This is a genomic window from Bacteroidia bacterium (assembly GCA_027493955.1).
Taxonomy (GTDB): domain Bacteria; phylum Bacteroidota; class Ignavibacteria; order SZUA-365; family SZUA-365; genus JAOSJT01.
Map to the genome: position 1 here is coordinate 1,960,833 of JAOSJT010000001.1, position 57,671 is coordinate 2,018,503.

24 protein-coding genes, 1 tRNA gene, 1 pseudogene and 3 CRISPR repeat arrays (1 of these 29 only partly in view) are annotated in these 57,671 nt (G+C 55.6%); of the genes and pseudogenes, 17 read left to right on the forward strand and 9 right to left on the reverse strand.

Features of this window, described 5'->3' with window-relative positions; genetic code table 11:
* Positions 1-383 carry the 3' portion of a diaminopimelate decarboxylase gene (lysA, locus tag M5R41_07635; GenBank protein ID MCZ7556256.1) on the forward strand. It extends 892 nt beyond the left edge of the window, so 383 of the gene's 1,275 nt are visible here — the last part of the coding sequence; its start codon lies off the left edge, out of view; its stop codon occupies positions 381-383.
* 340 nt (positions 384-723) lie between these two features.
* Here the strand turns inward: lysA and M5R41_07640 are convergent, their stop codons facing one another.
* The 4 genes from M5R41_07640 to M5R41_07655 form a co-directional block, all read right to left on the reverse strand.
* Positions 724-1,461: a hypothetical protein gene (locus M5R41_07640; GenBank protein ID MCZ7556257.1), complete on the reverse strand. Its 738-nt coding sequence runs from the start codon at positions 1,459-1,461 to the stop codon at positions 724-726.
* A gap of 8 nt (positions 1,462-1,469) precedes the next feature.
* Entirely contained in the window at positions 1,470-5,903 is a 4,434-nt protein-coding gene (locus M5R41_07645; GenBank protein ID MCZ7556258.1) for a choice-of-anchor D domain-containing protein, read from the reverse strand.
* A 179-nt stretch (positions 5,904-6,082) separates the two neighbouring features.
* Positions 6,083-7,321: a DUF4010 domain-containing protein gene (locus M5R41_07650; protein ID MCZ7556259.1), complete on the reverse strand. Its 1,239-nt coding sequence runs from the start codon at positions 7,319-7,321 to the stop codon at positions 6,083-6,085.
* A gap of 15 nt (positions 7,322-7,336) precedes the next feature.
* Entirely contained in the window at positions 7,337-10,945 is a 3,609-nt protein-coding gene (locus M5R41_07655; protein MCZ7556260.1) for a tetratricopeptide repeat protein, read from the reverse strand.
* A 664-nt stretch (positions 10,946-11,609) separates the two neighbouring features.
* On the opposite strand from M5R41_07655, the gene M5R41_07660 reads away from it, so the two are divergent.
* Positions 11,610-12,725: a S1 family peptidase gene (locus tag M5R41_07660; GenBank protein MCZ7556261.1), complete on the forward strand. Its 1,116-nt coding sequence runs from the start codon at positions 11,610-11,612 to the stop codon at positions 12,723-12,725.
* A 269-nt stretch (positions 12,726-12,994) separates the two neighbouring features.
* On the opposite strand, the gene M5R41_07665 is transcribed toward M5R41_07660, so the two are convergent.
* Together M5R41_07665 and M5R41_07670 are read right to left on the reverse strand one after the other, a co-directional pair.
* Positions 12,995-14,200, reverse strand: a complete 1,206-nt coding sequence (locus tag M5R41_07665; protein MCZ7556262.1) for a class I SAM-dependent methyltransferase — start codon at positions 14,198-14,200, stop codon at positions 12,995-12,997.
* 212 nt (positions 14,201-14,412) lie between these two features.
* Positions 14,413-15,087, reverse strand: a complete 675-nt coding sequence (locus M5R41_07670; GenBank protein MCZ7556263.1) for a hemerythrin domain-containing protein — start codon at positions 15,085-15,087, stop codon at positions 14,413-14,415.
* A 192-nt stretch (positions 15,088-15,279) separates the two neighbouring features.
* Between M5R41_07670 and M5R41_07675 the strand changes: the two genes are divergently transcribed.
* The 9 genes from M5R41_07675 (at position 15,280) to M5R41_07715 (ending at position 36,047) form a co-directional block, all read left to right on the forward strand.
* Positions 15,280-18,234 carry a histidine kinase gene (locus M5R41_07675; GenBank protein ID MCZ7556264.1) on the forward strand — a complete coding sequence of 985 codons (2,955 nt, stop codon included), beginning with the start codon at positions 15,280-15,282 and terminating at the stop codon, positions 18,232-18,234.
* Between the two features lie 68 nt (positions 18,235-18,302).
* Positions 18,303-18,956 carry a response regulator transcription factor gene (locus tag M5R41_07680; GenBank protein MCZ7556265.1) on the forward strand — a complete coding sequence of 218 codons (654 nt, stop codon included), beginning with the start codon at positions 18,303-18,305 and terminating at the stop codon, positions 18,954-18,956.
* A gap of 232 nt (positions 18,957-19,188) precedes the next feature.
* On the forward strand, positions 19,189-19,629 hold the full coding sequence (locus M5R41_07685) for a globin domain-containing protein (protein MCZ7556266.1): 441 nt from the start codon (positions 19,189-19,191) through the stop codon (positions 19,627-19,629).
* The gene (locus M5R41_07690; protein MCZ7556267.1) at positions 19,626-21,296 is read left to right on the forward strand and encodes a hypothetical protein; all 1,671 of its coding nucleotides are present in this window, start codon (positions 19,626-19,628) and stop codon (positions 21,294-21,296) included. Before M5R41_07685 ends, M5R41_07690 begins: the two co-directional genes overlap by 4 nt.
* Positions 21,297-21,317: 21 nt before the next feature.
* Complete coding sequence (locus tag M5R41_07695) at positions 21,318-27,380, forward strand: hypothetical protein (GenBank protein MCZ7556268.1); 6,063 nt, start codon at positions 21,318-21,320, stop codon at positions 27,378-27,380.
* Positions 27,381-27,607: 227 nt separating this feature from the next.
* Positions 27,608-29,737, forward strand: coding sequence for a hypothetical protein (locus tag M5R41_07700; GenBank protein ID MCZ7556269.1), 2,130 nt, complete (start codon positions 27,608-27,610; stop codon positions 29,735-29,737).
* Between the two features lie 270 nt (positions 29,738-30,007).
* A complete protein-coding gene (locus M5R41_07705) occupies positions 30,008-30,586 on the forward strand; it encodes a hypothetical protein (protein MCZ7556270.1) in 579 nt (192 codons plus the stop codon).
* 41 nt (positions 30,587-30,627) lie between these two features.
* On the forward strand, positions 30,628-33,198 hold the full coding sequence (locus tag M5R41_07710; protein ID MCZ7556271.1) for a hypothetical protein: 2,571 nt from the start codon (positions 30,628-30,630) through the stop codon (positions 33,196-33,198).
* Positions 33,199-33,815: 617 nt separating this feature from the next.
* Complete coding sequence (locus tag M5R41_07715) at positions 33,816-36,047, forward strand: T9SS type A sorting domain-containing protein (protein ID MCZ7556272.1); 2,232 nt, start codon at positions 33,816-33,818, stop codon at positions 36,045-36,047.
* Between the two features lie 440 nt (positions 36,048-36,487).
* Here the strand turns inward: M5R41_07715 and M5R41_07720 are convergent, their stop codons facing one another.
* Complete coding sequence (locus M5R41_07720) at positions 36,488-36,826, reverse strand: hypothetical protein (protein ID MCZ7556273.1); 339 nt, start codon at positions 36,824-36,826, stop codon at positions 36,488-36,490.
* Between the two features lie 293 nt (positions 36,827-37,119).
* Between M5R41_07720 and cas9 the strand changes: the two genes are divergently transcribed.
* The 6 genes from cas9 (at position 37,120) to M5R41_07750 (ending at position 55,612) form a co-directional block, all read left to right on the forward strand.
* Positions 37,120-40,377, forward strand: a complete 3,258-nt coding sequence (cas9, locus tag M5R41_07725; GenBank protein MCZ7556274.1) for a type II CRISPR RNA-guided endonuclease Cas9 — start codon at positions 37,120-37,122, stop codon at positions 40,375-40,377.
* Entirely contained in the window at positions 40,374-41,267 is an 894-nt protein-coding gene (cas1, locus tag M5R41_07730) for a type II CRISPR-associated endonuclease Cas1 (GenBank protein MCZ7556275.1), read from the forward strand. The genes cas9 and cas1 overlap by 4 nt, the downstream gene beginning before the upstream one ends.
* A complete protein-coding gene (cas2, locus tag M5R41_07735) occupies positions 41,257-41,586 on the forward strand; it encodes a CRISPR-associated endonuclease Cas2 (protein ID MCZ7556276.1) in 330 nt (109 codons plus the stop codon). Before cas1 ends, cas2 begins: the two co-directional genes overlap by 11 nt.
* Positions 41,587-41,917: 331 nt before the next feature.
* A CRISPR array of direct repeats spans positions 41,918-45,079; the repeat unit is 46 nt; unit sequence GCTGTTGCTACGATAACAAGATCAAGATTTGAAAGCAAACTACAAC.
* A 258-nt stretch (positions 45,080-45,337) separates the two neighbouring features.
* Positions 45,338-46,520: direct repeats of the CRISPR family, unit length 46 nt; unit sequence GCTGTTGCTACGATAACAAGATCAAGATTTGAAAGCAAACTACAAC.
* Positions 46,521-46,550: 30 nt separating this feature from the next.
* A CRISPR array of direct repeats spans positions 46,551-48,951; the repeat unit is 46 nt; unit sequence GCTGTTGCTACGATAACAAGATCAAGATTTGAAAGCAAACTACAAC.
* Positions 48,952-49,302: 351 nt separating this feature from the next.
* Positions 49,303-54,999, forward strand: coding sequence for a hypothetical protein (locus tag M5R41_07740; protein ID MCZ7556277.1), 5,697 nt, complete (start codon positions 49,303-49,305; stop codon positions 54,997-54,999).
* Between the two features lie 153 nt (positions 55,000-55,152).
* Positions 55,153-55,226 (forward strand) — tRNA-Asp (locus M5R41_07745).
* A gap of 155 nt (positions 55,227-55,381) precedes the next feature.
* Positions 55,382-55,612: a GIY-YIG nuclease family protein gene (locus M5R41_07750; GenBank protein MCZ7556278.1), complete on the forward strand. Its 231-nt coding sequence runs from the start codon at positions 55,382-55,384 to the stop codon at positions 55,610-55,612.
* Between the two features lie 145 nt (positions 55,613-55,757).
* On the opposite strand, the pseudogene M5R41_07755 reads toward M5R41_07750, so the two are convergent.
* Together M5R41_07755 and M5R41_07760 are read right to left on the reverse strand one after the other, a co-directional pair.
* Positions 55,758-57,016, reverse strand: a pseudogene (locus tag M5R41_07755) (ATP-binding protein).
* Between the two features lie 188 nt (positions 57,017-57,204).
* The gene (locus M5R41_07760) at positions 57,205-57,333 is read right to left on the reverse strand and encodes a hypothetical protein (GenBank protein MCZ7556279.1); all 129 of its coding nucleotides are present in this window, start codon (positions 57,331-57,333) and stop codon (positions 57,205-57,207) included.
* Positions 57,334-57,671 lie beyond the last annotated feature (338 nt).

Consider the following 57,671-nt stretch of genomic DNA (forward strand, 5'->3'; position numbering starts at 1 on the left):
ATTTGAAACCCTCGGCACCGAACCGCACCTTCGTCATCCTGGATGCAGGCATGAACGACCTTATGCGGCCCGCGCTGTATCAGGCCCGTCACGCCATCATTCCCGTGCAACGCGACGAGAATGCGGAGCCGATGCTTTGCGACGTGGTCGGACCTGTGTGTGAAAGCAGCGACGTCTTTGTAGCGGGAACGGAGCTTCCCTCCTCTCTGCAACGCGGCCAGCTTGTGGCGATTCTCTCCGCAGGCGCATATGGGTCAAGTATGAGTTCCACCTACAACTCCCGGCCCCTCGCAACCGAGGTAGCCGTCGTGGGCGACGCATGGACAGTCATACGTGAGCGCCAGACGCTGGACGATATGCTCCGCGGGGAAAAGCTGCGCTGATGCGATTATTGGCAGGTACCCTGTCCTGAATACCGTCGGGACATGATCCCTGAACTCAGGGATAGGCGCCCGTGAGCAGATCGGGTCAAGTTCCATTTCCGTCACTGACATCCTGAATCAGCCGGTCTCGCAGCCCCGCCATAGTTGGCCAATCCTAATTCGGATATTGTTGACACGGGCCGCTTCGTACATCTCCGTTGGTTGGTGTGATACGAGCCGAGGCCAACACGTCGAAGTGAAAAGCCGGCATTACGAGCAATGAGACGTGCGTGTACGCTGCTTCACATTCTCTTCAACGACCGCAGCGGTACGATACGCGCGGCTTTTACCCTGCGTGCTCTTACAGCCCTACATACATCCCGAGTGTGATCTGAAATCCGGCCACGGACCATGAGGACGCGGTACGGACATTCGAAAGGGCTATCGAATAGAGAACCTCCGGATTCACATACATCCCTCGTGTGACAGGCAACAACGCACCCGCGCCGAGACGCAGGGAAAGCCAGGGAGAGGCGTCCGGGATCTCTCCGTCCACCAGCGTTCTGCTTGTCGATCCATCGAGAAATCGCACATCGGAGGGCGAGGTTATCGTCGTGGTATGCGTCCACTCACGTGTCAGGGGGATATGCAACGCGGGACCGGCTGACAGATACAGGCCCGGGCTCAGCACGAGATACTGCATTTCCGCTTCCAGCGTCAAGGTGGAGAGGCGGGTGTCGAGAGCCTCGTCCAGATCCACATATTCGATGGAGTTGGCACTGGATAACATGGGGTAGGCCAGACGGACACTGGAGAATTCTCCGTCATGCCGCTCCATGCCAATACCGGCGCGCAGGGAGAACGGGCCACTCAGGTGAAATATACCCCTCGCACCGAGTACCAGGCCCGCACCGGTACCATCGGCGAAGGTACAACACTCGTACGCGCCTTCGTATGTTGTGATGGCTCCGCTGTGCCAGGCGAACTGAACTCCGCCGCCTATCCCGAGCAGCAGAGGAGGAACACCCTCGTCAGGTGATTGTGCATACACGGAATGACTGAGCGTGTACAGAACAACGATAATGATCAGCTTTTTCATGTTTCCTCCTACCGTGCCAGAATCAGTCGTACTGTGCTCACCTGCCCTCCCGCGACCATGCGACAGAGGTACACACCACTGGGCCAGGCAACGGCATCAATGGTGAATACATACCGGCCCTCTTGGAGCCAGGAATGTACCGGTTCGGCGACAACGCGACCCATGATATCGAGGAGCGTGATATGGACGTCACAAGCACTCACTACTGTGACGCCGATCACGGTGCTGCCGTTGAAGGGATTCGGGGACACACCGGTGATTTTTGCCGGTCCCCTGTGGGCCGCATCAAGCAAGCGCTGCTCGATGAAGCAGATACTGTCCACTCGGAATACGCCGTTGACGGCGACACCGGCGCGCGGCAGTCCGTCATTGAAGCGAATGTCGGTGATGCGCAGCGGCGTCCGCAATGCGTCGCCCAACAGCACGAGGTACGGCAGGCGTAGCATGACGGCACCGGGCGTCGGATTATTCAACGGCACACCGCGCGTGAAGCGGTAGCGCGTCGTGACTGTGGTATCACCGTAACTCGGCTGCATCGAAAGCGTCTCTATCTGCTGCGTGCCCATGAGCGTACCCTGCTGTGCAATCCGGGCTTCCAGCGGATACAGCATGGTCTTGTTGTGCTCTACTGCAATTTCCACACTGCGGACATCGTATTCCGATGGAAGCTGTGCGTAGAGTTGGATGGGGATGTGCACGACGCTGCCGGGTTTACCGACAAACTCGCCGCTGATACCGACAGTCAGGCTGTCGCTGCCGAAGGCCGTCATGGCAATGCGCACGGTGTCGAGCGGACATCCGTCGTACACGACAAGCGCGGTGGCGGTTGCTTCGCCGAAGCCGGTTGCGTTGAAGCAAAGGCTGATGGTCGCCTGCGAATTCGGCGGAATCTCGGCGGGGATCTCTACGGGGACGGGATCGGCCGGATTGATGATGGACACGATCCGCAGCGGTGCCGATCCGGTATTGCGCAATTGCACAGGCAGGCAGCGGTCGCTGCCGACAGTGACGGAGCCAAAGGACAGCTGTGTCGGTTGAACTTCGAGGTTCGGAACGTCGACGCGGGCGAAGAGCGCTGTGGTATCATACCGCACGGCAAGCCCGCTCAAGGTCGCGGCGTGGAGATCCGCTGACAACGCTTCCATATTCGAGTACTCCGCGTAACTCCACAGCGACCCGGCATATTTACGCAGAGAATCGCTGCTTTGGGGAGAGAAGAGCAGATGATGCAACCGCACACCCTGTGCACTGGCATACGCGTACAGCGCGGCAGCATCGAATCCGCCAGCCGTCAGCACCTCCGAAGCGAAAAGTATGACATGCCGACTGCCGTCCAACTGCGCAGCAAGGTCTATCGCCTGCTCCAGAGCGGGTCGCAATTCCGCAGGAGTGCCCGACGGAGCCGGCGGCGGCCAGCGGACTTCCCTCACGCCCGTATCTGTGTACTCGATGCCGAGTTCGGGTGCACCGTTGCCCAGAGTATAGACCTGCAAAACGTCGCCGTCCGTCGTATCGCGCCGCAGGTTCTCACCGAGAATACGGACAGCCGCCATTGCCGCCGCGTCCACCTCCAGCCCCTCGGGCAGAGAGGCGCTCATAGAGGCGTCCCGCGCCAGAAGAGCGACAATGCCGAATTGCGGACGTATACTGGTGGCAACAATGATGGTGTCGTTGTTTTCACCGCCGGCGGAAGGATCGAAACAGAGTTCCATCGAAGCGAAGCCACCCGCAGGGATACGCAGAGAATCGTCAGGTGTGACCGACCACGGCGGTGAGGGACCGCGCAGCAGTCGCACCACGTTATCCATTCCGCCGGGATTGCTGAATGTGTACGGCCAGCATTGCACCGGGCCGCAGGGGAGATTATGATGTGACGACGTGGGGACGACAAGCGGCGAAGGGTAGGTCCACATGACGGCGGGGCGTGCGATGCCGAACCCCTTCAAAACAATGCGCTGCTCAGGCTGCATACAGCCGTTGTGGAACAAGGTGATGGTGTCGGTGGCCGCGCCATGGCGTATCGGTCTGAAGGTGATGCAGTACACCACCGAATCTCCGGGCATGACAACAACGGTATCCGGATCCGCATCGGCCGTCAGGCTCATCCCCCGGAAACCGGAACCCGGCGTGCTCAACGAATCATAATGAAAAGGCGCCGTCGGAGCGTACGGATCAAAGAAGCGCAATGGCGCCGTGCCGCGGTTGTACACGGTGAAGCAGCGTCTGACTTCCGATGAGGTGTCCGCGGCACCAAAATCAATTTCTGTGACGCTTGTTGTAAGGATCGGTGTCACAGCGTGTGCGATGGCATGCATTTCGCTCCGCACAAGTCCTGTCATTCGGGTGTTGAGATCACGCAGGGTGAGGATGAGATCGAACAGATCACCCGGACGGTAGTACTCACCACCGGACAAAGCAACCATGTCGGCGATGTCGCTGCTGTCGGCATCGCCCAGCTGCAGAACGATGATCGGCACACCCTTCGACGCGGCGTACTGACCGGCGCGCTGCGCGCTCGAGCCACCACAGCCATTTGTGGCGCTGATCCCGGCGGTGAACAGCAGCAGCTTTCGTGAACCTGCTTGCGTGGCGACGGAATCCACGGCCTGCTCTACGGCATCGTAGATACAGGATGCTTTATCGCGGGTCAGACTGCTCAACGACGCTTGCAGGAGTGCGCGATCGGTGCTCATACCCGTGCTCGCCAGCGGCATACCGGAGGAGAAGTGCATGACCGCGGCGTGGTCGGGATCCGTTTCATTGAACAGCAAACCATCAATAAAGTCGCTGGCCCCGGAAATGGCCGCTGTCAGGCGCGAGACGCCAGGCAGGAATTCTTCTTCCATCTCCCTCCCCTCGTCAAACAGCAGACCGATGTGTTGCGGTGGTCGCAATTCCGCCTCGAAGCCGACCCGCAAGGTATCATCGCGCGGGGCTTCCTCGGGATAATAACACACGGTGAAGCGTCGTTCGCCATCGGGCTCTATACTGAAGGGGGCCGGAATACTTCCGCGGAACGGCGGCTGGATGGGATCGACGGATTGTATCGTGAGAATTGTATCCCCGGTATTACGGAATACCATCTCCAGACATTCCGTCGTGCGACACAGGGTGGTGTCAAACACCGGTGAAGTATAGCTCAGCATCGGCCGGGGCGGGATCACGCGCGGCAGAAGATAACTTTGCGCTCCGGCGCGTATCGTGTCGTTGAACACTTCACACGGAGACGCGAGAAAGGTTATGGCCTGCGTGTAATCCCTCGGCAACGTCGGCGAAAAACACAATGTGGCGGGGACTGTTTGATACGGCAGGATAAAGGCCGGGATCAGGTCGTGTAGGGAAAATGGAGCTTTGAATAATTTTCGTACGGAATCCGCGTGCAACGGCATATTGCCCCCATTGCGTATGCTGATCGGCAGGCATTTCGTTTGTCCGACGCGCACACTGTCGAACTGCAGATCCTTTGGTTCGATTTCTATACGCGGTCCGATGGCCGTTCCCTTGGTCCGGAAATCCATAACATTGTTTTTGCTCAGCTCCGTGGCGATCTGCCGATAAATGGCGAGAAGATCGAGACTATTACTGGCATTGAAGTAGGCTCCTCCTGTGGAGGTGGCGATACGGGCCAGTTGCGACTGGTCCACATTCCCGATGGTGACAACGTAGACGCGGGTATTGGTCTCCGCTGCTTTCTGCAACACGTCGTCCACCCCGATGGAACCACAGGTCGGACCACTATCGTCTCCATCGGTGAGAATAACCACGAAGCGGGCATTGGATCTTCTGTTCAGTGTATCGATAACCCGCGCGATCGCGTTGTAGGTGCAGGTTGAGGTGCCGGTCACCACCGTTGGAATTGCCGCGCGCAGCGCCGCCGTATCCTTTGTGAAATCCTGGACACGTTTGAAGTTCTGGGTGGCGTCATAGGTGAAAACCGCCGCCTCGTCCTCGATGCCAAGCGTGTCGAGCAGGTAACCGACGAATTCCCGACCAGCCTTGTTCGTCCCGTCGATGCGCCGCTTCCCATCGGGCATAATCGTGATCATGCTGAAACTCACGTCGAAGAGCATACCGATGGACATCGGCACGCGCGAATCCACGCGGAGTTTCACGCGCTGACTGTCCTTACTCCAGGTGAGCGGGGTATAGCAATACTCGAACGTCCGTGCCTCTCCGGGTTGGAGCGTAAACGGCGTGTCGATGCGCGCATAGAACGGTCTGTTGATCTTGTCGAGGTTGTGGACAACGAGAGTGGTATCGCCGATATTCCTGAAGGTGATCGGCGTGCAGTGACGCTGCCGGCAATACACGGAGTCGAAATCAACCGGATCCGGGGTGATTTTCAGAACCGGACCGACGGCCTTGGTCTGTGCCTGTACCGTAGTCCACAAAGCAGCGACACAGAGCATCGGCAGCAAGACACGTAGCCAACTCCGTACCATTCAAACCTCCATTGATGCCAGGATAATACGTCATGAGTACTCGGCGAATAGTGCAACTTCGCTATCCGTCAGGTAAAAGTCAAGCTGCTCCGGATAATCTTGATCTATAATCGTCCCCGGCAGTGCGGCTATGTGCAGGCAGCGATACCATGCACGCACAGAGGACAGCTCCCCGGCGACTACCACAGCAGTAACGGGACGTGAAGCATCGCCCAGAGAGCATAGCGCAACAGCGTCTGTCTTCTCGCGTCCCTGTTCAGCACCGCCACGTAGATTCCCTTCGCAGCGGTGTTGCTCATCATCGCCAGCAGGATCGGCAGCACCATTGTCGCAACGTGGGTCTGCTCCTGCACGAGACTCACGATAAAGGGATCGATGTCCACTAAACCCACAATCACCGCTAAAAACAGCAGTCCTGCCGCTCCGAAGCTTTCGCGTGCCAATGAGGTGCCGATGATGAGCAGGACGAACACCGCGGCAAATATGAGGGCGGGACGCAGTTCAAAGGGATTGCGCAGTGTCGCCAGATGTGCCGGATCGGTCTGTACCCTGCTCTTCCCAGGCTGCATCGCGAGCAGCGCACCCGCAACAGCCAGCAAGGCACAGCGCCACCACAGCGAAACTCCGACCACGGGATTGATCGCCCACACAATGACCAGGATGCGAACGTACATCACTGCGCCGGCCAGCATGGCCATGCGGAGGGCTTGAAAGGAAAGTTCCGGCGCGCGCTGCGCGATGCGTCCGGCCGCGATGCTCACCGCCGTACTGGACACGATACCACCGAGCAGACCGGAGAGCCATAATCCCATTCTGTCTCCCAGGCGCTTTGTGAGCACATAGCCGACGAAGCCCAGCGAGGACACGAGAATCACAATTTGCCATACGCGCACAGGATTGATACCGAAACGCGTGTACCCGCGGTCAGGAAGCGCGGGGAGAATGATGGCCGTGATGAGGAGGAATTTCAGTACGGCAAGAAACTCGGCCTTGTCCAGCCGGTCCACGAAATGCTCCAGCTCCCCTTTTTCGGACAAAAGCATCGTACTGACGACGCCGAGGGTGATGGGGACCCACACATCGGTGAGAAGAGCGAGCGTTCCGGTCACGAACGTCAGCATCGCCGCGATCTCGCTCGTCCAGCCCACACGTCCCTCGCGTACTTTGGCGATGTAGCCCATCAGAGCGATAGCGCCGACGGAGAGCATGCCCACCGGTAACGCATACACGGCGCCGATGGAATAGAGCCAGGCACAGGCAAAACCGTAGAGACTGATGATGGTGTAGGTCCGCACACCGGCGAACACCTTCCCCGTCGCACGATCGGCGCCCGAGCTTTCCCGCTCAAGACCGATCAGTAAGCCCAGACCCAGGGCCACGACGAAGCGCAACTCCTGTGTCCATTCAATGCCGCCCATGACGGCCTCCTTGTGCTATTCGAGCAGGGCCCGGACGCGCGCGAGATTTTTCTCGGCTTCCGCGCGGAAACGCGGATCAACGCCCGGTGTGTCGATGATCTTTTGATACATTTCCACCGCAAGCGCGGGGCGCGACAACTCTTCATAGGCACGACCCGCCATATAGTAGGAACTCGCCGACCAGTCAATTTCCGTTTTACCGATGACGAGATACGGCACCTTCAGAAACTCGAGCGCTGCCTGATTGAAGTCACCTTTGTAGAAATAACTCTCGCCGATGTAGTAGCGGATTTCCGCTTGATCGTCCGGGGCGGCCTCGGAAAGGAGACTCTCGAGATGCGTAATCGCTCTGTCAAAGTAGCGCAACTGATAGTAGTACACACCGAGATTCACCTTCTTGCGAAATGCCGTGGGATCCTCGGGCCAGGTTTCGATGAATTTCCGCGTCATTTCGGCGGCGGCATCGTTCACGCTGAGTCCCTCGTACGCCTTGATCAATCCATTCAGCGCTTCCTTGAGCACGGCGTCGGGAACGCTCCCGGCGTCCACGACACTTTTGAACTGCGTGGCCGCTTCCTGATAATTTTCCGCGCGCATGCTCATGCGGGCAAGCGACATCATCGCTTCCACGGCCGCTTCGGTGCGCGGGTATTTCTTAACAACATCATTGAACTGCTTGACTGCATCGCTGTTTTTGCTCTGGGCCTCCAGCGTTTTCCCGAGCCAGAACATACCGAGGGCCGCCAGGTCGGGCAAATCGCTGTCCTCGACGTCGTCGAAGAAATCGGCTGCCTTTCGGTAGTCGCTCTGCCGGAAGTAAAGCTTTCCTTTTTCCAGAGCGAATTCATCCTTTGCAGCTTCGAGGCCGGAATGGGCGGAAAGGAAGTCCGCCGCCGCTTTGTCGGCATCCTGCAGCTTGCCGGCCCGGTAGAGAGACACGACGATACGCGACTGCGCGTACTGTCGCTCCTGCGGAAGCGTAGCGGCTGCCGCGAGTTTTTCATACTGGGCGGTTGCCGCGTCGAAGCGGCCGCTTTCCAACAGCATATCCGCCGCGGAGCGACGAGCCTCGGGACTTTCGCGCAGCGTCGCCGCCTGTTGCAGGTAGGACGAAGCCAGATCCACCTTTCCCTCGTCGCGATACATCTGTCCGAGCGCGAAATACACATCCGCTGTATGCTGTCCGTCGGGGTATTCACGCAGATAGCGGGTCAGCGCTTTCCGCGCTCCGGCGCGGTCACGTGCCTGCGCCATGGTCACCGCGTAATTGTACAGGTACTCGGGTCCGAGCGCGCTTCTCAGGAATGGATTGTCCTCAACCTCACGCAGAGAGCGGAACGCGCGTGCCGAGGCACGTTCCGCGTCGCCGGCGGCAACGAGGGCACGCGGTTCGGCCAAACGTGCACTGTCGGCATAGGCGCTGTACACGAAGCGGGAAGCGAGCCGCTGATACACATCCACTGCTTCCGCGTAGCGGCCCGTTCGTTCGAGCAATTGCGCGCGCAAATGCATGGCCTCCGCAGCCTTCACACCATCCGGTGCGGCGCTTTCATAGGCCGCGAGGTCGCTCAAGGCTTCCTCGAAACGGCGCTGCGCCTGACGGACACGCGCACGCCCGTACCAGGCTTCCGCTCCGCGCAGAGTCTGGCCTGAGGTCCCCAGAATCGCGCTGTACTCCTTATCCGCTTCGTCAATACGCCCGAGCGCGAGCAATGCATCTCCCGAAATCAAACGGGCGTCTTCGCGGTATTTTTCCGGCTGCAACGCGAGAAAGCGCGACGCTGCGGCGAGCGCATCGGCGGGTTGCGCGGAAATGGTTTGCAATTGCAGCAAGGCCCATCCCAATTCGTCGCGGCGTTCACCCCCACTGAACGATGTAAAGAACGACTCACAGCGTTGTGCGGCTTCCGCCACCGGGCGTTGGCCCGCTTCCGCCATGCGTATCGCAGCCATGGCGCTGCCCCAGGCGGCCTCCTCCGCATCGCTGCCGGTCACACCACGACTCCCCGCCCGTTCGAAAGAGCGAGCGGCCTTTTCATACTGCTTGAGATCGAAGAGATAGAGATGCCCGAGCAGCAGATCCACTCGTCCGTCACCGGGTTTGTCTTGCAGCGCCGCGATGGCCTCCGCGACCCGCTCGAGTCCGCTCGCCGCTCCTGTTCCACCGCGCAGTGCCGATGCGCGGCGCAGCGCCTCACGGGCGTGCTCCGAAGCGGGATACTGGGCGGCAAGCTGTGCATAGGCCTCGGCGGCAATATCACCGCGTCCCTGCGCTTCGAGGGCGCGAGCCCTGGCAAATTGCGCATCGTCGGCTACCCGCGTCGTACCGAAGCGCTCGATCACCGAGGCGTACAGTGTGAGGGCTTCACTGTTGTTCCGCAGATCTTTTTCGTTGATTTCTGCGATGCGGAGCAGTGCGAAGGGCGCTCCCGGGTCCGCGGGATACTGCTGCACGTAGCGGCGGTACCATGCCACAGCCGCGGCGAAGGAGCGTCCATCGCGCGCAATGTCTCCCAGTTCCGCCATCACGGCACGACGGTCCACGGCCACCAACGTGTCCGCCAGCAGATTTTCGAGCAGTCCCTGGGCGCGCATGTGGTCGCCCGCGTGCCGCGCGGCCTGCGCCGCCGAGCGTATCATCGAAGGTTCGATCTGCCCGGACGAGAATTGTTTGAACAAGGCGTCGTAGGCGGCAAGAGCGCCGGCACTGTTTTTGTTTGCCATCGCGGCATCAGCCGTACCGATAAAGGCACGCATGCGCAATTCTGCGGGAGCGGCGGAGTTCTCCGCAACGGCGCGATAGTTCTGCGCGGCTTTATCGAACTCACGGAAATTCTTCTGCAGATCCGCCAAAAGGACACGCGCTTCCTGTGCGGCCGCGGTCGCGGGATAGGTTGTCACGACTTCGTTGAGACGCGCCTCTGCCTCACTGCGATTGCCGAGTTCGCTCTGCGCCTGCCCGATCGCGGCCAGGGTGCGGGCTCGAAGCTCGGCGGGGATGGTCTCCGTCTGCAGGCGCCGGAATTCCCGCATTGCACGATCGGGATCGCCGGCGGCGAGATACATGCGTCCGAGCTCGAACTGTGCTTCGGCCCGCACCGCGGATTGCGGATACTCGATAAGGACGGCATTGAGTACGGTACGCGCGTTATCGGTATCACCGGTTCTGAGAAAATGCCTGCTTGCCAGCAACAGCGCTTCAGCGGCTTTGGGACTGCGGGGATGAAAGCTTTTCAGCTTTGCGAGCGCTTGCCCTGCTTCCGGATAATTGTGCTCGGCGGCATAGACTTCCGCAAGATTCCACCAGGCATCCGGTGCCTTGCTGTGATCACTGAAACGCAGGGCGAAGTCCTGGAAGGTGGATTTCGCCTCGCCGTATTTTTTTGCTTCCTTCTGCAAAAGACCGAGATAGAATCGCGCCTCGATGCTGCTTGCCGAGTTCGGGAAACGATTGATAAAACTCTTGAATTGCTCTTCCGCCTGGCCATAGAGTTTATCGTTGTACAGCCGTACCGCCAGCTTGAAGTCCGCGCTTTCCCGCGTGTCCTGCGCCGGGAGTGCTGCGGTGAGGTGTAAAAGTAAGACGATGGTTGCCAGTATTCCGTGCGCGAAGGATAGGTTCATAATCCCGAAAACACTTTGATGAATAAAAAGGAAAAGTACCGAAACCCCGCTGGAGAGACAAGGTGAATCGGTGACGCCATCTGCCGGGAAGGAGGCGATTTATGAATCAACATCGCTGCAACCTGCATTGCACAATCGAGGCATGCGCAGAAACTGTCTGCCAGGGTGCATGCCCTTCCTCTCGCTCTTTCCTGCCCCCCCCACCGCTGCCCTCGACAATCCACCAATTCCACTCCCGCAATATCTCTCATCCAGCCCGGTAAGGAGAAAATCATGCAGCTCAAAGCTACGCCCGTACCGAGGATTCGATGCATCTCGCCGAATAAAATAGCGCCTGCGGAACACACGATGTCTCGACGCACTCCCGATCCGCAGCGTATTTCTCGCTCTGTCAAGCGTGTTTGTGTACCATTTTCACTATGCGCGCCACCTCCGATTACAGCGGTGCAGAACTTGCAACGCATTGTCATTAAACGACTTAGCAGGCACATGGGTACACTGTTCCCTATTTCTTTCAAAAACGTAATGAAAGTGTAAGCTCCCTGTAATGGAGAATTCAGTCCTCTGTAAGGTTCGCCCGATAAATTGACCTGTGGATCTTGAATGAACCCGAATGGAAAATCAAGGACACTTCAATCATAATCGAATCGCCCTGGAGGACACCATGAACATTCTCAGCAACATCCGCACCCTGACCCGCGCCGCTCTGACGGTGCTCACGCTTTCCGTGCTTCTCACCGCCTGCGGCGAGCAACCCGATACCGCTCTCGCACCCGACCAACCCGCCTTCAGCGCCATGAAGCAGGATGCGCCGGGCTTACAACGCGCTATGGAGGTGCAGACCCGCAACACGGAACGCTTTCTTGAAATGAAAGGCGTCGTGGGTACTGGCACGGGCATGGACGAGGAAGGGAATCCCACCATGATCATTTTCACCGAGCGCGCTCTCGGTAAGGGAAAGATCCCTGAGCATGTCGAGGATATTCCCGTCCGTGAGGAAGTCGTTGGTGTCGTCGAAGCGCTTTCATGGGGTGGCAAGCCGACGAACTCGAAAAAAAATCCAACAGGTACTCCCTCCTCCACGACCGGCTCGCCGACTGATCGTCTCTCACGTCCCGTACCCATCGGCTCTGCGACGAGCAACTGGTACGAATGCGGTTCCGCCACGCTTGGTGTGCGTGTTCGTCGCGGTGATGCCGTGTTCGTGCTGAGCAACAATCATGTGTTTGGTCGTATGAACAATGCCCTCAGCGGCGAAATCATTCTCCAGCCGGGGCGCTCGGACGTGAGCTGCACGCAGAACACTACCGACGAGGTCGGACGTGTCGCCGACGTACAGAGCATCGTGTTTTCCACGTCGTATGACAATCTCATGGACGCCGCCATGGCCTCCACGACGGTGGATCTCATCAGCAACTCCACACCGACCGATGGGTATGGCATCCCTTCGAGCACCACGGCCGCCGCATATATCGGTATGCCCGTTCAGAAATACGGTCGCAGCTCGCGACTCACTGAGGGCAAAGTAAGCGCGATCAATGTCATCGTAGGTATAAATTACAGCTGTGGTTCAGCTCGCTTCATTAATCAGATCGCGATCCAACCGGCCCGTAAAAACAGCGAATTCGCCATTGCCGGAGATTCGGGATCGCTCGTGGTAACGGACGACTCCAACGCAAATCCTGTCGGTCTCCTTTTCGGAAAAAGTGGTACAACCGTCTTCGCAACTCCGATCGAAACCGTACTCAATCGCTTCAACGTGACGATTGACGGAAAATAAAAGTTCTCTTTGCTTCGTGTGAAACGAGGCCGTCCCGGGTGTGTGCGGGACGGCCTCGTCGTTGTATGGTCACGTTAAAAACGCCGGGCAGACCCGAATCTGCCAGTTCAGCATGTGGTGGGTATGCGTTGAGGACATCGAACCTCAGGGATGCCAATCTCACGCATCACACAAGCGCAATCCGCGGAGCGGATTTCTGCACCACCGAATTTACGTACACCCATGGCCCTCCAACACGTCTTTGCAATGCCTGTAGAAGAAATCGGAGTCTACATCTTTTTACACAGCAGACCTTTCAGGTAGAGAGACTCCGGCACCGAAAGCGCGGCCGGGTGATCGCCGCTCTGCGTCATCTCGCGCAATACCACGGCATCCACACCTGCATCGACAGCGGCATCGGCCACGATTTTTCGGAACAGCGGCGGCACGATGTGACCGCTGCAGGAAAAAGTGAAAAGCAGCCCCCCCGGTCGTAACAACTTGAACGCCAACAGGTTGATATCTTTGTACCCTCTTGCCGCCTTGTTCACGGCAGCGGCCGTATGCGCGAACTTCGGGGGATCGAGCACAATGATGTCGTACGTCTTTCGCGCATCGCGGAAGGACCGAAGCACGCTGAACACGTCGCCCTGCTCCTGGAAGTACGCTGCTGACGCATGAAGACACATCGCGGTGTTTTCACGGGCCAGCGCAAGGGCATCGGCCGATGCATCGCAATCGAGCACCGACGCGGCGCCGCCCGTAAGCGCTGCGACCGCAAAACCCCCGGTATAGCTGAAACAGTTCAGCACATCCTTGCCGGCCGCGAATTCTCTGAGCGTCGCGCGATTGTCGCGCTGGTCGAGATAGAGTCCCGTCTTGTGTCCCGTGACGACATCGACAAACAGCCGCATGCCGTTTTCTTTGATGAGGATGGCGCTGTCCGGTTGTCCGTCTCCAAGGTCGCCGCTTCGCGGCTCCATCCCCTCCTTGCCGCGGCTCTCCTCATCGGAGCGCTCGTAGAGGCGCAGCCCCGGGAATTCCTCGCGGAGAGCGTCGAGAATCGCCTCCCGCCAGTGTTCGACTCCCGCGGACAAGAATTGACACACCAGCCAATCCGCATAGCGATCGACGATCAAACCGGGAAGCCCGTCGGCTTCACTGAAGACGACGCGATATGCATCAGTAACGGATGCATCGATGACAAGCGATCGAAGCGCGGCCGCGTTGCGCAAACGATCGCGAAAGAGTGCGGCATCGGGTGCGGGACTGTCGCCGTACCCCCACATGCGGATCCGAATCTGCGATACGGGAGACCATGCGCCGAAGCCGAGTTGAAGCCCCTCCGCGCTGCGCACGAGCACGGTCGCACCTGCTGTGACCTCGCCCGAAACGGATGCCACCGCGCCGGAAAATACCCAGGGATGGCGCCGCAGCAACGACTCTTCCCGTCCGCGCTTGAGTGTGACGATGGGAAAGGAATTTTTATTGGACATGGTGGCTCCGTGATGCGATTCTCTATTCGGTCTGTACGACAAGGTGATCCGGCCGCCACAGAGTTGCTGCATAAAATACTTCTGATTCCCTCTCGCGGCAACGTCTGACGACAATGGCAGGTGCAACGCACCGACGCCTCACCGCTTTGAACGGCGGTGAGGCGTCGGCTGTCCCTTCAGGAGGACGTATGAAACAGAGACGGAAGGCCGGGTCAGGCCGCGGTTTTCAAACCGGCAAGATCCAGCACACGCGCGAGTCGATGTTCATCCACGCTCCGCTCGGCGACGCGCAGGACGAGATCCACCATCTCTTTCGGAGCGGAAGCCGCCATCCCGCGAAGCATCCCGGCGAGTTCCTGCGGCTGCAACGCCGGAAGCATCCAATACATCCACTCGGTGTAGCGATCGGCAGGGATGTTTTTCTGGATGTTCATCAGAATGGTCTGCAATTGCTCCTCTGTCAGATAGCGCCAGGTTGCGGGCAGGATCTGTTCCTCCTCGTGATTCATGTGTGACAGATGACCAGCGACCAGCTGATGGAAGGTACGGCGCACGACGGAGAGCGCTTCATGCCGATCTTCCTTCGGTGCGGACGCGAATTGATCGAGCGCCTCCTCTACCTGCGAGGTCAACAAATGCAGTTGGTCATGTTCGCGCTCCACGGCGTTCACGAGTTCACGATCAAACTCCGCGACAGATGGAAAGACGTAGGTATCTTCCTTGTCGGCATGTTCATGGAGAAAGGCGAGGCGGTCACGAATGGTGCCGATGAACAACACTACATCTTCATCGTTGTGTATATCAAGGTTCTGCATGCGCAGCGCGGCATCGAATAACTGCGCGCGAATAGCCTTATGTATGGCGGTGAACAGGTCTGTGCGAATCATGAGTATGCAGATCTCCGGAAAGTGAAAAAAAAAATCTTTCGATGATCCGCGCCGTACCCCGCTGCGGGGGAAGCGGTCGCGAAATGCGTTCCTAATGTGGATATAGCATGTACGAATTTCACCCTCCGAAGTTTCAGCGCATTGCTCAATCACGATCTACACCGTATATTTTTATCGTTACCATTCAGAGCGATGAACAGACCCCTGATGTTACGGAGCAAAACCCAGCGACGGCTGCCGGGACACATTCTTGTGCTCACCATCTTCCTAATCTCCGGAAGCCCGGCGCAGCAATTACCGTTTCATACCCTTTCCGTTCGGGACGGCCTGCTCTCGAATTACATCATGTGCATCGAACAGGATAAAAGCGGACGCTTGTTGATCGGTACACCAGAGGGTGTGAGCGTTTTCGATGGTGTGAGCTTCACAAATTTCAGCAGCAAAGAGGGACTCGCCGTCGCTTCGGTGACCGCCCTCGCGTGTGATCCGGTGGAAGACGAAACCGTGCTCATCGGAACAACCCGCGGCCTGTATATCTTGCGCCAGAACCGTGTCCGGCAGATTCCGAGCAGCGATCCCGGAGCGACCTGGATCACGGATTTGGACACGGACCGGGACGGGACTGTGTGGGCAGGGGCTGGAGGTGGTCTGTTTCGCTACCGCAATGGGGATCTGGAGAGAGTTCCTGTTACGGGCAAGGCGCGCACCGTGACACGTCTTACCGTTACACCGGATGGTATGGTCTGGATATTGAACGACTTAGGTGTACACCGCTATGATCCCCGACGCGGCATGACGCGCACCATTGACAGCAGCGGCGCCTACTACACCGGTTCGAATGCCATCATGCACGACGCGAAGGGTGACGTATTTGTCTGCGCGCGCGACAGTTCCATTGTCCAATTCTCTGGAGGCGTCCTGACGCGCAAGATTGCCGGCGGAGGCGTGCTCCCGATGTTTGTTGTGCAGGACAACCATGGAATCTACTGGGTGGGGACATCCAACGGGCTCTACGCTTGCGGCTCCGAGAGTCCCGATCCCTCACTTGGTGTCAGATATGACATGGAGAATGGTCTTCCTGCCTCTGCCCTGAATCTCGGATTTTTCGATGCGGAGAACAATTTATGGTTTGGTACGGAGGGTAAAGGCATCACGCGTCTCGAGGACCGGCATGTTGCGGTGTTTGCCGACGTTGACCTCACCGGTCTGGGAGTATTCGACAAGCGTGGCGTACTCTGGCTCACCTCGGTGGATGGGATATGGGAATACCGTTCCGCGGGTCAGATGCGTTGGACGCGGACACTGCATCGCGCCGACAGAGGATGGCCGACGGGATATCCGTATGCCATCGTGCTTGATGCCCAGGGCAGACTCGTCGTCACCTTCGCTTCGGCACGAATAGCCCTCTTTGATATCGCACACTACGGAACGCAGCAGCGCGGCCTGCCTGTCCCGACTGTCATCGTCCCGAGAGGAGACGTGCCACCGCCCGACGGATTTACCATTTGTGCGGATCGCAAGGACAGATTGTGGTGTAACTTCGGCGAAGGACGTCTGGGAGCTGTGTCGCTCAAGGATGGCCGACTGCTCCGGATGTTCTCCGGCATCCCGCGGGATATACGAAAGATCTACGAGGATCTCTACGGCCGCATATGGGTTGGAGGCTACAATTCCGGCGTCACCATCATCGACGCAAGTGATCTGGGATCCGCGAGCGTGACACGCGTAAAAGGACTCGAAACCATTAGCACCCGCAATTTTTTCATGGACCGGCGAGGCAGAATGTGGATCGGGACGTTGCTCGACGGTCTTTTCGTTGTCGACAGGGATACGATCATTCGTTACTCAGAGCGGGACAACCTCCCCAGCAACAAAGTTCATAGCTTCGCCGAGGCGCGCGATGGCACGATCTGGATCGGAACGCAGACAGGGATGGCCTACGCCCCGGGCGGCGATCCGCCGTTCAGGATAGACCAGGACCTCACCGACAGCCCCGTGTATGGTTGTGCCGTACGGCAGGACGGGCTTCTGCATATCACCACGCGTTATCAGCTCACGTTGGTTGATCTGACCAAAAGCGCACGCGACACCGTTCCTCCCGTCGTGCGGATTACCGGCATGCAGGCGAATGGGAAATTCATTGATCTGCAATCTCCGATTTCGCTCGGGGCCGGTGAAAACAACTGCAGAATAGAATACACTGCGGTTCGGCTCAGAAGGCCGGCGTCCATTCGTTATCAATACATGCTCGAGGGTGTACACACCTCGTGGAGCGCCCCGACACGCGAGCGGAGCCTCGCCTTTGCGGCTCTCCGACCAGGCTCCTATACCTTGCTCGTACGCGCCATCAACGGTGAAGGAGTGGTGAGTCGCGAGCCGGCGCGACTGGTGTTCACCATCAACCGACCATACTGGCAGCAGTGGTGGTTTATCCTCCTCAGCATTACCGTGATCGGTCTTATCCTCTTCGGCGTTATACGCGGGCGCGTCCGACGGCTCCTGGAAATCGAGCGCATCCGTGCGCGCATCGCGGCGGATTTGCACGACGACATCGGTTCCGGACTGACACGCATCGCGTTGATGACAGAGGTGATGCAGCGGCAGGTGCATGGCTTGTCGCGTCAGCAAAAAGTGGATGGAGCACTCGTGCATGAAATCGGTGCGACAATGTCCCGAATCGGCAGCATTTCGCGTGAATTGGTGGAAGGGATGAGTGATGTGGTCTGGTCCATAGACCCGCGCAACGATTCACTCGTCCGGCTGATTGATCGCGTCCGTGTATTTGCGTTGGACGTGTGTGAGTCGCAGGATGTAGACTTCCGGCTGGAGACGAGGGGCGACACACAACAGCAAACGACGAATTCGGATCTGTCCCGTTGTGTCCTGTTGGTCAGCAAAGAAGCAATCAACAATGCCATACGGCACAGCGGAGCGTCACAGATCGGGATGATGGTCCGGGTGGACAATGGCCGCCTACACATTGAAATTCGCGACAACGGTTGCGGCTTCGATGAAGCCGCGCTGTCGCGCATCAACGGACTGACCAATATGAGAAACCGGGTCGAGAAGGCAGCCGGCACACTTCACATCATCTCCGCGACCGGAGACGGGACCAGCATTCGCGCTGAAATACCACTTCGGGAGTAAAGCATCGCAGCAGAGAACTGTACAAACGTACAGTTGAACGAAATCCGTTGGACATCTACATTACCGCCATGGAAACAAAACGCAACGACGAAATAATCAGGGTCGCCATCGTTGACGATGACGAGGATATCCGCAACGGATTGCGATGGATGCTGGAGTTTTCCGAAGGCTATGCCTGTACCGGCGTCTACAAAAATTGCGCTGACGCGATGGAGCATATTGACGAGCAACTCCCCGATGTCGTGCTCATGGATATCGGTCTTCCCGGGAAAAACGGCATCGAATGCGTTCGCGCCATGAAAGCGTCCTACCCGGAGGTGCAGATTGTCATGCAAACAGTGTATAGCGAAGACGAGAAAATCTTCGAATCGCTCCGCGCCGGCGCTGTAGGTTACATTCTGAAGAAATCGCAATCCGTGAAAGTGTTGCAGGCCATCAGCGATGCGCACGCGGGCGGTGCTCCCATGTCCGGAGAAATCGCGCGACGGGTGTTGCTGTTCTTCCAGCAGCCCCAACCCGCCGACGAAACAGCGGAGCTGTCGGACAGGGAAATCGAAGTGCTCGAAGCGTTGATCGAAGGACACAGCTACAAGGCCATAGCGGAAAAATTATTCGTCAGCGTCCACACCGTACGTTTCCATCTGCACAATATCTACGAAAAACTGCATGTCACCTCCCGCGCCGAGGCGGTCGCGAAAGTCATGCGCCAACGCAGAGGGTAGGGTGATAGACGACGTACGATGCACGATGTACGATTTGAAATCGTACATCGCAATTCGTAATTCGTAAATCCAAAATCCCTTTCCGCCTGTACATTTCCCCCTCCTTTCCCTCCTCGCACGCAATAAACCGTACACTTGTCCAGTTGTCCCGCCCTGTGCATGCGGATTAGCTTTGTAGTGTCACTCAAGGACAAAAATCGGAACAGCCTTTTGTATCACTACGGAGCAATCCATGCGCCAGTCACATATTCACATTGTACAGAGCAGCTTCGCACGCATCCTGCCCATGTCGGAGCGGGTAGCGAAGATGTTTTACAACAATCTCTTCACACTCGATCCCTCCCTGCGCCCGTTGTTCAGCGGCGACCTCAACGAACAGGGGCGGAAGCTGATGTCGGCACTGACCCTCGTCGTCAAAGGTCTGAATGACCGGCATCAGATTCTTCCCGCGCTGCACAGTCTCGGTCAGCGTCACGTGCGCTATGGTGTCACCCCGGAACAGTACGCCACGGTAGGTTTGGCACTTCTGCTCACGCTCGAGCAGGGCTTTGGTGATGAATTCACGCCGGAATTGCGGGAGGCCTGGACTGCGGCATATGAAATGATCGCATCAGCGATGATCAGAGGGGGTGATGCGGCGCATGGCGGGGAAGGCACGACGGCGGCGGCATGAGCATGCACAGAGACAATCCGCTCCAGGATCGGCATGTCCGGAAATCACTGCGCCTCCTATCGTTCGTCCTCGCACTCTGTTTGCTCGCCCTCCTGGCGCTTTCACTCACCGCCGTCTCACAAACACAGCCCGTGCGTCTCAGCGGTTCACTGGGGGTGTCAACCGAGCTGTACTCCTCGTCGAGCAGCGATCCGCAATGGACACCCCGGTCCGATCAGCACGTCTCCCGCGCTGTGCTCCGCACGACGCTGACGTTGTACGATCAGATCGATCTGCCCTTCGAAGCGTACATTTCGACACAGTCGTCGGGCTATCATCAACCGTTCAATCAGTTCGGTGTCAGTCCCCTTATCGCCGGATGGCTGCGTCTGCACGGAGGCTACTTTTCCAGCCGTGTCTCGGAACTGACGTTCGGTGATGAGCGCTTGCTCGGCGGCGGTATCGATATGTCGCCCGGGCCCTGGCGCATTACCGCATTGTACGGGCGCGCACGTCAGGGACTGGCGCCCGACACCGCCGCGGGATTCGGAGGGGACTATCGCCGTATGGTCACGGCGGCGAAAGTCGGCTACGGCAAGGAAGGCGAATTTTTTCTGCATCTGAATGCGATGCGCGCCACCGATGACACAGCGACCTTTCGCGTTGACGAAGGCCGTCTCGCGCCCGCCGCAAGAGAGAACACGACCGCATCGTTAGGCTTCGGCTTCCCCGTCGGAACGGTCGTACGCATCGCGGGTGAGGCGGCGCTCTCGCATACCATCAATGATCTGCGCGTACGCAGTCGCGACGGGTACACCGCGCAGGTGGATGGTGCGGCGAAGGTCAATCTGCTCATCATGCCCGCGCAGAGTTGGCAGGTGGCGCTCAACAGCAGGTGGATCGGCCCGGGCTACTTCTCGCTCGGCTATGTGCAGCTGCCGAACGACGTCTTCGAATTCACTCTCGCTCCCATGGTGCGTCTCAGCGAGCAGCGCATGCACGTGCGTGGTTCGCTGGGTGTGATGTTCAACAATCTCCGGAACAACCGGCTCGCACGCACCACCCGTCTCATCGGCTCGCTGTCCGGGTCCTGGCAGATCAGCGAACAACTCGGGATCAGCACCAACTACAGCAATTACGGAATGCGCTCGACGCATACGAAGGACTCATTGCGCATAGATCACCTCACGCACTCCCTGTATCTGTCGCCCACGTACACCTTCGATGGATTCGGCGGAGACAATTCCATCAACCTGAATCTGATGGTGCAATCCGCGACGGACGGTAACCCCGTTACCACAGAAGGCAACAAAAACAGCTCCGAAGCGCTGTCGCTCATGCACACTCTCCTGTTCCCTTCCACGCTTAGTCTGACAACGGGTGTGACGTGGAACAGCATGGCTTCTTCCTTTTCCGATACGCGTATCCTGAGCTTTACCGAAACAGTGGGCCACAATTTTTTCAACAACACGCTCAGTACGTCACTGACAGGCGGGTACAATATTGTCAGCACAGCGACCACAGAGGATACGCAATTCAGCCTGCGCCTCTCGCTGGGATACACGATCGAGGATTATGGCACGCTCTCGCTCGCACTTTCGAATAACAATTACAGCTACGGGCAGTCCGTGGACCGTCCCTCGTACGACGAGTGGTTCGGCAGTCTGCAGTACTCCGTGGGTTTCTGATCACGCAAGGATTACACTACCATGAATCGCATATCGCTTCTCTTTCTCGCTCTTCTGCTCGCCACGCTCTGTGCGTCTGAGGCGGCGGCTCAGGTGACGATGAATGTGCTCGTGCGCCGTCCCACTCCGACAAGTCTGACGGAATGGCGCCGCGACCCGACCATCGTGCGTCTGACGCTCGCGAACGCGTCACGCGACCGGCATGAGAATACTCTCGTTTCCATCGTCATCCGCGACCTGAACAGCGATGCAATCGTTGCGCGGACGCGCGACGACTCGCCCGCCATGCCGCGGTTCACCTTACTGCCGGGGCACACACTCGCACTCTCCGGTCCGGACATCATCCGGCAGGAAGCGCTCGAAGTGGATCAGTCGCTGCGCAGCACCGCGATCACGACCGATGCGCTGCCCGAGGGCAGTTACGAGTTCTGTGTCCGTTTGCTCGCGAGTGATGGTGTGACAGAACTGGCCGTCATGAGTCCGGTGTGCGCACCGTTCGACGTGATCATCCCCGATCCGCCGATGCTCATCGCTCCCTGGCAGGAGCAGGTGTTGCCTCTGGCAAGCAATCCTGTATTTCAGTGGACACCCGTGGCGCCTTTGCCCACATCCATGCGCATCATGTACCGTCTCCGCGTCGTACCGATTTTCACCGGTCAAACGCCGCGTCAGGCCATCGAGAGCAATACAGAGCATGTCGTGGACAAGCGCATCGCCTCTACATCCATGCCGTACACCCCTGCAGATAAACCTTTTTCCGCATATCCGTCGGCCGTGGCATGGGCATGGCAGGTGCAAGCCCTCGATGTGAGCAGCAACACCATGGGCGTTCCGGCGGCACGCAATGAGGGTAAAAGCGAAATCGGCGTTTTTTCGTTCGGTTCGTCGAAAGCACAACAGCAGCAACCCGGAAACATCGTCCAGCACCAGCAGCAGCAGAATGCATCCCCTGATGGCTGCAACGCCGCGTGTATCACACCGCCGCCTTCTGTCATGACACTATTTCCGGGAAGTCTGGCCATCGGTGACAGCGTGACAGTGGGATTGTTCACGATGGAACTCACCGAGCTGAGCAATCCGAGTCCGTCAGCATTGAGCGGAAAAGGGTTGGTGCAGGTACCGTATCTCAAGGCTCGGCTGATCGTGGAGTTCACCGGCATCCGTGTCAACAGCCTCAGGCAGGTGCTCGATCCCGGAATACAGGCGGTGGTGCAATCGCCTATCTCGATTCCGCAGGCCAACAACATGGCGCAACGCGTGGGAATGAATCCTCAGACCATGCAGGACATTCAGACCTGGCTGGGACAGAGCGGACGCCTCGTGAGCGCGTTCACCGGCTTGACACCCGTGAATCTCCCCGTTGGAATCGACAACACCATTCCCGGGACGGGGCAGCAGCTCGTCGTATCACTGATCGGTGCCGTGTTCAATCCGGACGGCGCGCAGTTCAACGCAGTGTGTCAGCTCCCTCTGCCCTTTTTTGGACCGAACGGACGGCTCGGCTTCGGCGTTAACGGTGTCTGCATGCATCCGGGCGGTATCGGCGCCGGCAACACTCCCGTTCACATGTATTTGATAGATGACTTCGGCTACAATCCCATGAATGGATCCTGGAGTGTGCAACTGCTGCGCGAACAGAACGGGCAGGGCAGCTATGCCGAAATTGACTGCACGGGTTTCAAAAAACTGCATGTGCACGGCGAGGTCGGCTTCGCGCGTACAGCCCTGCTGCCGGTACCCGACAATGGACAGACGGTGAAGCTGAATCTGATTACGGATATTCAGAAAGACAATGTCATGAACTGGCTCGTACAGCTCAGTACATCGGGGACTTTCGCCCCGACCGCCTTGCCGGATTTCACCATCAACGTGCCCTCCATGTGGATGGATTTCTCCGACACGCAGAACCCGCCGCAAATGGCGTTTCCGGATGATTATACCGGACCGAACAAGGACAGTCTGAGCTGGCATGGTTTCTTCATGCCCACCGCGACGGTGACCTTGCCGCAACAATTCAAGACCGGGCAAAATCCCGTCACGGTGAGCATCAACAATATGCTGGTGGATAACACCGGCTTCACCGCCGGCTTGCAGGCCGACGATATCATCGCGTATCCCGACATGAATGTCTCTTCCTGGGGGGCGAGTCTGGATCATATTGACGTGCAGATCACCAACAGCTCCTTCAAACATGGTTCGTTAAACGGGACCTTGCAGATCCCGATCAGCACCCAGCCGCTCGCGTACTCGATGGTGTTGGCGCAGACCGACTCGGGCATGAGTTACCTGTGCAACGTGATTCCGGGCGCGGACATCGACGTACCGATGTGGGCTCTGACGCTGACAATCGAACCCACATCCATATTTCAGCTTACCGCCAACAGTACCGGTTTCGAGGCCTTCATCGAGCTTAACGGTATGCTGGGCTTCCAGAAAACAGTCGGAACCATTCCACTCATCAACCTCACGGGGCTGAAGTTCTCCAAACTCAAGCTTACCACCAACGAGCCGTATTTTGAGCTGGGACAGATGGCGCTGGCATCGCCGCAACACGGCGTCGGTGGTTTCCCGGTGTCATTGACCGGCGTGAAGCCCGTGGTGGAGGATCTGATTTCCAACAAGCCGAAATTCGGTTTGCAATTCGGCATGGCCCTGAATCTGATGGGCAGCGGGAGCGACGCCTCGGGCATCAGCGGTGAGACGCATTTCACAGTGCTGGGCAGTTACGATAAAATCACGCGGACACCCGGCTTCGAGGACGCATACATCGATGACATCACCCTGAGCGCGCAGCTTGGAGCCGCGGTGAAAATTGACGGAACGATCATTTTCTACCGGAACAACGCCGAGTACGGGAATGGCTTTTTCGGTACCGTGCAGGCGCAGTTTCTGGAGATGGTGGAGATCAATGCGACGGCGATGTTCGGATCCAAACAGACGAATCAGAACAACTCGTTCCGTTACTGGATGGCCGACGCCAAAGCTATTATTCCGGGAGGCATCCCCCTCGGTGGCGTGATGGTGATCCGAGGGATGGGCATTGGGGCCTGGTACAATATGTCGGCACAAATGCCTGCGCAGAAGCTGACGATTTCCGAAGGACATGAGAGCAATTCCGCGTCGGCACAAATCGGTGTCACAAACTCCGGCATCAAGTATACACCTTCGTCGCAGGGCGAATGGGGATTGAAGGCCACCGTGGTGATCGCCGCACCCTCCGATCAGTTGTTCAATGCGGATGTGGAACTCGGTGCGTCCTTCCTCAATGGGGGGCTTGCGAGCATCTTCCTGAACGGTCAGGGCTATATGCTGACCAGTCTGTATGATCGCAGCGATCCGTCGGTGTACGGAAGCGTCGGGTTTTTCTATGATAACGTACACAAAGAATTCACCGGGAATCTCGACATCGCATTCAATGTGTACGATGTAATCACTGGCGGGGGCAATGTCGTTCTCTTCGCAAGTCCCGAGGAGTGGTATCTCTGGATGGGACGCCCGACACAGCGCATCAATCTGGAACTCCTGGGCGTGTTCTCGGCAAATTCCTACTTCGAAGTCGGCACCACCATAGACAAGATCGCGGAAATCCCTTCGCAGATCATGAGTCACCTCAGCCCCAACCTCAAGTCCAAATTCTCCAACTCCAACCGCCAGAGCGCGGTGGATATGGCCGCGAATTTCGGGGGTGCGGCGTTTGGTGTGTGGTCCGGCTTCCCGAAGAAAAAATTCACTTTCGGTCCTTTCTATGCATCGCTCGCGGCAGGTTTCGGCTTCGACGCCTCGGTGATGAATTACGGCGATCTCAAATGCAGCAATACCGACCAGGTGGTCGGACTTGACGGCTGGTATTGTCAGGCGCAGGCTTATGCCTACATCAGCGGCGCTGTGGGTATTTCCGTGGATCTCGCCATCATCAGCGGTGATTTCGAGATCCTGGGTGTGGATGCCGGCGCCGCGCTCAAGGCGCAGTTGCCCAACCCCACGTGGCTGGGAGGCGTGATTTACGGTTCCTACTCGATACTTGGTGGTTTGATCAGCGGAAGCGTGAGCTTCGAGTTCGAGGTTGGCGAGCAGTGTAAACTTCCTCAAAGCAATCCGCTGGACAACATCAAGCTCGTGTCGGATTTCCGACCTGATGGTAAGGAAATCGCGGATGTGTATACCATCCCGCAGGCATCGTTCACCTTCCCCGTGCACAAGGAGTTCGAGCTCCCCGTCACCACGCCCAGCGGTGATCCCTCCACGCGCGTCTTCAAAATCAACATCGATGAGTACCGCATCGAGCGCAAGGACACGAAGGAGAAGGTTGATGGCATCTGGGCCATACAGGAAGGTGGCGTATCCGCGGTGCTGGTGCCGAAAGCGCAATTGCGGTCGAATACGTATTTCAAAACGCGTATTACCGCGTCGGCCTGGGAAAAGAAGAACGGCCAGTTTGTGAAATCACTCTACTCGCAGAATGCGAAAAACGGTACTCCCGGAACGCATATCGTCGAGCGCGACAGCGTGATCTTCCGGACCGGGCTGGCACCGAACCATCTCCCCTCCGAGCAGGTACAGTATTCCTGGCCGCTCGACCGGCAGCGCTTTTTCCTGCAGGATCAAATCCTGCCCAAGATGGGCTTCATCATTACGCGCATCCATCCCGACGGCCTGTTCACCTACAGTCGCCCAGGTTTCTCCAGTACGTACCTTGCGAAGTTCCAGCCGCTGAACAATAAAGACAGTATGAGTGTCAAGGAAACGCCGGTATCCTATGTCAACGGCGAGATACGCTTCCCCATCCCCCAGTTGGACAACAATACGACCTACAAACTCATGATCGTGCGACGCGACGAAAAACTCACCAGCAATACCACGAGCAATCTCGTCAGCGGCACCAGCGGGCTCGACAAGCTGAAGACAACCGTACAGTCCACCATCATCGCGGATTCACGCAGCGATCAGGCGAAAGGCGGAACGACGCTCAGCGAAAAGCAGGGCACCGTGCAAGTCACCGAGGTCGGAACGTCGAGTTTCAACGCACAGGAGAGGAGCTGGAGCGATCAAAGCTACGGCATCGGTCAGCAACTTGCCTCAAGCACAGTTGCGATCAACCAGAGCCGACTGCTCGCCAACCTTGTGTCGGGAGGCGACAAGAAGCTCTATGAGATCAACTTCCGCACCAGCACCTACAATACCATGCCGCAAAAAATAAACGCAGCGACGGTCAAACCCTCGACGTCCGAGACCAACGGGAACAGTGTGCTGGCCAGAGCGAATTTCACCTTGCAGGAGGCCCTGGAGGATTACGAGGTTATCGGGCATATGTACAAAGGGCAGGTGTTGAAAAACGGACTGTATTACGAGCAGGATATCAATGCGGGTCCCCTGCTGGTCGTGAAATCGGACGAACAGACCAAACCCTGGCATACCGGATTCGCGCTGCCGAAGATCTATCAGCCCCAGCAGCAGGTGATCAACGTCATGAAAACCACGAAATCCTCGTATTTCAAGGCGGCATTCCGCTACTGGAACAGCTCGTACTATCGCTACTGGCGGGACAACACGCAAACGTTGGTGCACATCGACAGGAAAAAGAGCCGTATCCTCGATGGTCTGTCGGATAACGAAATCAATCCGCCCGCGCCGAAGGCACCATCATACAGCGGCAAGGATGGCAAGGGGTATTTACCCGGGGGCTACACAGTCCCGCAGCAGAATCTCCCTGTCGGTCAGTACTCCAACTTGGTTCTTTCGTCCATGGCGGTCAATTACACCCATGGCGTTGCGGCGGCGCTGGATTACCAGAGCTTCCAGAATCGTCTGGCGAAATTCTTTACCGCGAAAGTGTACACAAACAATCAGAATCCCGACGAAAACGGTGACATCGAGTACAGCAAGGGTGGTCCGAAAATCGAGAAAACCACGGTGTACGAAGTCGGTGACCCAAAGCGCGACTACAGTGGCGCAGTATACACTATGCTCGAATCGCTCTGGAAAACACCGTTCAAGAAGCTCCAGAAGGGAACCTATCCCCTGCGCTTCAGCTTCAAGCTGGGCCCCAATGTACAGACGGTGAAGAATACATCCTTCACTTGGTAAATCTGGTCCGGGATGCTCCCATCAACGTGGAGCATCCCGGCCTGTACGGGTGTACAGCCACTTCGGACGCCGTGCGATAAAAACCGGACATTTGTGCAGTTGTCCTGCGTCCGCGTCCGGAGGTAGATTTCAGAAGTCAATTTCACACGTTTTCTCTCGCAATCCCCTGGTCAACGCAGGGCACTATCAACGACAGAATGATAATGCTATCCAAGGATACACGCTTCATGACACGTCTTCTCTCTCATACTTTGCTTGTCCTCATCCTCACGGCCCTGCCTGCCTCGGCACAGTTCCAGGCGACGGACAGCACCGACGCTGAACAACCCTCCAACCACGACGCCCGGGTGATGCTTCTCGCAAAGAGAACGGACGAAGGTGTCGTGCTTCGATGGGCGCCGGACAAACCCGGTGCATTTCACATCCTCAACAGCTACGGCTATATCATCGAACGAGTACGTGTCAATGCGGACGGTTCGATCAGTGACGACGGTGTAAGCACGCTCACACCCGAACCTCTCCGCCCCTGGTCGTTGGATGAGTGGAAACGCCGCATTATGCAGGACACCTCGCAGATAGCCCTGGCGGTCGCGGCCCAGCTCATGCATGGCACCTTTTTCACGCCGCCGAAAAATCCGGATGATCAACTCGAAGTATTGCGTAACGGTGTACGCGATGCGGAAAACCGCTTTGGTTTCGCGCTCATGTTGGCGGATACTGACCCGCGTATCGCCGAGGGTATGGCGTTGCGCTTCGTGGACAGAGACGTGCGCAGCGGCGAACGTGTCGTGTACCGCATCATGCCGGCACAACAAGCCAAGGATTACAGCATCGACACTGCGGTGATTGTCGTGGAGGTGGGTGAAATCGAGAGCAATCCCGCACCACAGAACCTGCGCTTCATCAGCCACGATGGCAGCATTACACTGCAGTGGGATCAACACCCGCTGTCGCCCTACTCCGCCTGGCTCGTCGAGCGATCGGACGATGACGGCCGCTCGTGGTCCATTCGGACAAAGAATCCGCACATTATCGTCGCACCCGCGGGTGAGGAGCGCTCAATCACTCCCTCCTATCAGGACAACATCGCAGTCACGAATTACATACGCTACCGCTATCGCGTCCGCGGAATAAACGCCTTCGGTGAGCGCAGCGAAGCGGCGGAGGTAACAGCATGGTCTGCTGATCAACAAGGGCCCGGCGCTCCTGTGATACGCAAGGCAAAGCAGATCGCCAGGAACGGAGTGCTCCTCGAATGGGAAGCGGCCTCGGACGCACAGGATTTGCATGGGTATGTCGTCGCCCGGGCGGCGAATCCCAAAAGCGGAACGCCTTTCACACCACTGCATGAGGGTATTCTGTCTCCGGACACGCGGTTCTTCTTCGATAATGAGGCAAACGACCGAGCAGCGTGGTACTCCGTGACAGCCGTCGATACCGCTGGAAATAAAAGCGAATCCATCCGCACCTATGTGCAGATCATTGACTCGTTGCCACCTGCCGCGCCCACCGGGATTACGGCACGTGTGGACTCCGCCGGGCTCGTCACCATCCGTTGGACGCGCAACACCGAAGAGGATATCGACGGGTATCGAGTGCTCTGGGCCAATGACCTGTCCCATGAGTTCTCGCAGCTGACACCGCATATTCATCGGGACACGATGATCACCCATCAGATAACGCTTCAGACCTCCACCCCACACGTGTACTACAAGGTGCAGGCTGTGGATACGCGCTATATGCACTCCGAACCCTCCGCGGTTGTTGAAGTGCAGCGACCGGACATCCTCCCGCCGGATGCACCGGTGTTCACCGACGTGCGCGTCAGCGACGCGCAGGTCGAGCTGCAGTGGGCCCGCAGCGGCAGCGAGGATGTCCGCGCGCAACGGCTGGAGCGCAGGAGTACAGGATCAGACTGGCAGCTGATCGCCACACCCGATACAGCGACCGGCAGCTATGTTGACGTCGACATCGAACGCGGGACGGAATACGAATACCGCATCACCGCGATCGACGTCTCGGGACTCGAAGCGCACTGCCCACGCACCGTCCGGGGACGTCCCTACGATACGGGCGTGCGCGATGCCGTTCAGTCCTTGCATGCCGCATACGATGAAGCGCGTGGAAAAGTCATCGTGTCCTGGTCCTATCCCGCCGCCCCCAGGGAGGATTACTGGTTCGTGATTTACCGCGGGGTCGGAAATGAAACACCACAACAGTATACAACCGCCTCGCATGACAGCAGCGAATGGTCGGAACCTGTTCGTCCCGGCGAGACGTATCACTATGCGGTGCGCGTCAAATCCGGCAGCGGCGAATCGCGCATGTCGCCCGTCGCGTCGGTCACTATTCAATAAACTCCCACCTCACACATCCCCCGTTCAATCAGCGCATCCCCGGGTCGCTCCGGGGATGTTTATTTACCCCCCCGCACATCGCCCCGCACACTTTCCTCCGTCCCCTTTCCTCTTTACTCTTTACCCTTGACCCGAATTACTCTATTCGCACAGACTATACAAAACTGTACATCTATCCAGTTGATCACGCTGGGGTGATTATATATTTTTTATTTGTCATTCAATCGACGTGAACACACAGTATTATACAATCAGAATTGGAGAACATCCATGTATTTCCCGTTGAGCACCGTTCATGTACCCATGCGACGCGCGGTCGTCGCCTTGTTTCTACCGACCGCTTTCGTGCTTATGTCGCACTGCGTACCGGCGCAGCAGGCACGGCTTATCCGTCATGTGATCCCCGCCGCAGGGGTTATCGGCACCGCTATCCGGGCGAGTATCGGACAGACCGTCATCGGAGCGGCCGGGAATGCGCAGCGCGGCGGCGCTCTCGGGTTCTGGGCCGCCGGAGGGCGCTCCACCACGTCCGCAACCTCGCCTCCGCTGCGTCCCGTGGATTTGCACGTGCGGGTTTCCCCCAATCCCTTTCATACGCAGACGACGCTGCACATTGATATGCCTTTCGAAGGCGATGCTCATGCAGACATCCTTGATGCGTCGGGTCGCGTTGTTTCTTCATTCCGCCTCCCCGGCCTCGCGCAAGGATCGCGCAGTGTTACGTGGGATGCACGTGACCGCGCCGGGGCGGTGCTGCCTTCCGGGACGTACCGGCTTCTGTTCACTGCGGCGGACACGCACAGCCGCAGTATCAGCAGGACTTCGGTGCTTCTCGTTCTCGTACGATAACAGATTTCACTCATTGTATAACACGTCCAAGGAAGTATTCCATGCGTCAGTATATCTTCTTCTCTCTCATCCTTCTCTCCGCTCTGCTCTGCTCGCCTGACATTCTCGCGCAGGTGCCGCGTACCATCAGCGTTCAGGGCGTCCTCGTGGATGCGTCGAATTCCCCGTTGCCGGACGGGCAGCATCAGATCCGGATCTCCCTCTATTCCTCAGCCAACGGCGGCTCCCCGGTGTACACCGACATGCAGTCCACGACACTGAAGGACGGACTGTTCAACCTGGTCATCGGCAACACGACACCCATTCCACAGAATCTGAACTTCGACACACAGTACTTTCTCGGTATAAGTGTGGACGGCGGACCTGAAATGACACCGCGCACTCCGTTCACGTCCGTGCCCTATGCGCTGCATTCCGCTCGGGCCACGAACGCCGATGTAGCCGACGCCCTCGCGCCGGGCGCCGATGGCGTTGTCGGGTCCATCAACGGTCTGGATGGTGACATCGTCATTCAGGGCGATGGCGGAACCACAGTTACCAAAAACGGCAATACCATCGTCATTACATCCACCGGCGGCAGCGCGAACGGCATAGCGGGCGTCCAGAATAATGACGGGACGCTCGACATCGCCAATCCCACCGGGCCTGTCGCCACGCTTGGCATTGCGGATCAATCCATTGGGAGCACAAAACTCAAGACGGACGCGGTAACATCGGAGAAGATATTCGCCGAAGCCGTTACGACACCGAAGCTCGCCGATGCCGCGGTGCGCACGGAGAAAGTCATGGACGGCGCGATCACCACAGCGAAACTGAACGACGAAGCCGTCACGCACGCAAAACTCGCCGACGACGCCGTGGGGACGTCCAAGCTACACGACAATGCCGTCACATCCATGAAACTTGCGGAAGCTTCCGTAACGACAGCCAAGATTGCGGACAATGCCGTTACCGCGGCAAAGATCGCGAACGACGCGGTGACAACGAACAAGCTTGCCGATGAGTCGGTCAGCAACGCGAAAATTGCGCCTGGCGCAGTATCGCTGGATAAACTTGCGACGAGCGGCGCACAGGATGGCCAGGTGCCGATGTTCAATGCCGGCAGTATCAATTGGGCCGATCTTCCTGCGGGAAATGGGAACGGGAGTGGTTTCTCTATTCCGTACGCCGATACCATGAATCACTGGAAACCAGCCATCTTCGTTGATAATCTCGGTGGCGATGGTTTGACCGCCCGCGCCATTCCCGGCCGCAATGCCATACGCGGCATCGTGAGTAATGCCGGCGCGTCGTTTTACCTTGATGCGGGAGTGGCAGGATACGCAATAGACGGACGCGGAGTGGGAGGCACATCGAAGAACGGCGCAGGTGTCGAAGGTTCCTCCGATTTCGGCAATGGCGGGAAATTCACGATCGGTTTCGCCAACAACAGTGCCGCCGCCGTCTACGCGACGACGTCAGGCAGCGGCAACGCAGTATATGCGCGGACCAATTCCTCGAGCGGCACCGCCGCCGCCATCGAAGGCGTCACACAGTCCGCCGACGCGCTCGCAGCCGGCGTCCTCGGACGTGCTGCTGCGACGCAGAGCGCGGCGACGTATGGTGTACGTGGAATAAACAGCAGTGTGAGCGAGTACGGTGCGGGTGTGTATGGCACGCATGCCGGCAGTGGTATCGGCGTTGAAGGGAAAAGCTCCGGAGGTATAGGTGTCTATGGCGAAAGCAAGGGCTATCCCGGAGTAAAGGGTTTCAGTGAAACCGGCTATGGCGCCGAGGGATACAGCAAGGGCAATGCGGGTGTGCTCGGCAGCTCGGAAAGCAACGCCGGAGTCAAAGGCTTCAGCATCACCGCGGCAGGTGTGGAGGGGAGCAGTACACAGGGACCAGGTGTGCGCGCGTATGCAAATGCGAACAGTCCCGCAGTCCTCAGCCTCAGTGCCTCGGCACAGCCGGCCCTGCGCGCGGACAATACGAACGTCGGAACGGGCGTGATGGCGAACACTACCACCGGTGTCGCTGTGTGGGGTTACGCTACCTCCGGTGTGGGTGTTCGTGCGTACAGCGGGACCGAGAATATCATCGAAGCGCATGGCGCCGGAGGAATGTTCGGCAATCTGCGATTCCGCGTCCTGCAGGACGGCAACGTGCGCTGCGACGGCGCTTTCACCGGAGGCGGCGCTGATGTCGCCGAGGCCTTCGATTTCGAGGGGAAGCGCGATCAGTATGAGGCCGGTGATGTGCTTATCGTGTCAACACACAGTGACCGCAAAGTCATGAAATCCACGACCGCGTATTCCACTGCGGTTGCGGGTGTCTATGCCACAAAGCCCGGCGTCCTGCTTGCTCCCTACGATGCCGAGGAGGATCTGGGGCAATACATTCCCATGGGCATGATGGGTGTCATCCCCACCAAGGTCACGACGGAGAATGGTCCCATACGTCGCGGAGATCTGCTGGTCACCGCCTCGACTCCGGGCCATGCGATGAAGGCATCTCCTGTCGTCGTAGGAGGCATCGGCGTGTATCCCACCGGTGCAATTATCGGCAAAGCTCTGCAAAATTTCGACGGCAGCGGCAGCGGTCTGATCGAAGTTCTGGTTAATGTAAAGTAGCCGATCCCGTCGAGAGAGCGGAAAGGGCAGGAGCGGCGGCTCCTTCCCTTTCCGTTGTTCTGTACTATACCAGCTCCCGAACCGTTCGGGGCAAAACGTAGATCGCGTCGGTCACTGTACACTCGCCCCGTACAGGAGAGAAATCGTGATGGCCTACCCTATCCCGGTCTCCGTCGCGTTCCGCATGTTCATTTCCTGAACGTTTAGTCGCTCTGCCTGTGGCGAACGATGTGGAATTCGCGGCATCTTCTGTCGGAGCGAGTGAAAACGCGTTGTATCGCGGCTCCCTCTATCGCTGTGTTTACCGCTACTATGCGAAATACAACGCACCGGAGTGCGCATACGCATTTGCAGACCTTTCGAATTGCTGATGACCTGCATTTCCTCCCTCCAATGCGTGCATGGAAACGGCGAAGCGGTGCTGCCACGCGCATCAGTGTACCAACAGACGTGTCATTCCGCTTTACTGAGTCACCGACATTTTCCACGGTAGGAGCATAAAAAGACAAGCGCTTTTGTGACTTAGTCACAGAAGATGTTTCAGGGTATCGGTACTTTCCTTGAAACTTGAAATACTATGCGCCGCATACGGCGTATGAAATAGAGATGGAGGTCTCATGCATTTCAGATACATCCCCGTGCTACTGTTATTGGTCTGCCTTCCCCACACAGGGACGGCTGCGACGCATACTATCGTTGATGCAGGGTTGTCCTTCAGTCCGGCAACGTTGAACATCAACGTCGGCGATACGGTCGTCTTCTCCCTTGCCACCATGCACAATGCCGTCGAAGTATCGCAGACGACATGGAACAATAACGGCAACACCTCCAACGGTGGGTTCAACCTTCCGTTTGGCGGTGGTACGGTCATCTTCCCCGTCGCGGGCACGTATTACTACGTTTGCGCACCGCATGCGGGCGCCGGTATGAAAGGCATCATCAATGTGGTACTCACCACCGTCACCACGGGCAGTATCACCCCCACCACCCTGTGCAAGGGTGCGGCGATTCAAGTGCCCTTTACCGCCACCGGATCGTTCGGCGTCGGCAACATTTTCACGGCGCAACTCTCCGATGCGGGCGGTAGCTTCGCCGCTCCGACCAACATCGGCACTCTGGCAGCGACCACGTCCGGACAGATTACCGCTACCGTGCCAACGGGAGCGTCAACAGGCAATGGGTATCGGATTCGCGTCGTCTCTTCAAGCCCCGCAGTGATCGGTACCAACAACGGTAGCGATCTCAATATCGTAGATGCCGTCACTGCGCAAATCACCCCTGCCGGTGTAACCACATTCTGCGAGGGCGACGACGTAACGCTGAACGCAAATACCGGTACAGGATACACATATATCTGGAAACGCAACGGCACGGTTATTCCTGGTGCAACCGCGGACAGCTACGTTGCAGCCCTTGCGGGTTTGTATACCGTGGAAGTGTCCAACGGCTCCTGCACGGCGACCTCCGCCGCTGTACGTGTCACCGTGATTCCCTCCGATCCCACAACGCTCACCTGGGTGGGCAGCGTCAGCACGGATTGGGCGACCCCGGGTAATTGGGATAATCCCTGCGCCATACCCACTGCCGGCGATACTGTCATCATCGGTCCGGGAACAGTTCTTCCGACAGGCATTCCGGCGGTCGCGCTCAACAGACTGACCTTGAACAACAGTACCGGCATCGCGCTGTCCAATGATCTCCATATCAGTGGCAACCTCACTCTGATGAGCGGCACGATCACTCTCAACAACGCCCACCTGTCGTTCGGAGCCACCGCGAGTATCACCGGGGGAACAGCGACAAGTTTTATCGTCACCAACGGGCTCGGCGAACTCCGGCAGGCGGGAATTGGCAGCGGCGGACGCAGTGGGACGATTCTCTTCCCCATCGGACCGAATACAAACACCTATACACCCGTACAGATCATGAATTCCAGCACACAGGATGAATTCCGCGTCCGTACGCGCGCGGAAGTCCTGTCAGGAGGAAGCAGCGGCAGCCAGCTCACTATGGATGTCGTCGGTATCACATGGTTGATCGAGGAGGCCTCAGCGGGAGGCAGCAACGCGACACTGACCTTCCAATGGAACAGTGGAGACGAGCTCGGTTCCTTCGATCGCGGCGCCTGTTACGTCGGGCATCATGACGGTGCGGATTGGATCGCGCTGCAAAGCCCCGGCGCCGCAGGCGGAAGCGGACCCTACAACAGAGTCGTCACCGGAGTAACCAGCTTCTCTCCCTTCGCCATCGGGGATGGTGATTCTCCGCTGCCTGTGGAGTTCCGCTCCTTTACCGCGGATGTGCATGGAAGCAGTGTCTCCCTTCGCTGGGAAACCGCAAGCGAAGTCAACAATCTCGGCTTCGAGGTGGAACGCCGCCTTGCCGGGAGCCCGGAGTGGGCGACGATTTCCTTCATCCCGAGCGCCGCTGCCCCAGGTGCCGGCCACGGGTACGTCTATCACGATCATCCACCGGTACAGGGGCAATGGCTGTATCGGTTGCGTCAGATCGATGTTGACGGCACGGCAGCCTATTCAAGTGTCGTCACCGCATCCGTCACGTCCTCGTTGACCGGATTGGTCATCGAGAGCGTCTATCCAAATCCGCTCCGCAACACCGCAACGTCGGAAATACTCGTTCGATTCCGTACCGACGCACCGGGAACCGCCAGTATCACCCTGCATGATATGCTGGGACGGCAGATCGCCAGGGTATTCTCCGGAGTGGCCATGAACAACGGCAGCACGACGGTACGCTTCGATGCGGCTTCGCTCGCAACGGGCATCTATATGCTGCGCCTCGAGCAGGAGAACCGCGCGACCGCGGCAAAACTTGTCATCCGAAACTGAGTCATTCCGCATACGCGGCGCTCATCCGGGACGTCCCGATACTCAAAAGAGATCGGGGCGTTCTTTTTTGTGCCTTGCCGTAACCGGTGCATGCAGCGCCCGGACATGCTCCCCACTGATCAGGCGGCGACACAGGAATGCGGCTGCCACCTCTCTAAAAAATTCCTCTGCGCCTCTGCACCTTTGCGTTATCTTCTCCCCGCCTTCGCGATGCCGACGCCAAAAAAAAAGCGGGAGACCGAATCCCCCGCTTTCACGCGCTTCAACTGATATTCGCGAATCAGCCGATAACCAGCTTGATACCGATGATGACCAGACCGGCGACGATGGCGCCGAGCATGATCATAAGACCGAGGGGCAGGCCCTTCGCGGTCTGCGTGTCTTCAGACATAATACTACTCCGTCGTGTACTGTGAAGAAATTCGTGTGTTGAACGATATTCAGCAGAGTACCGGAGGAGCCCTTGGAGGGATGAGTGCGTGTTCCGGCGGGGAGGGGCGTTGCGGAGTTTCGCGACACCAAAGCACGGTAACGCCGTGGCGCGGTGCCGGCGCGACAATTCGTGGAATGTTGCGCAGCTGCCGCTTCGACTGTACAACCGTGGCCGACTGAAGCGGACGTTTACGGCTTTCGGTCTCGGAATTCTGAATGGGGAGGGCGAGCGGTACGGCGACTATGGAATACTCCCCCGTCCAGGATCGCGTTTCGCGCATGGGCAAGAACAGCGTCGCAAGGACGCTGCACATGAGCACAGTTACTATGGCGACTCGGCGTACCATATTGGAAGATCGGCAACAGCACCGTGAATGGCAAGGGAAATCGGTCCGCCGCATTACTGGCTCTCCCGTTGCAAAAGTCATGCTATTGCTTTCTTGAATATAAAGGCGTATTATCCGCTACTTGATTGGAACAAAGAGGATCGCCTAATCCCACCGGTAGTACTTCAAGCAAATAAAAAGCCCCTGAAGAACAGGGGCGAGGCGTGAAGCCTACAGAATAATCTTTATTGTAGTAAGCTTTCGCAGTAAACATACAAGAACTCCAATACAATGTCAAGCACAGGAGATGGGCAATGGGAAAAACGTTAGGACTCGATCTCGGTACAAATTCCGTTGGCTGGTGTTTGGTCGAAGACGGAAAGCAGATCATAGCATCAGGAGTACGGATTTTCCCCGTCGGAGTAAAGGAAGATGACTACGTCAAGCAAGGGAAGGAGGTCTCTAAAAATGTTGACCGGCGCATAGCGCGTGGTATCCGGAGACGCAGACACCGATATCTCCTGCGAAGAGCGAGACTTATTGCCCTGCTCGAAAAACACAACATGATGCCTGTGCTCGGTGCGGTCGGGACGCGGAAACTCTATGAACTCAGACGTACAGCTCTGGACAAGAAAATCCCGCTTGCTGACCTCGGCCGCATACTGCTGATGCTGAACAAACGCCGCGGTTTTAAAAGCAACAGAAAAACTGCCGTGAGCGATGATGCAAAGAAGGAGGAAGGTGTCGTCAAGGAAGCCATTGGCAAGCTTAAACGTGACATCGAGGAAACGGGCTGCCGAACTGTCGGAGAATATTTCGCGACCCTCTTCGATGCGACAGACGAGCAAAAACGCTGGCATAACAGCGACGAGCCGATCGAGCGTATTCGTGGGCGATTCGTCGACAGGTCCATGTACCAGCAGGAATTCGATCTTATTTGGGCGAAGCAGTCACGTTATTATCCCAGCATCCTCACTGACGATCTCCGACACGAAATTCGCGACAAGGTGATTTATTTTCAGCGTCCACTGAAATCGCAGAAAGGTACTATCGGCCGTTGCCGTTACGAGCCATCAAAGCGATGCGCGCCGAAAAGTGGGTTTGATTTCCAGGAATTCCGCATATGGCAGCAACTGGGCGCCGTGCGGTATGATCTTGGTACCGAGCTGAATCAACCGCTCACTCTTGAGCAAAAAGTGCTTCTCGCGGAATACCTGGCCGAGAATCCAAAGCTGACACGTACGAAAGCCCGCACCATCCTCCGCCTGCCGGCAAGCGTACAATTCAATGATGTTTTCGATTTGCTAGGGAACACTACCGCCGCGCGACTGAAAGAGGCGATTGGCGAAAATACCTACGAGGCACTCTCAGAGGACGCCATGCGTGAGCTGTGGCACATCATTTCCTTCTGCGATGATGACGAGAAAATGCAGGCGATAATCGAGCGGAAGATTTCCAGGCGTGTTCTTCCTGCACTGAATCCGGAGCAGATAGAGAACATAATCAACACGAAGTTCGAAGATGGTTACGGCAATCTCTCCACAAAGGCTATCCGGAAGCTTCTACCCCACCTCCGCAGTGACATGAATATGTACGACGCGGCGGTCGCCGCCGGCTATGGGGGTGTCGGTCCTGGAACAAAAAAAATACGTGAGCTCGATAAAATCCCGCCATTGAAGCCGAATGAACTGCGGAATCCGATTGTCCAGCAGATTCTTACCGAGACCTTCAAAGTCGTTAATGCGCTTGTTCGGGAGTACGGTAAACCGGACATGATTCGCGTAGAAATGGCACGATCATTGAAAAAGCCGAAAAAACTCCGCGAAGAGGCGCGATACAAAGCACAGGTCAAGCAGCTACAGCGTGAGGAGTATGCAGAGCTGCTCAGCAAGCACTTCAAGCGTCGTATCTATGCCAACGATCCCGAAATTCGGAAGTACGAACTATGGCTCGAGATGGGCTGCAAGGATGCGGGATTGAACGATATCGAAAGCTTTTTCCGAAACGGGAAGATTCGTGATGCCGTGAAATACAGACTATGGAAGGAATGCGACAGAATTTCCCCATACAGCGGAAAAACAATTTCCTTGCGAAGGCTCTTCAGCGCCGAAATCGAGATAGAGCATATCCTGCCTTACAGCAGGACAATGAACAACGAATTCACCAATCTGTCGCTGTGCGAGTCAGACATCAATCGGAGGAAGGGCAATCAGCTCCCCTATCATTTCTTCGCGTCCTTGGGCCCACGTGAACTTGAGAAATTCAAGGAAAGAGTGGCGCAGTTCCGCGGCATCAAGCGGCACCGCTTCCTCATGACGGAAATCCCGGAAGATTTCCTAAACAGCCAGCTCACGAACACGAGTTATGCTGCAAGGGAAGCAATGGAGCGGCTCGAAACGCTGCTCCCGCCTGTTATGAACGACGATGGGACCTGGCACCCTCGCGTACAGGTCATGAACGGGCAGGCCACATCCAACTTGCGCAGATTATGGGGCCTGAATTCAATCCTTTCAAACGACGAAAATCCGGTCAAGAACCGGGGCGACCATCGACATCACGCAGTGGACGCGCTCGTCATTGCCTGCACCACACCAAGAATCACACACGATCTCGCACGGTACAGTCAGTTCAACGAACTCAGCGATCTCAGCAACGAACACATAAAAGCGCCATGGCGCAGTTTCCGCACGGACGCCGAGAAAGTGATCCACGGTATCATTATCTCACTTCGCAATGACAAACGGTTGGTATCCCGGAAACCCAACAGTATCAAGGTCAAAGCCGGTAAAAAACATCCGGATGGGAAGCTTCGCCAGACGACAGTCTCGATTCGCGGACGACTGCATGAAGAAACGCTGTACGGAAAAATTCAGCAGGGGGGCGAGGATGTGTTTGTCCACCGCAAACCAATAAACACATTCACGGATGGCAAGCAACTTGAGAAGGTTATAGACAAAAAAGTGCGTGAAGTACTTCAGAAACGTGTGGCGGAATTCGGCGGAAATGTCAAACAGGCCTTTTCCGATCTTGAGAACAATCCCGTGTACATGTACTCCAAAACCGGCAAGCGCGTGAAAATCAACAAGGTCCGGATAAAAGCGAGCGGACAGCAGCTAAAACTGTTGCGCGAAACCACGAACACCTGGGTTGATACCGGAAACAATTACGCCATCGCAATTTACGAAGACAAGGCAAGCGGTAAACGTTCGTTCGAAACAATCCCTTACTTTGAAGCTGTCCGCCGGACGCTTAGCGGTCAGAAAGTAGTGCGAGAGTCCTTCGAGGGTAAACCACTGATGCTCAGCCTGAAACAACGAGACATAGTTGTTCGTTATCATCAACACCCTGATGAAATACGCTGGGACGACATCGATGATCTTAGACCCCGATTGTACCGTGTTCGCAAATTCGATGTGAAAGGCATAATCTATCTGGACAATCTATACGCCTCCAAACTGGATGAAAAGGACCGTAACAGTCTCTTTTATGCAGTGACTCCGGGTACGATTAAAGTTATACCCTCACGAGTGAGCATCCTTGGAAAGCTAAGAACCGATAACAGTGATAGGTGAAGAGAACCATTGTCATAAGTCAACCATGCCGGATCAATATTTCGAATGATCAGTTGGTCTGTGCCAAGAGCGACGAGAGCACATTAAGTGTGTCGTTTGAGGATCTCGGGATTCTCCTTCTGGAGACATCTCAGTACATTATAACAGGTGCCGCATTGAGCAGACTGATGGAAGCGAAGGTTGCCGTTATAACTTGTACGGATAATCACCATCCTAATGGCTTGCTCCTCCCTCTCGCCGGAGGTGGCACGCACACGGAGGTACTGCGAACGCAGGTCGAGGCGAGTCAACCTCTCCGGAAACAACTTTGGAAGGTGACCGTCAAGGCCAAAATCAGCAACCAGGCGGTATTTTCGAAGCAATGGGGAGATCATGCCGATCCCCTCTTCCGCTGGTCCAAAAAGGTCCGCTCAGGCGATCCTGATAATTACGAAGCCCGCGCAGCTTCCTGGTACTGGAAACGCTTCCTCGGTAAGACACAGAAATTTCTGCGTGACCCCGAAGGCGATCCTCCGAACTCGCTACTCAACTATGGGTACGCGATTTTACGGGCAGCAATGGCCAGAGCGGTGGTTTCGTCTGGTCTGCACCCTTCGCTCGGCATTCACCACCGTAATCGCTACAATCCGTTTTGTCTGGCCGATGATTTGATGGAGCCCTATCGGCCCTTCGTGGATTCGATCGTGCGCGGCCTGTACTTTGAACAAGGCGAGCACTATCTCAGCAGAGATGCCAAAGCGGCCTTGTTGAGCGTCTTGACAGCTGATGTACTCATAGCAGGAAACAGGCGCCCCCTGCTCCTCGCCATGAGCATGAGCAGCAGCTCACTCGCAGAGTGCTACGCCGAGAAATCCGCATCACTTACCTTCCCCACGCCTCATGAGAATTGACGAGTATCGGATCATGTGGGTACTGGTTTTTTTCGATTTACCCACGGAAACAGCCGCTGAACGAAAGGCCTACGCGGATTTCCGGAAGAAGCTCATGAAAGATGGTTTCGAAATGTTCCAGTTTTCCATCTATCTCCGACATTGCATGAGTCAGGAGAATGCCGATGTCCACACAAAGCGCGTCAAAAGCTTTCTCCCGCCACGCGGGAAAGTCGGTATCCTCAGAATCACCGACAAACAGTTTGGGATGATGGAAATTTTTTACGAGGCGAAGCCCAGGGCGGTAAAAGCACCTCCGCAACAACTCGAATTTTTCTGATTCCGCAACCGTAGTCTGGATAGGAGACGGAATTTTCGCCACTAAAACGCTTGTGTAAATGCATCCTAAGTCATTTATTTTCAATGACTTAAGGAACAATAAGCTGTTGCTACGATAACAAGATCAAGATTTGAAAGCAAACTACAACTTGCTGTCACAGACAGTCCACAGCCCCGCGGCTGTTGCTACGATAACAAGATCAAGATTTGAAAGCAAACTACAACAGTGTGTGCGAATATATTCAAGACTTTCATTGCTGTTGCTACGATAACAAGATCAAGATTTGAAAGCAAACTACAACTCTCGGCTATCCTTGCTGTATCGCATACGCGCTGTTGCTACGATAACAAGATCAAGATTTGAAAGCAAACTACAACCTCCAGCAGGGCAATCGCCCGTTCGGCCTGGCTGTTGCTACGATAACAAGATCAAGATTTGAAAGCAAACTACAACCTCTGCCTCGTAAACATCCGGAGCGCATTTTGCTGTTGCTACGATAACAAGATCAAGATTTGAAAGCAAACTACAACAGGCATTGCATTTGATGTGCATGGTGTGCCGCTGTTGCTACGATAACAAGATCAAGATTTGAAAGCAAACTACAACGGATAGAGCTTGTCGATGTTGCTACGCAGCGCTGTTGCTACGATAACAAGATCAAGATTTGAAAGCAAACTACAACAACACGACCTCGACCTCGTTCGCGCTGCGGCTGTTGCTACGATAACAAGATCAAGATTTGAAAGCAAACTACAACTTTCCACATTGTCCAGGCGAGCCCGGCTTCGCTGTTGCTACGATAACAAGATCAAGATTTGAAAGCAAACTACAACTGCCTGATACATCGGGGTCAATGCGGTGGAGCTGTTGCTACGATAACAAGATCAAGATTTGAAAGCAAACTACAACCTGCTTGCGCGAATGTTTCGTCGCCGTTATGCTGTTGCTACGATAACAAGATCAAGATTTGAAAGCAAACTACAACGCGTACTGTCAATCGTGACGTTGCCGCCGAGCTGTTGCTACGATAACAAGATCAAGATTTGAAAGCAAACTACAACCGGAAAGCGTCCACAACGATATCCTTCACGGCTGTTGCTACGATAACAAGATCAAGATTTGAAAGCAAACTACAACGACCGCGCCGATGGTGTTCCACTGCGTTCCGCTGTTGCTACGATAACAAGATCAAGATTTGAAAGCAAACTACAACAGGATGCCAAACAGCTCCTGCACGCTCCGCGCTGTTGCTACGATAACAAGATCAAGATTTGAAAGCAAACTACAACCCGGGACGCTGGGTGCCGCTCAGGAAGCGCGCTGTTGCTACGATAACAAGATCAAGATTTGAAAGCAAACTACAACTCGCGGATCGACGGGATGCGGAACGTCACGGCTGTTGCTACGATAACAAGATCAAGATTTGAAAGCAAACTACAACTCACGCGCGCTGGTACGCATCATCTGCTGTGCTGTTGCTACGATAACAAGATCAAGATTTGAAAGCAAACTACAACCATCGAGACATTTGTGGCCTTGAATGTGGAGCTGTTGCTACGATAACAAGATCAAGATTTGAAAGCAAACTACAACTAAGACCAGAGCATATCCCAACGCTCCTCTGCTGTTGCTACGATAACAAGATCAAGATTTGAAAGCAAACTACAACTAACGCTAAACTGCGCCGTCACCATCTTAAGCTGTTGCTACGATAACAAGATCAAGATTTGAAAGCAAACTACAACAAACGGTCGCTCAGAGCGACGCGCGGCTGCGCTGTTGCTACGATAACAAGATCAAGATTTGAAAGCAAACTACAACCAAGAATCGCGGAGTAAGCAAGATCGCCAGCGCTGTTGCTACGATAACAAGATCAAGATTTGAAAGCAAACTACAACCTGCAACTCCGCGTACAGCTCGGACTCGCGGCTGTTGCTACGATAACAAGATCAAGATTTGAAAGCAAACTACAACATCTCGTCGCGCTTGGGCTGCAACTCCATGGCTGTTGCTACGATAACAAGATCAAGATTTGAAAGCAAACTACAACCATTGGTGGATGACGGGCACGTTTCTTCCGCTGTTGCTACGATAACAAGATCAAGATTTGAAAGCAAACTACAACTGATCTTCGCCAGGTCCTCGCCGGGTTTGAGCTGTTGCTACGATAACAAGATCAAGATTTGAAAGCAAACTACAACTGGGGCGTCAACGGCATCATCATCAGTCACGCTGTTGCTACGATAACAAGATCAAGATTTGAAAGCAAACTACAACAACGCAGCGTATGCGCGGCACACAGCCGACTGCTGTTGCTACGATAACAAGATCAAGATTTGAAAGCAAACTACAACACGAAGCCCACGGGGTCGGTTGCTAGATTAGCTGTTGCTACGATAACAAGATCAAGATTTGAAAGCAAACTACAACCCGTGAGGAGAGCGGCTTATTCTTCGTCAGGCTGTTGCTACGATAACAAGATCAAGATTTGAAAGCAAACTACAACTAAAGGCGGGGGATTGTCATATCCAAGTATGCTGTTGCTACGATAACAAGATCAAGATTTGAAAGCAAACTACAACATGTAAACATGTTTTATCCTTATTGCTGTAGCTGTTGCTACGATAACAAGATCAAGATTTGAAAGCAAACTACAACTGACGGGCCAGATGGGTTCGGGTTCGGGTTGCTGTTGCTACGATAACAAGATCAAGATTTGAAAGCAAACTACAACTACTGCTCTTGCCTTGCGTAGCTTCGGCGCGCTGTTGCTACGATAACAAGATCAAGATTTGAAAGCAAACTACAACTCTTGATCCTGCTTCATCGCCAACCGCCACGCTGTTGCTACGATAACAAGATCAAGATTTGAAAGCAAACTACAACTTTCGTCCCTTGCGATTCGTCCGGCTTCACGCTGTTGCTACGATAACAAGATCAAGATTTGAAAGCAAACTACAACAGATGATTGCCGCACCTCATAAAAAAGACAGCTGTTGCTACGATAACAAGATCAAGATTTGAAAGCAAACTACAACTTTACTCGCTTGAGTTGTTGCATTCATCATGCTGTTGCTACGATAACAAGATCAAGATTTGAAAGCAAACTACAACCTGTTTGAATAAATGACCTTGCCTACAATAGCTGTTGCTACGATAACAAGATCAAGATTTGAAAGCAAACTACAACGGTTGCACTCTCTCTCCCAGCAAGTCACGAGCTGTTGCTACGATAACAAGATCAAGATTTGAAAGCAAACTACAACACGCCAGTACAACGTCTCGTCTCTGAGATTGCTGTTGCTACGATAACAAGATCAAGATTTGAAAGCAAACTACAACCGCCGTCGTGGTCTTCAATGGGGCCGTCTGCTGTTGCTACGATAACAAGATCAAGATTTGAAAGCAAACTACAACAAATGGTGGGAGATTGCTGTAATCGTGCTTGCTGTTGCTACGATAACAAGATCAAGATTTGAAAGCAAACTACAACTGATCAGCTCGATCGCGCGATTGTTCGGCTGCTGTTGCTACGATAACAAGATCAAGATTTGAAAGCAAACTACAACTGGTGCGCTGCTTTTGTTCAATACGCCTACGCTGTTGCTACGATAACAAGATCAAGATTTGAAAGCAAACTACAACTGGTGCGCTGCTTTTGTTCAATACGCCTACGCTGTTGCTACGATAACAAGATCAAGATTTGAAAGCAAACTACAACAAGACGCGGTGGAATTGTCCGGCACTGCCTGCTGTTGCTACGATAACAAGATCAAGATTTGAAAGCAAACTACAACAGTCCGGGTCCCACACCTGCACATACGTCGGCTGTTGCTACGATAACAAGATCAAGATTTGAAAGCAAACTACAACCGCCTGGTGGCATCGCCTTACCGCACGCGTGCTGTTGCTACGATAACAAGATCAAGATTTGAAAGCAAACTACAACCAATCAATATGAACACTACGCAGGCCAAGTGCTGTTGCTACGATAACAAGATCAAGATTTGAAAGCAAACTACAACAGATCGCCGCTTTCTCCGCATCGTCGCGGGGCTGTTGCTACGATAACAAGATCAAGATTTGAAAGCAAACTACAACCGAGCGATCAGGTTCTCATTGAAGTACGAAGCTGTTGCTACGATAACAAGATCAAGATTTGAAAGCAAACTACAACCGATTCGTTGTTGTGAACATACGCTATTTTGCTGTTGCTACGATAACAAGATCAAGATTTGAAAGCAAACTACAACAAGTCGGATATCTTGCCGGTAATCTCTAGTGCTGTTGCTACGATAACAAGATCAAGATTTGAAAGCAAACTACAACTGTCAGCACCTATTCCGGTAATGTTTGTAGCTGTTGCTACGATAACAAGATCAAGATTTGAAAGCAAACTACAACTCGGCGGTCCTTCTAATTGACCGTAGAAATGCTGTTGCTACGATAACAAGATCAAGATTTGAAAGCAAACTACAACGGCAACTGGTTGCTTCCCTCTTGTTTCCCTGCTGTTGCTACGATAACAAGATCAAGATTTGAAAGCAAACTACAACTCTTTGCGGTTCTTCCCTAATTCGTCAGTGGCTGTTGCTACGATAACAAGATCAAGATTTGAAAGCAAACTACAACTGATGCACAGAACGCCGAACCGAGAATGGTGCTGTTGCTACGATAACAAGATCAAGATTTGAAAGCAAACTACAACCCGGACTTGAACAGACGGATAATTGGACGGCTGTTGCTACGATAACAAGATCAAGATTTGAAAGCAAACTACAACATAATCTTCGATGGATCAAGCTCACAGATAGCTGTTGCTACGATAACAAGATCAAGATTTGAAAGCAAACTACAACACCACGGGGGCGCTAGACAAACGAAAGTAGCTGTTGCTACGATAACAAGATCAAGATTTGAAAGCAAACTACAACTCGGACGCCCGGGATAGTCCGGATTGCGCGGCTGTTGCTACGATAACAAGATCAAGATTTGAAAGCAAACTACAACGAGTACAGCGCGACTGTCGCGATGCGGATGGCTGTTGCTACGATAACAAGATCAAGATTTGAAAGCAAACTACAACTATGGATGTAAATGCCGCGCAAGCGCTTGGGCTGTTGCTACGATAACAAGATCAAGATTTGAAAGCAAACTACAACCGTCTTGATCCTGCTTCATCGCTAGTCGCCGCTGTTGCTACGATAACAAGATCAAGATTTGAAAGCAAACTACAACTATGGCGAGCAAAAGCCCTCCCGCGCTGGCGCTGTTGCTACGATAACAAGATCAAGATTTGAAAGCAAACTACAACAATCCGAGCCGTTTCGTTTCGGCTTTGATCGCTGTTGCTACGATAACAAGATCAAGATTTGAAAGCAAACTACAACATCCCGATGGAGAGACTGCGTACTCACTCAGCTGTTGCTACGATAACAAGATCAAGATTTGAAAGCAAACTACAACTAGTAGACAGCCAGGGCGGACTTCCACGGAGCTGTTGCTACGATAACAAGATCAAGATTTGAAAGCAAACTACAACACAATTCAGGAGAGTGCGAAATGTTGTATTGCTGTTGCTACGATAACAAGATCAAGATTTGAAAGCAAACTACAACACAATTCAGGAGAGTGCGAAATGTTGTATTGCTGTTGCTACGATAACAAGATCAAGATTTGAAAGCAAACTACAACAAGAGACAAAGCCGGGTTACCTTCGCGTCTGCTGTTGCTACGATAACAAGATCAAGATTTGAAAGCAAACTACAACGCCCTGCCTTCGGTTGCTCCGTCGTTCTCGGCTGTTGCTACGATAACAAGATCAAGATTTGAAAGCAAACTACAACAAAAGGCGTATGTCTCGTATTCAGCCATCGGCTGTTGCTACGATAACAAGATCAAGATTTGAAAGCAAACTACAACATTGTGACTGTGGGGCTGGCGAAGCACGGTGCTGTTGCTACGATAACAAGATCAAGATTTGAAAGCAAACTACAACATCCCGATGGAGAGACTGCGTACTCACTCAGCTGTTGCTACGATAACAAGATCAAGATTTGAAAGCAAACTACAACTCGACAGCCCAAATGAAGGTACGCCCTTCCGCTGTTGCTACGATAACAAGATCAAGATTTGAAAGCAAACTACAACTAATCAGGATGTGTTATTTTCATTAAAATAGCTGTTGCTACGATAACAAGATCAAGATTTGAAAGCAAACTACAACAAGCAGATAAAGTGCCCCACCCACGCCAATGCTGTTGCTACGATAACAAGATCAAGATTTGAAAGCAAACTACAACCCTTCGTCCTCAACAGGCTTATCGGGTATGGCTGTTGCTACGATAACAAGATCAAGATTTGAAAGCAAACTACAACCTCTATTTACTCGATGTTCTCAGCCGCCTTGCTGTTGCTACGATAACAAGATCAAGATTTGAAAGCAAACTACAACCATGGTGCATAAGGTCGTCGATTTCATCTGCTGTTGCTACGATAACAAGATCAAGATTTGAAAGCAAACTACAACCGCTCTGGTTCAACGATGATACACTGGACCGCTGTTGCTACGATAACAAGATCAAGATTTGAAAGCAAACTACAACTCTCTGATTCTGCTGCCGTTTGCATTCAGCGCTGTTGCTACGATAACAAGATCAAGATTTGAAAGCAAACTACAACTCTCTGATTCTGCTGCCGTTTGCATTCAGCGCTGTTGCTACGATAACAAGATCAAGATTTGAAAGCAAACTACAACCGTGATTGCGTTGGCCGCTGGTGATGTTGTGCTGTTGCTACGATAACAAGATCAAGATTTGAAAGCAAACTACAACCTTTGGCCAGTAAGTGCAGCAATCCGTTCTGCTGTTGCTACGATAACAAGATCAAGATTTGAAAGCAAACTACAACTGTTGGCGGTGTATTATCGTATAACGGAGAGCTGTTGCTACGATAACAAGATCAAGATTTGAAAGCAAACTACAACAGAGACAAAGCGGGGCTTCCTTCGCGGCTCGCTGTTGCTACGATAACAAGATCAAGATTTGAAAGCAAACTACAACAGTTTTACGCTTCCGCAATTCGGGCAAGGTGCTGTTGCTACGATAACAAGATCAAGATTTGAAAGCAAACTACAACTTGCCATGATCGGGATCCTTCGGGTTCATTGCTGTTGCTACGATAACAAGATCAAGATTTGAAAGCAAACTACAACAATCGTTCAATCAGTTGCCTTGCCTCAAACGCTGTTGCTACGATAACAAGATCAAGATTTGAAAGCAAACTACAACATGAGTGATGCGACAATGTCGAGAACTGTGGCTGTTGCTACGATAACAAGATCAAGATTTGAAAGCAAACTACAACTGCATTCCATCAGATCCTTGTTTCCCGCGAGCTGTTGCTACGATAACAAGATCAAGATTTGAAAGCAAAAATCGGCATCAAAAGCAAGAGGCGCATCCTCTTTTCAACTAACAGCGTTCGCGAAAAAGGCCTGCGATCTATATAGTTAGAGGGATGAAATGCGGCGCCCCGGAATCCCCGATTACGCAACCTTACAAAACCGTAATGCTTCTGTAAGGGAATTGTAAGGTTGCGTTCAGTCTTCTGAAAGGTTCGGGAGTGCATCTTACCGCTGTAATTCCGAAGTCTCTCATCAGACGCCTGCCGCGGGATTCACATCCACTGATGATGTAACCACAACCGAGGTACGATATGTGCAAGAGCCTTGCTACCGCCTTTGCATTGTCTCTGCTCTGTGTCTGCTGGATGTCCACGGCACACGCACAGCCCTTGCGCACTGATTTCCGCCAGGCGGCGAACGACGACAGTCCGCACAATCTGGGGAACGTCCACTGGGTGCAGTCCATTCTGCAGCAGAACAATTCGAAATACTATGAGGGAATGTCTGTACCTCAACGCATTGTCCTGAGTAACGTCCCGAACACACCGGGTAACCAGCACTCCCTGACCTTCAGTCACAAAGCAAGCAAGGGCGGCGTGCATGCGTACGATTTTCTCACCTCGTATCAGCAGGCATTGACCTCTGCCAACGCCATAGTTGGTCCCACCGTTCTGCAGCAGCTCAATGAATGCGGAGCGGGTATCGGACCGCCGAACACGCTGCAGGGAGCCTGCAACGAAATACGCAGCAACGGATACTCCGTCAGCGTCGAACTTCCCGACGCGATGGGAACTGTGCTCGGAAACAACGTCGCCTCGCGTGTCGCGCAGTATGAAAGCCGCTTCCAAAACCGCACTCTCCGCATCTTTGGCAGTGCGGCCATTTCCAACGCATCGCTTACTTTCGAAGGATATTCTTTTTCCGGTTCGGATGCGATCGCCGACTACACGCTCCGCTGGACCTCCTCCTCGAACACTGTGCTGATCGAATTCGCCGCGCATCTCGCCCTCGGCAACGATGTCAGCGGTGCCGGCTGGGGGATCGGCTACGGAAGCGGCATGGGAGCCGGAAGCATCAGCGGTGGCCCTTATCACGTTTCTCTCGGTAAACTCGATAATCGGCCTTTGGGTAGTCAGGACAATCAGATTTCCAGCGCCGCCGTCATTATCGGCATCGAGTGCAGTTCGACGGGACCCAGTCCCGTATGCGCCGGGACACAAAACACCTACACCTTCAATAGTCAGGTGAGCGGGTTGAGCTACTCCTGGTCGCTGAGCAACAACAGCAGCGGGGCGTCCATCGTTGGTTCCACGACGGCGCAGTCCGTTCTCGTGGATGCCGGCACAGGACCGGGCTCCTATACCATCACCGCTGTTGTTCGTGACGGTGTGCAAACCGTGAGCTGTCCCACACAGGTGAGCGTCAATGGTCTGACGGTGAGCGCAACGCCAGAACCCATACTTTGCAACGGCCACAAAACCCCTGTCACCGTCGAGGCATCAGGAGGAGTGGCACCCTACACCGGTACGGGTGTGTTCCTGCGTCATGCCGGAACGCACAGTTTTACCGTCACCGACAGTCGCGGCTGCAGCAGTACCGTATCGGTCACGATCACCGAACCGATGCAGCTCGCCGCGTCGTCCAGCGCGGCGCCGTTGTTGTGCTCTAACGGCACCTCGGCGGTAACCGTCAACGCCAGTGGCGGTCGCCCGCCGTACGCCGGTATCGGACAATTCCACCGCGGACCCGGTACGTACACGTTCACCGTATCGGATGCGAATTACTGTGTCGCAACGACATCGGTCACCATCGCCGCACCACCACAACTCACGGTCAGCGCAACGGCCACCGATCCGCTGTGTTACGGTGGAACTGCTACTGTTACTGTGGATGCGACAGGCGGAACGCCACCGTATTCGGGTACGGGAACATTCACGCGCGGTGCCGGAAGCTACGCCTTCGTCGTCACCGACGCCAATGGATGCACCGGCAGTGCAACGATGCTGATTTCACAGCCGACCGCCGCACTCATCGCGAGCGCGACCGCAGCTCCCATTCTCTGTTTTGGCGGAACTTCGGCTATCACCGTTTCCGCAACCGGAGGTACACCACCGTACTCCGGGATCGGAGCGTTTTCCCGCGCAGCGGGCACCTATACCTTCACTGTAACCGACGCCAATGGTTGCACAGCAACGACGCAGTCGATTACGCTCACCCAACCAACGGCGGGTTTGGTGGTGACTGCAGTGCCGACGCAAATTCTCTGTAAAGGCAGCACAGCGACGGTCACCGTGTCCGCAGTCGGCGGTACGCCTCCGTACTCCGGTACCGGCAACTTCAGCCGCGGAGCGGGTTCCTACACCTTCACCGTCACCGATGCGAATGGTTGCACCGCGACTTCGGCGCAGATCACGTTGACCGAACCGCCGCTGCTCGTGGTGGACGCCGACGTCACACCCATTTCCTGCCACGGTGGTTCCGCATCGGTCACAATAACGGCAAGTGGAGGCACGCCCCCGTACACCGGTACAGGGACCTTCGCGCTCGCACCGGGCAATTACTCCTTCACCGTCACCGACGCGAACGGCTGTACTGCGACCACATCCGCCATAGGAATAAGCGCGCCGCCGCAACTGACTGTTTCGGTTGTCGCTCCTCCGATTCTTTGCAACGGTGGAACATCGAACGTAACCATCACGGCCGGCGGTGGTACGCCGCCGTACTCCGGTACCGGGACCTTCCCCGTCAGTGCGGGTGCACACAGCTTCACCGTCACCGACGCTAACGGTTGTACCGCGACCTCACAAATGATTACGCTCACCGCACCGTCAGCGCTCACCGCGTCCGCAACCGCCGGAACGATACTGTGCAACGGCGGGCAAATACCCGTCACTGTCACCGCTTTCGGTGGTACGCCTCCGTACTCCGGAACCGGCAACTTCAGCCGCGGAGCGGGCAGCTATACCTTTACCGTGACAGACGCGAATGGCTGTACGGCAACAACGGTCGCGCTTACTCTCACAGAGCCACCACCCATGGTGCTCACTGTGAACGCATCACCGATTCTCTGTAATGGAAACACCTCCGTTGTCAACGTGTCGGCGACCGGTGGTACGCCGCCGTATTCCGGGACAGGGACGTTCAATCTTCCCGCAGGCAATTATAGCTTTACGGTCACGGATGCCAACGGCTGCACGGTCACTTCATCAGTCACTACTCTGACCAATCCGGCTCCGTTGGTCGTGTCGGTAAGCGCACAGCCGATTTTGTGTCACGGAGACAGTGCGATCGTCACCGTAACGGCGACAGGCGGTACACCTCCCTATTCCGGGACGGGGAACTTCACCCGTGGTCCCGGTTCGTATAGCTTCACAGTGCTCGACAACAATGGCTGCTCGGCTACGAGCACATCCATTTCGATTACACAACCACAATTCGCTCTTACAGTTTCCGCTACGGCGACACCCATTCTCTGCTTTGGATCCAGCTCGACAGTGAGCGTCTCCGCAAGTGGAGGCACGCCGCCGTACTCTGGTACCGGCAACTTCAACCGGACTGCGGGGACGTACAGCTTCACTGTCACCGATGCGAACGGCTGCACCGCAACCTCCGCGTCGATCAACATTACTCAGCCTCCGCAATTGCTGGTCAGCGCGACCGCACCGCCGATTCTCTGCAACGGTAACCTCACCACGGTCACCGTGAGTGCATCGGGTGGGACGCCTCCGTACACCGGAACCGGATCCTACACCCGCGGCGCAGGCAGCTACACGTTCACAGTTACCGACGCCAACGGCTGCACCGCCACCTCGTCGGTGACCACAATTCTACAGCCCGCCCTGCTGGTTGTGGATGTCGACGCTCCGCCTATCCTCTGCCATGGCGGCACGTCCATTGTTACCGTAAGCGCGAGCGGCGGCACCGCACCCTACACCGGAACGGGCAGCTTCAATATGGGACCGGGCAATTACACATTCACCGTTACAGACGCGAACGGCTGTATCGCGGTTTCCGCAATGATAACGCTGACCGATCCTCCGGCCCTGACCGCAACTTCAGCCGCAACCCCGATTCTCTGCCATGGTGGTACTTCAACGGTTACTGTCAGCGGCGCGGGCGGCACTCCGCCGTATGCAGGCGTCGGGATGTTCAACCGTGGAGTGGGTACCTACACGTTCGTGGTGACCGATGCGAATGGTTGCACCGCTTCGACCACTATCACCATCACACAACCGCCCCTTCTCGTGGCTGTCGCAGCTGCGCCTCCACTTGTGTGCGGCAAGGATCTCGCCCCTGTCACCGTTTCGGCCACAGGCGGCGTCGCGCCGTACAACGGTATCGGCACCTTCCCACGCGGACTGGGCACCCATCTCTTCATCGTCACCGATGCTAACGGTTGCACCGACTCCGTACGCATCACGGTCACGGGGCCACCGCCCCTCTTCGCTGCAGCGAACGCCACACCAATTCTTTGCAATGGCGGCCTGAGTACGATTACCGTCAGCGCTTGGGGCGGAACGCCACCGTATACCGGCGTCGGATCCTTCCAGCAAGGGGCGGGCACCTATACGTTTATCGTCAGCGACGCGTACAATTGCCGCGACACCGTGGTGGTGACACTCACGGAACCACCGGCATTGATTGCAACCGCCGATGCCCCGCCAATACTTTGTGCCGGCGGTACAACGACGGTTACCGTCGCGGCCAGTGGAGGTACGCCTCCATACACCGGAATCGGGTCGTTCAGCCGCGGTCCGGGAACGTACACCTTTGTTGTGACGGACTACAACGGCTGCACAGCAGTGGCATCAGTCAATATCATCGATCCTCCACCGCTCACAGCGGCATCGAGCGCAACCCCCATCCTCTGTTTCGGCGACACGGCCTTCGTTACTGTGACAGCTTCCGGAGGTACGCCACCGTATCAGGGCACCGGACTATTTCCGGCGTTGGCGGGCACGTTCACCTACGTCGTTTCGGATTCACGGGGCTGTTCGGCTAGCACGACAATCACCATAACGCAACCACCCCAACTCTTCGCCACCGCAAACGATCCTTCCGTCGCCTGCGGCCGCGACAGCGCACTCGTGATCATCGGTGCCATAGGCGGTACTCCGCCGTACAGCGGCGTCGGTAATTACTATCGGACAGGTGGTACGCACATCTTCACCGTGACGGATGCGAACGGCTGCACCGATACCGTCCGGGTAACCGTGCAGGGTCCGCCGCCGCTGTATGCGACGGCCGGCGCCACGCCGATACTGTGCAATGGCGGCTCATCCATCGTCACCATTTCTGCCTGGGGCGGCACCCCGCCATACAATGGCGTGGGGAACTTCCAGGTCGGAGCGGGTACGCACAGGTTCGTGGTGCATGATGCGAATTCATGCGCCGACACCGTGATCATCACCATCGTCGAGCCGCCTCCTCTCACCGTGGTCTGCAGCCTTTCGGACTGCATAAACGGAATGCGCATTGCTTCCGCCCAGGTCTACGGAGGTACCCCACCCTACAGTTACCATTGGATGCCGTTCGCGATGCCGACACCGACTGTGGACGTCCCCTGCAATTTCTTTGGCACAATCACTCTCGTTGTGCGGGATGCCAACTGGACACCCAATGATCCGAACAATGCTGCCTGCGAAGCGACATGCACTATTAATGTGTATGCAAAATCCTCCGCCGGCGGATCGGACGGACAGAAATCTCTCAGCGAATACGCTCTGTTCGAGAACTACCCCAACCCGTTCAATCCTACCACCACGATCAGGTACTATTTGCCAACAACGAGCCATGTACGCCTCGCGATTTACAACACCCTTGGTCGCGAGATCGGCACTTTGGTCGACGCGGAGATTCCCGCGGGTTTACATGATGCCACATGGACCATCACGGCCGAGCAAGGCCGTCAGATACCTTCGGGCAGTTACATCTATCGCCTCAGCGCAAAATCCACAGACGGCAGCAGAGAATTCGTGCAAGAGAAGATGATGCTGCTGCTCAAGTAGCGTTGTGTAGCTACGCGTCATTCTCCACTATCACGAGGCGGGTGCAGTTTGCACCCGCCTTTTGTATGTATCAGGTAAAAATTTTCCATGATACTTGCTTTCACGGAATCAATGTTCGTATATTAGAATTCGCATCAAGATTGATGCGGAATTGGAGCGGTAGTTCAGTTGGTTAGAATGCCTGCCTGTCACGCAGGAGGTCGCGAGTTCGAGTCTCGTCCGCTCCGCAACAAGGCCTCTTTTGAGGCCTTGTTTATTTGGGCTGCTGCGCATACGCAGGAGGTCATCCCGAAGATCGGTCCTCTGCGGCGGATCGTCCGCTCCGCAAAAAGTCCCTCACTTGAGGGGCTTTTTCATTCCATCACAATCAGGGAGATCGGTGATGTTCTTTGTCCATATTCTCCAAAGCACCGTGACGAATCGATACTACGTCGCTTCGATGCACGATGTGCGGCTCCGGCTGGCGCATCACAACGATGGCTGGAGCAGATCAACAAAAACCGGCAGACCCTGGCGTATCGTATACACCGAGCAGTATCCCGACCGCTCAGGCGCCGTACGACGCGAGCACGAGATCAAGCGACGGAAGAGCAGGAAGTACATCGAAGCCTGATCGCCACGCAAGCGAGCAGCGTATAGAAACATCGTTCATTTTGCGGTCTCGCCGGAAGTCATCCACACCGCAAGCCCCTCGTCTGAGAGGCTTTTTCATTGGGGAGAAATGAATGTGAGACTACAGCTTCCGCTCCTCCGGTTTTTCAAAGTTCCCATAACTTGCTGAACGGAACAGCGAACACGTTCGAGGTAGCGAGGGGAAGGACATCCGTTCCATCGTATAGAAGAAATCCTCCCTGGAAGTTCTTTCCACATTGTCGTGCAAGGTGTTCAAGCCCGCGCCCGTCTTTTCGGTGTACCGCGCTCGAGGCCTTCACCTCGACTCCCCACGTCTTTTTCCCCCGCGTGATGACCAGGTCCACCTCCAGACCGTCTTTGTCGCGGTAATGCCAGAAACGGAGGTCCGGGTCTGTCCATTCCGCCTGGGCCACGATCTGCCGGACAACGAAGGACTCGAGCAGGTGCCCCATGCGTTCCCGCTGCTCGAACCAGTCTGTTGCCGAATAATCCGCCAGCGTTGCCGCAAGACCACTGTCGACCAAATGAATCTTTGGAGATCTGATCAACCGATGCCCGGGATTGTTATGCCAGGCCGGCAGCCTCCGGACAAGGAAAAGCCGCTCCAGTACTGCGATGTAATTGTCGATTGTTACCCGGTGCAAGCCGAGTGTACGTGCAATGTCGCTGGCATTCAGGAGTTCTGCCGTTCGCAATGCGAGAAGTCCGAGCAGTCGCTCCAATTCGTCGCTGTCCTTGATGCGTGCGATGTCGCGGACATCGCGATCGATCAGGGATCTGAGATATTGCCTGTGCCAGCGCCGGGCCCGGACCGGAGTCCGGCCGATCGGCTCAGGGTACCCGCCGTAACCAGCCGTTCCGCCAGCGAAATCGCTTCTTCCCGCTCCGTGCCCATTTCTGATCCCAGCGCACCATCGAGCAGCACGCGAAGGAAGCTCCCCGGATTTCGCTCCTTCTCGGCCTCGGTCAGCGGATGCAAGTGGACGATTTCCATGCGTCCCGCAAGGGACTCAGCTCCCTGAGGCAGGAATAACAGATTGGCCGATCCTGTCAGCAGGAATCGACCGGCTCGTCTGTCTTCATCCACCACTCGCTTGATTTCCGTCAGCAGTCCCGGAGCACGTTGCACCTCATCCAGCGTCACTCTGTCCGGAAGTCCACGAATGAAACCTGCTGGATCGTCGAGTGCAAGATTATTGTAGTTCCGCTCGTCGAGGCTGATGTAGCCACGGTCCGGATCGAGGCTCCGTGCCAGTGTGGTCTTGCCACTCTGCCTGGGACCCAGCAGACACACCACAGGCGTATCCGCCATCGCCTCGATGAGCACACGTGACAGATGGCGGGGATAGCGGTCGGTGATCTCTGCTGAGTGCGGGATATCCATGATCGATGCCTGTATGAAGTTGCAGGGGATGGAATCGTCCAACTGTCAGGTACAGCTCCGACCATATGTCGATTATATGTTCGTCCATATGTCGATTTGAAGACCGTCCATCTGTCGGTTACGATTCTGTGTGCAGTGGACACTGCAATGCTGAATTATGCAAGCACCTCTCTTTGTCGCCGACCAAATCAGAACAGATGATCGACCATCCGCCAGGCCACAGAAGCAGAGGAAGCGATGGTGCCGCCTTTGTCCCAAGCCAGCGATCCCGCCGCAACGAGCAGATGTTTCAGCTGATCAAGATGTTCGAAGATCAAAATCATCTCCACCGGCGGGTCAACACCCGTTGCGGAATAATGCTATGAGGTTCCACGATGCGTACTCTGCTGAGTCCTTTTCGTTGGCTCTTTTGCCCCACCAGCACAAACCCAACCGTCTGCATCCGTGAAACAGTTCGCGCGGTCTGAGTCTCCTCCGTATGACTGCCCCATCTGAAACGGTCCACGGCATTTCGCAGCGTGCTGGCCGTCTTTCTGCAACGGGTTCGATACCGCGACATCGGGCTATGCTGTTTCTGCATCGTTCGCATGCGCTGCCACCCGTCCTCAGGGGATGCAAGAGACTCGGGCCACAACCATGGGATTAGAGGTCTAAG

Bases quoted from the DNA above. Each gene is read 5' to 3' on its own strand.
- M5R41_07640 (MCZ7556257.1), bottom strand. From the start codon at position 1,461: ATGAAAAAGCTGATCATTATCGTTGTTCTGTACACGCTCAGTCATTCC.
- M5R41_07645 (MCZ7556258.1), bottom strand. From the start codon at position 5,903: ATGGTACGGAGTTGGCTACGTGTCTTGCTGCCGATGCTCTGTGTCGCT.
- M5R41_07650 (MCZ7556259.1), bottom strand. From the start codon at position 7,321: ATGGGCGGCATTGAATGGACACAGGAGTTGCGCTTCGTCGTGGCCCTG.
- M5R41_07655 (MCZ7556260.1), bottom strand. From the start codon at position 10,945: ATGAACCTATCCTTCGCGCACGGAATACTGGCAACCATCGTCTTACTT.
- M5R41_07660 (MCZ7556261.1), top strand. From the start codon at position 11,610: ATGAACATTCTCAGCAACATCCGCACCCTGACCCGCGCCGCTCTGACG.
- M5R41_07665 (MCZ7556262.1), bottom strand. From the start codon at position 14,200: ATGTCCAATAAAAATTCCTTTCCCATCGTCACACTCAAGCGCGGACGG.
- M5R41_07670 (MCZ7556263.1), bottom strand. From the start codon at position 15,087: ATGATTCGCACAGACCTGTTCACCGCCATACATAAGGCTATTCGCGCG.
- M5R41_07675 (MCZ7556264.1), top strand. From the start codon at position 15,280: ATGAACAGACCCCTGATGTTACGGAGCAAAACCCAGCGACGGCTGCCG.
- M5R41_07680 (MCZ7556265.1), top strand. From the start codon at position 18,303: ATGGAAACAAAACGCAACGACGAAATAATCAGGGTCGCCATCGTTGAC.
- M5R41_07685 (MCZ7556266.1), top strand. From the start codon at position 19,189: ATGCGCCAGTCACATATTCACATTGTACAGAGCAGCTTCGCACGCATC.
- M5R41_07690 (MCZ7556267.1), top strand. From the start codon at position 19,626: ATGAGCATGCACAGAGACAATCCGCTCCAGGATCGGCATGTCCGGAAA.
- M5R41_07695 (MCZ7556268.1), top strand. From the start codon at position 21,318: ATGAATCGCATATCGCTTCTCTTTCTCGCTCTTCTGCTCGCCACGCTC.
- M5R41_07700 (MCZ7556269.1), top strand. From the start codon at position 27,608: ATGACACGTCTTCTCTCTCATACTTTGCTTGTCCTCATCCTCACGGCC.
- M5R41_07705 (MCZ7556270.1), top strand. From the start codon at position 30,008: ATGTATTTCCCGTTGAGCACCGTTCATGTACCCATGCGACGCGCGGTC.
- M5R41_07710 (MCZ7556271.1), top strand. From the start codon at position 30,628: ATGCGTCAGTATATCTTCTTCTCTCTCATCCTTCTCTCCGCTCTGCTC.
- M5R41_07715 (MCZ7556272.1), top strand. From the start codon at position 33,816: ATGCATTTCAGATACATCCCCGTGCTACTGTTATTGGTCTGCCTTCCC.
- M5R41_07720 (MCZ7556273.1), bottom strand. From the start codon at position 36,826: ATGGTACGCCGAGTCGCCATAGTAACTGTGCTCATGTGCAGCGTCCTT.
- cas9 (MCZ7556274.1), top strand. From the start codon at position 37,120: ATGGGAAAAACGTTAGGACTCGATCTCGGTACAAATTCCGTTGGCTGG.
- cas2 (MCZ7556276.1), top strand. From the start codon at position 41,257: ATGAGAATTGACGAGTATCGGATCATGTGGGTACTGGTTTTTTTCGAT.
- M5R41_07740 (MCZ7556277.1), top strand. From the start codon at position 49,303: ATGTGCAAGAGCCTTGCTACCGCCTTTGCATTGTCTCTGCTCTGTGTC.
- M5R41_07750 (MCZ7556278.1), top strand. From the start codon at position 55,382: ATGTTCTTTGTCCATATTCTCCAAAGCACCGTGACGAATCGATACTAC.